Origin of the sequence: Methylosinus sp. Ce-a6, from assembly GCF_009811655.1 — a bacterium.
Classification (GTDB): domain Bacteria; phylum Pseudomonadota; class Alphaproteobacteria; order Rhizobiales; family Beijerinckiaceae; genus Methylosinus.
In genome coordinates this window covers 1-54561 of sequence record NZ_BGJX01000003.1, presented here as the reverse complement: position 1 = coordinate 54561, position 54561 = coordinate 1, and the positions used below count along the sequence as shown (strand labels likewise).

Sequence of the window (54561 nt, the reverse complement as noted above, 5' to 3'; positions counted from 1 at the left end):
CGATCGAACGGCCGATGACAGAGGCCGACCGCGCCGCTCTGCAGGCGGCGGTGGCGATACTGGAGCGCACGAGCTTCGCCGAGCGGCTCGCCGCGCTCGCCGGACGGCAGATCGGCTTCGCCGGCCGCATGGTTCCGACGGCGCTGCAGGAGGTCGCCGCCAATGCGGCGCGCCGCGGCCTCGCCTCGGCGCTGCGCGTCGCAATATCGAGCCTCGATCGCGCCGGGCCGCCGCGCGACCGCTCGCGCCTGCATCTTCGTCTCGCCGCGGCGAGCGGGGCGCTCGGCGGCGCGGTCGGCCTCGCCAGCCTGCCGATCGAGCTGCCGCTCTCCACCGTCATCATGCTGCGCTCGATCGCCGACATCGCCCGCGGCGAGGGCGAGGACCTCGCCGATCCGGAGGCGACGCTCGCCTGCCTGCAGGTCTTCGCCTTCGGCGGCCATGCGGAGGAAGGCAATATTCTCGAGGGCGGCTATCTCGCCATTCGCGGCGTGCTCGCCAAATCGGTGAGCGATGCGGCGCGCTATGTGGCGGCGACCGCCGTCGCGGACGAGACGGCGCCGGTCCTCGCGCGGCTCGTCGCGCAAATCTCGACGCGCTTCGGCGTCGTCGTGTCGCAAAAGGCGGCGGCGCAGGCGGCGCCCATCCTCGGCGCAGTGGGCGGGGCCGCCGTCAATCTCGCCTTCACGCGGCATTTCCAGTCGCTGGCGCGCGGACATTTCACCGTGCGGCGATTGGAGCGCGCCTATGGCCGCGACACCGTCTATCGCGAATATGCGCGAATGGCCGGGCGAAGCGAGACCGCCGATAGGCAGTAGGGAATAGTGAGTAGTGAGTGGTGAGTAGGGGCTTCCCACTCACCACTCACCATTTGCTATTTCGCGACCGCCGCCGGATGCAGCGCGCGCCAGAGATTTTCCACCTGGCTCAGCGTGCCGATATTCGCCTCGTTCTCCTCGAGCAGGATCGCGTCGGCCGCTTCCGCGCTCGCGCGAAGCTCTGAGAGATCGGCCGGCCGCCGCTCGCCATTGCCGGTCTCGCCGGGCTCCGTGCGATAGCGAATGAGATCGAAATCATCATTGGCGAGACGCATGGAGAACCAATAATCGATCTGAGGCGGACAGGGCGCCGCGGCGAGCGCGACGATGATCTCGCGCATGAAGCTGCCGCCGAGCGCGAGCAGCCGCGGCGCGCGTTCGCAGCGCCTCTCCGCCCCCGGCGCGCGGACGATGGCCGCGACCGGATAATGCGGATCGGGCCAGAGAAGATTGAGCAGATCGAGCAGATCGCGATCCGTTCCCTCGGCGACATCGCCGCGGCGCCAGTCGAAATCGAAGCGGCCGAGCCCTGCTTCTTCGCCGATGAGGCGCGTCGCCTCGCGCGTCGCCAGCGCCGCGCCGAGCAGATTCCAATGCGTGCCGCCGCGCGGGAAAAAATCGATCTCATAGTCCTTCTTGCGCGCCTCGAGCAGCGCCGGCGAATCCACGAAACGAAGGCCGCGCGCGTCGAGCGCCGCGCGATAGGGCGCGAGCTTGTCGATGGTTCCGCGCGCGAGCGCCGGGCATTTCGTCCCGGCGGGGAAATATTGCGGATATTGCGACGCCTTGGACGGCGAGATCAGATAGGCGAAGCCCTTTCCGCGCGCATGGGCGGCGGCCTCGTTCTCGGCGACGCGCTGCGCCCAGCGCGCGAGCGCCGTCCCGTCGGGCGGCGCGCCGCGCCGGCAGAATTCGTCGATATAGAAACGCTCGAACAATTGCTCGCCGCGCCCGACGACGAGGCCGGGCGCGCCGGAGACGCCGAACAGCGAATAGAGAAGCTGATTGCGCGCGCGCACGGCGAAGGGAAACACCGGCAGCGATTGCGCGAGATTGCTCGAGAAGCTCTTCTGTGTCTCGCCGGAGAGAATTTTCTCGAGCGAGAGCTCGGTCGGCGCGGGCCGGGCGACGCCGGCGAGCGGTTGCGCGCTGCGCAGCCGCCATTTCGGATGATCGCGCTCGACCGCGTAATTCCATAGGCTCGCGAGAAAGAAGAACGAGACGGCGCCCGCGGCGGCGAAGATCGGCAGGCGATGCGAGAGCGCGCGACGCATCGTTTTAGAACCGGAAATAGATGAAGGGCTTGAACGGGTCGGCGAGACCCTTGCCGACGGCGCAGACGAAAAGCAGCGCCAGCGCGGTGTTCAGCGCGAAAGCATGGCGTTGCGCATGGAGGCTCCAAGAGTAACTGTCTCCGAGCCTGTCGCCGAAGGAGAGATAGAGCCGCTGCGAAAGACAGATCGCCGCCGCAATGGCGAGGACGGCGAAATGATAGGCGGGAATGGCGACAGCCTCGGCGCCGGCGGCGAAGGGCCGCGCCATGGCAGCGTAAAAGGCGCCCGCCTGCTCCATGGAAAAGGCGCGAAACACGGTCCAGCCGATCGTCACGACGAAGAAGGTGAGGAGATTGGCGACAAAGACCGGACGGCGCTTCAGCCAACCGAGCAGGAACAGCCGATCGAGCACGAGGAAGAGGCCATTATAGGCGCCCCAGGCGACATAGGTCCAAGCCGCGCCGTGCCAGAGGCCCGAGGCGAGGAAGCAGAGCCAGAGATTGACCTGCGTGCGCAATTCGCCGCGCCGATTGCCGCCGAGCGGAATATAGAGATAGTCGCGAATCCAGGAGGTGAGCGACATGTGCCAGCGGCGCCAGAATTCGGTGACGCTCGCGGCCACATAGGGCATGTCGAAATTCTCCTGCAGGCGGAAGCCGAACATGCGCGCGAGGCCGATCGCCATATCGGAATAGCCGGAGAAATCGAAATAGATCTGGAAGGTGAAGAACAGCACGCCCGCCCAGGCGTCGAGGAAGCCCAAATGCGCGGCGTCCTGCGAGAAGACGAGATCGGCGCCGCCGGCGAGCGTGTCGGCGAGAAGCAGCTTCTTGCCGACGCCGAGCATGAAGCGCGAGAAGCCTAGGGTGAAATCCTCGCTCGTCGCATGGCGGAATCGCGCCAATTGCTCGGCGATGTCGTGATATTTCACGATCGGCCCGGCGAGGAGCTTGGGAAAGAAGAACACATAGAAGGCGTAGAGCGAGAGGCTTTGCGCCGGCGCGGTCACGCCGCGATGCACATCGACGAGGAAGGTGATCTTCTCGAAGACGATGAAGGAGACGCCGATCGGCAGGGCGATCGCGGGAAGCGCGATGCCCGGCAGGGTCAAGGCGCGCAAAATCTCATCGAGATTGGCGACGAGAAAGCCCGCATATTTGAAATAGACGAGCAGGCCGAGATTGGCCGAGACGCCGAGCGCGAGCCAGATCTCGCGCGCCCTGCTTTGCGGCGGAAGCGCGGCGATGCGGCGGGCGATGAAGACATCGGCGAAAGCGGAGGCGAGCACGACGAAGACGAAGAGCGGCTCGCTCCAAGCGTAGAAGAGAAGGCTCGCCGCGAGCAGAATGGCGAGACGCGCGCCGCGATTGCCGCCGATGAGCAGATAGAGGCTGTAGACGGCGGGCGCGAACAGGAACAGGAAGAGCGGTTCGTAAAAGAGCATTCCCTGTCGCGGCCCTTTCCTGTCGAAGCCTGCGTCTTAACAGAGCGACATGGTGAGAGCAAGAAAGCGGTCCAAGGCGAAAACTCTGCTTCACACGCTGGTTTCGTAATGCGCGCGACGCTTATCGTCGCTAGAATTCGCTCGTCGCTTTTTCCAGGCCGCGCCGAACGCGGGAGCGGTAAGAAGCGATGTTCTCAGCGGGGCGGACGCTTCGCCGCCGCCTTCGCGATTTTTGAAGAAAAGGATATTCGGGATGAAACGCCAGCTTCTCCTTCTCGTCGCGGCCCCCGTCGCTCTCGCCGCCGCGGCCATCGCCAAAGAACCACAATATGAGGAAGCGCCCGCCACCGCGGCCGCCGCCTGCCCGCCGCCCGGCTGGCAGGAAAATCTGGGCAATTTTCAAAAACCCACATCCGCTTTCCCGACACAGGATACGGCGGGACTGCCCACGCCCGACTGCAATTTCCACGAATGGTCCTTCGAGGCCTTCGTCTGGGCGACGGCGCTCGACGCCAATGGCGTCCCGCGCTTCCTGACCCTGCCGACGCCCGACGACCTTCTCTCCACCAAAACCACGGCGGCCAACATCGGTCCGAGGCCCTTGAAGATCGGCGCCCGTTCGCTGATGCCCCATGGCACGGCGGGCTATACGGAAGGCGCCGGCGCCATTGTCGAGGCCGACGGCAATGTGCTCGTCGGGCCGAACGGCTATCCCGTCCTGGCGTCTGTCCACATGAATCCGTCCTATTTCGCGACGGCGAAGAAAAATCTCATCGTCGACGGAGGCTATTCGTCCCAGCCGCCGGCCTCCTATTTCGATATAGGCGCAGCCGTGTTCAAGGCGACCTGGCTGCGGCTCGCGCCGGGCGAGAAGCCGCCGGCCGGCGCCTTTGTGACGGAGGCGGAGGTCCCGGTGCTGACCGTGCTGCGCACCAAGACCACGGTCGCCATCGTGCCGGTCGCCGGGAAATTCGTGAAGGCTCAGGTCGCGCTCGTCGGCCTGCATGTGGTCGGCTATACGGCGAACCATCCCGAATTCCTGTGGGCGACCTTCGAGCACAAGGCCAATTCGCCCGCCGTCGCCGACAATACCTTCTCGCCGACAAGCAAGAATCCGAAGGGCTTCACCTTCTACGCGGCGAACACGCCCTTCTCGTCGGCGAATATCGCCAATATTCCGCCGACGCTGACCTTCGACATTGCGAGCCAGCGCTTCGCGCCGGCCAATAACATCGTGTTGGAGAATCGCACCGGCGGCGAGAACCAGACGGGAGGGCCGGCCAATGTGCTCTCGGTGAACGCTTCCGGCCAGACGTTCCTCGCCGGCGAGCCCGCGCCGCAATCGCTGTTCTCGAACTATAATCTCATCGGCACGGTCTGGATGGCGCCCAATAGCTACAATCTGAAGAGCGACCAGACCAGCGCGATCGGCTCCGTCAATCTCGCCAACACGACGGCGGAGACTTTCGTGCAGGCGGCGAAGAATCAGCCGATCGCCAATGTGCAGAACTGCTTCATGTGCCACAATGCGACATCGTTCTCATTCCAGCAGAGCCCGCCTCCCCTCGCCGATCGGCTGATCGCCATCAGCCACGTCCTGGCCTATGGCTCTCCCTACGCCGTGCCGAATCTGATCACCGGCCGTGCGCCGCCGTCGGCGCGCTGACGGCCGTTTCGCGGCGCGGGCCAGCTCGCGCCGCATCATTTCTTGAAAAAAGCGTCCGCGGCGGCGAGCGAGGCCGCCTTGGCGGCGCGCGCGGTCTCAAGCCGCTCGATCTCGGCGCGCAACAGAGCGATGCGCGCGTCGAATTCGGCGACGGAGAGCGTGTCGAGCGGCTGTCCGATCTCATGGGAGGCGGCCTTGTCGCCCAGTGCCTTGCCGCTGGCGCGCGGGCGGTCTTCGTCGTCGGTCATGGGCTCGGGCCTTCCGCCGTTCCGATGCGCCCTTATAGAGTCTTTCCATGTTTCATCGAAACACGGAAAGACTCTATCTCGGCTTTTGTTTTGACGCGTTTCCGACGCCGAACCGGCGTCCACTTCGGCTAGAGACGCTCTAAGACCATGAACGCTCGCCGCCCGCCAGGCGGCGCGCGCTCGCGCATCGGTTTTCTGTGCGTTCGGAGGCGTTCACGGAATATTCGTCTGGCGCGACCTATCTTATGGCTGGGCCGACCCTTCGCCCGGGCGGTCCCGGCGATGGTTGCGAGCGTGAGCTTCGATGTGCGAAATCTGCCGCTGCGGCGCGGGAGGTGTTCAGCCGGTCCGGTTCTTGTATGTTGCGCCGCAGCGTGGCGCCCGGAAAATGATGCGATGACCAAATGGGTCTATAATTTCGGCGGCGGCGCGGCCGAAGGCTCGGCCGCGATGAAGAATCTGCTCGGCGGCAAGGGGGCCAATCTCGCCGAAATGGCCGGCCTCGGCCTGCCGGTCCCCCCCGGCTTCACCATAACCACCGAGGTCTGCGCGCATTTCTATGCGAATGGCAAGACCTATCCCGCCGAGCTCGCGGCTCAGATCGACGAGGCGCTGGCGCGACTGGGCCAGCTCGCCGGCCACAGCTTCGGCGAGGCGAAATGGCCCCTGCTCGTCTCGGTCCGCTCCGGCGCCCGCGCCTCCATGCCCGGCATGATGGACACGGTGCTGAACCTCGGCCTCAACGACGAGACCGTCGGGGCGCTGGCGGCGATCGCCCGCAACGAGCGATTCGCCTATGATTCCTATCGCCGTTTCATCGAAATGTACGCGACAGTGGTGCTCGGGCTCGAGCATCACGAATTCGAGGACGCGCTCGAGCATTACAAGGCGGAGAAAAGCCTCGTCCTCGACACGGAACTCTCCGCCGCCGATTGGCGCAATATCGTCGGCGCCTTCAAGACGATTGTCGAGAAAGCGACTTCCCGCCCATTTCCGCAGGAGCCGCGCGAGCAATTATGGGGCGCGATCGGCGCGGTGTTCTCGTCCTGGATGAATCACCGCGCGCTCATCTACCGACAGCTGCATAATATTCCCGAGGATTGGGGCACGGCCGTCAATGTGCAGGCCATGGTCTTCGGCAATATGGACGACAGCTCCGCGACCGGCGTCGCCTTCACCCGCAATCCCTCCACGGGGGCGCGAGAGCTCTATGGCGAGTTCCTGATCAACGCCCAGGGCGAGGACGTCGTCGCCGGCATTCGCACGCCGCAATCGATCACCGAGGCGGCGCGCCGCGCCGGCGGCTCCGACCGGCCGTCGATGGAGACGGCGCTGCCGGCCGTGTTCGAAGAGTTCCGCCGCGTCTCCGATCTGCTCGAGACGCATTATCGCGACATGCAGGACATGGAGTTCACCGTCGAGCGCGGGAAGCTCTGGATGCTGCAGACGCGCACCGGCAAGCGCACGGCGCCGGCCGCGCTCAAGATCGCCGTCGACATGGCCAATGAGGGGCTCATCACGCGCGAAGAGGCGATTTTGCGCATCGATCCGCTGTCACTCGACCAATTGCTGCATCCGACGATCGACCCCGACGTGACGCCGACGATTCTGGCGACCGGCCTGCCGGCCTCGCCCGGCGCCGCCGTCGGCGAGATCGTCTTCGACGCCGCCGAGGCGGAGAGACTCGCCGCCGCGGGCCGCAAGATCATCCTCGTTCGCGTGGAGACGAGCCCGGAGGACATAGGCGGAATGCACGCCGCCGAGGGCATATTGACGACGCGCGGCGGCATGACCTCGCACGCCGCCGTGGTGGCGCGCGGCATGGGCAAGCCCTGCGTCTGCGGCGTCGGCGCGATAAGGGTCAATTACGAGGACCAGAGCTTCTCCGTCGCCGGACGGCGCTTTTCCAAGGGCGATCTCGTCACCATCGACGGCTCGGCCGGCCGCGTCATCGCCGGCGCGGTGAAGATGCGCCAGCCCGAGCTCACCGGAGAATTCGCCGTGCTGATGTCCTGGGCCGACGAGACGCGCCGGATGCGCGTGCGCGCCAACGCCGAGACGCCCGCCGACGCCCGCGCCGCCCGCCGTTTCGGCGCCGAGGGCGTCGGTCTCGCCCGCACCGAGCACATGTTCTTCGAGGACGACCGCATCGTCGCCGTGCGCGAGATGATCCTCGCCGACGACGTCGAGGGCCGCCGCGCCGCGCTCGCCAAGCTGCTGCCGATCCAGCGCGGCGATTTTCAAGAATTGTTCGAGATCATGGCCGGCCTGCCGGTCACGATCCGCCTGCTCGATCCGCCGCTGCACGAATTCCTGCCGCATACGGAGGCCGAGATCGCCGAGGTCGCCGCGGCCATGGGCGCGGATCCCGCCAAATTGCGCCAGCGCGCGAGGGAGCTCGCCGAATTCAACCCCATGCTCGGCTTTCGCGGCGTGCGTCTCGCCGTCGCCTTTCCGGAGATCGCCGAAATGCAGGCGCGCGCGATTTTCGAGGCGGCGATCGCCTCGACGATCGCGACCGGCGTTCCGGCGGCGATCGAGATCATGGTTCCGCTCGTCTTCGCGCGGACCGAGCTCGATTTCGTCGCCGAACGCATCGCCGCGGCCGCCAAGGCGGTGGAAGAAGAGACGGGACTTGCGCCCAAATATCGCATCGGCACGATGATCGAGCTGCCGCGCGCCTGCCTGCGCGCCGCCGAGATCGCCGAGACGGCGGAATTCTTCTCCTTTGGAACCAATGATCTGACGCAGACGACGCTCGGCGTCTCGCGCGACGACGCCGGCTCCTTCCTCGGCGCCTATGCGCAGAAGGGCATATTGCCGGCCGATCCTTTCGTGACCATCGACCAGCAGGGCGTCGGCGAGCTGGTGCGCCTCGCCTGCGAGCGCGCCCGCGCCGCCCGCCCCGCGATCAAGCTCGGCATTTGCGGCGAGCATGGCGGCGATCCGGCCTCCATCGCCTTCTTCGAGAGCGTCGGCCTCGATTACGTGTCCTGCTCGCCCTATCGCGTGCCCATCGCCCGGCTCGCCGCGGCGCAGGCGGCGCTGGGCAAGGAGGCCGCGAGCACGGCGTGAGAGGAAGTAGTATTTAATGTCGTTGGTTTTTTTTATTCCTGCCGAGTGTCGGCCAAACTGCCTCTGTTCTCCATGAGCATCAGAGGCCGGCTTCCTGCGTGGCGCTCAACAATTGCTTCGCCGACAGGCTTTCCATCATTTTCTCCATGCCTGAAATATCCAATTCTCCGAGCCGCCAAGCACGATCAGCCTTCTCGAGCTCATTGTAATAAGGCTTCTTGTCCGCGGAGATGAATTCGACGCATCTGTTTCCATCTCGCGACAGACCTTCGCGTCTGCTTCTATGACCATCTGACGGGTGATACGTTCATTTTCGATATGCGTTCATTATAATAGCGATGAGAATGACGCCATCAACCGCATTGTCGTGGGTGGCCTTATTCGTGCTGTGTGTCCCTGGACGAGAGCATCCTGTTAATCGACTGGGTTTGAAGCGTCTCTCGGACGCCCGGACTGGACTCGTCCCCGTTTCGTCCGCACATTCCCCCCAATGCGCCAAGCAATCCACCACTTCGACGTCGAAACCCGCGGCAAGGGCTTTTACGATGTGACCCGCGTCGTCTCCGCCTGGGCCGGCGGCCAGGGCCTCACGACGGGGCTGCTCACTTTGTTCTGCCGGCACACTTCGGCCTCGCTGGTCATTCAGGAGAACGCCGACCCGGCCGTGCTGCGCGATCTCGAGCGGGCCTTTTTTGGCTTCGCGCCCGAGGGCGAAGGCCTCTACGAGCACGACACGGAAGGCCCCGACGACATGCCCGCCCATATCCGCGCGGCGCTGACGCAGACGCAACTCTCCATTCCGCTGTCGCGCGGCGCTCTGGCCCTCGGGACATGGCAGGGGGTCTATCTCTTCGAGCATCGCCGCGGCGCGCAGACCCGCGAGATCGTCGCGCATCTTCTCGGCGCGTAGCGCGCGGCGCTCTGATCCAAACTGGGACGCGCGAGGAGCGCCGCCTTAACCGACCCGCAAGCCTAATGCGCGATAAGTTTTCTCCGTAGACTTTTCTGCGTTTGCCTGTGGCGTTTCGGCCACGCTTCGCGGGTCGAGACGGGGCGTCAGCGTATGGGTCGTCGGTCGGGAGTGAGCTGGGCCATAGGCGTCATCGCGCCCTGGTGGCTGGGCGCTGGCCTGTTGGTGTCCTTCACCGCCGCCGCCGGCCAGGACCCTTCGCAGGGCTGGAACATCCCGCCCCATGTCGCGCGAATGCAGACCGCGCGCCTTTCCGTCGGCACGGACGAGGATGTCCACGCCCAGCCGGACGAGCGCGAGCCGCACGCCGTGCTGAAACCCCACGCCGAGAGCTTTCCGGAAGTCGACCGCGCCAAGAAAGGCGATCCGATCATCGCCATGCGTCCCTCTTTCGACTCGAAGCGGAACGACGGCGAAACGGTGGAGGTCTCGCTCGGCCTAGGCGGCGAGACGACGATTGTCGCGCTGGCCGGCCCCGAGGCCGCCGATTTCCCCGCCGATTCCGGCGGCGCGCCGACGACGCAGCGCGGCAATGGCCAAGCCTCGCCCACGCAACGCGGCTCGGCGACGACACAGCGCATTTCCGAAGCCATGCGCGAGCGCGCCGCCCATGGCGCGACGCCGCCGGTCGCGCGCGCCGCGGCGCTCGCCTCCTCGACGCCGGCGCAGCCGGACGCCGTGCCGATCGCCGTCGCCTCTTTCGCGCCCTCGCGCGCTCTGCAGGATACCAAGACGCCGCCCGATTACGCCTCGCTCATCGATCCCGACAAGCTCGCGCGCGAGAAGCGCTGCCTCGCCGAGGCGGTCTATTTCGAATCGCGCAGCGAGCCGGAGGCGGGTCAGGCGGCGGTGGCGCAAGTGGTGCTGAACCGCGTGTCCTCGGGCCTCTATCCGACCAGCGTCTGCGGCGTCGTCTATCAGAACCGCAGCCATTACAAGGCCTGCCAATTCTCCTTCGCCTGCGAGGGCAAGAGGCTGCGCGTCACCGAGCCCGACTCCTGGACCACGGCGCAGCGCATCGCCGACGAGGTGATGAACGGCCATACCTATATTTCCGACGTCGGCCGCTCGACGCACTACCACGCCAATTACGTCAAGCCGCGCTGGGCCAAAGCGTTGAAGAAGATGGACAAGATCGGCAATCACATCTTCTACCGGCTGCGGCCGGGGCAGACGTGAGGGAATCGCCGGGCGACGTCGCCCTCTCAATACAACCGCGCGCCATTCGGCACGGCCCGCTCCGGCGCGACCAACACGACATCGCCATTTTCGTCCGGAAAGCCGAGCGTCAGCACCTCGGACATGAATTTGCCGATCTGGCGCGGCGGGAAATTCACCACCGCCGCCACCTGCCGGCCGACGAGCGTCGATATGTCGTAGTGAACCGTGATCTGCGCGCTGGAGCGCTTGATTCCGACGCCCGGCCCGAAATCGATCTCGAGCTTGAATGCCGGTTTGCGCGCCTCGGGAAATGGATGAGCGGCGACGACCGTGCCGATGCGAATATCGACGGCCGCGAAATGTGAAAAATCGATCCACTCGGCCGCGGGCGCGGCGGGGTTGCAGGTCATGGGCCTCTTCCATGGCGCGGGCGCGCGCCCTTTCGTCGAGAAGCCGCGCACAGCGGCCTCTCGAACGCTCCGAGGCCACGATTTGACGTGTTTATATTGCTCCAATGCTTCCTTTTCGGCAACCCAGCGTTGGCTGTCGCACTGCCGGGCGAAGTGAATGGTGTCCAAATAAAGCAATTGTCCCAGCTATTCGTCACGCTGAGATTTTCGACGATCTGTCGTCGCTCTGAATGATGATGATCGCACCCGCGGCGATCGAGCCACCATAGATCGTCGGCGTCGTGAACAGCTTATCCGATTGTTTTCCGTCGATGCTGAAATCGCGCAATGAGCTGGCTTTGGAGCTAGCGAGCATATCGACGAAAGGGGTTGCGGGCTTCTGGACAGTTGCGCGGAGGTGAAATGCACGCATTGCCGGCCTCCGCCGATCATGACGAGCGGGTAAGGCGCGGAAATCATGCTCGCATACGCATAGTCTCCACAGGAAACGAAAATAAGGTTGCTATTTTTGGCGCCGGGATCGGTGTTGCCGAAGGCCGACAGGCGTGCGGCGATCGCCGTCGTTCCTGCGCCGCCGCGATCGACGCCAGGATGAGAGCGCCGAGAGCAGAGGAAAGATCATTTTGCAACTCCGCAGTTCAACATTCCGCATAGCGTCGCGCCATCGAATAACGAAGCGATGAAAAACAGCTCTACTATGCGCGAGGTTTGAACATGACGTCGTACATTTTGTCGTTGGAGTGCAAATCCTCGAGTCGCGCAAGAGTTAGCTCGATCTCTGCGCCAAGGGCGCGGTTGCGGAAATCGTAGGGAAAAAAGCCGATGCTTTCCATGTAAGACACGAGCTCCGCGAGGCCGCACCCGGACGTGCCCTCGAGCCTTGCTAAATTGATCTCCATGATGAGCGTCGGCTTGAACCGCCGCAGCGTCTTTTCCGCTCCCTGCAATGCGAGCAGTTCGGCCCCTTCGACGTCCATCTTGATCAGGTCGAGCCGAGAAAGATCGCAGAGCAAGTCGTCGATCGGCAGCACGGGCACGATATTTCGTGGACCTGGCATAGTTCCGAGAAGGTGGACTCCAACCCCGCCGAGATTTCCGGATGTCATCGCCGACATTTCTAGCAGCCCTTGCGTCGCGGCGACGGCATAGGGTTTGATTTCGACGAGAGACGCCAAGCCGTTTTCCACGACCGAGGCATATAAATAGGGTAAAATGATCGGATTGGCTTCGATGCTGTGAACTTTCCCCGACCCGCTGTTCCGAGCCAAATAATCTGCGACGAAAAGGGTGAACCATCCGACATTCGCCCCGATGTCCAGGAACACCGTTTCGGGCGTGAGGCGCGCGGCGATCGCTTCGGTAATTTCTTTGGACCACTCGCCTTTGCACATAATTTCCGAGGAAATGACGTCGTCGAACAGCGACACATATATCGGACGACCGAAAGAAGTCGTCGATCTGACCCAGCCTGCGGCCTTGATTTGCTCGTCATATGGATTTGCGATCGCAACTTTTTCCATTGCGGCGGGCATATCGTTCATGATGCAACCCCTAGAGTTTGGTGATGCGCCGACATTCGTGCGCCACAATGTCCCGAACGAATATCGACGGTCGTAAAAGTCAAAAAATCGCCCCGCCCGCCTGCGGCAGGGTCGAAGGAAGACATGAGGCCTCTCCCATGGCGGGATCGCGCCGTTTTCGTCGAGAAGCCGCCCGGAGCGGCCTCTCGACAAAGACAATCACAAGACCGGCAGAGCCGGCGTCAGCGTCAGTGAGCGGCCCAGTCGTCGCGGGTCGGAAGCACGTCGCGCTGAGTCTTCATCTCGACCCAGGCGAAGGCTCCGTCCGGATCAGCGACATCGATGCTGTTCTCGATGATGAGCTTGTCGCACAGCATCACGCAAATGGCGTCGATCGGCGCGCTGGTGTCGTTCTCCTCGGTCATGCGGTCGATGGAGATCTCGCCTTCCTCCTCGCCGTCGACGAGGTGAATGATGAACACCTCCTCGTGACCGGCGACGCCATGCGCGTTGACCCTGAAAGTTTCGCCACGATATTGGAATTCGCGAATCATGCGTTCCCTTCCCCCAGTTCTCACGGCGCGAGCGCCGCCGTCGACAAATCCAGCCGCGCGCGAGAAATCCGTCCTCTCGCGCGCGGAACGGCGGCTCGCCGCCATTGGGGAAAATGCTATAGCGCAACCGGAGGCCTTCGAAAACCTCGCGCGCGAGCGGAGCGGCGCGGCGAATCGCTCGCCCGGCCGGCGCAGGGCGCCACGCATATGGGCGCGCCGCGTCGCGAAACTTTCGCTATGATCGAGGAAAATCGATTTCATGCCGGACCGGCGTCCGGAGCGCCGGCGCGGCGCGTTTCACCAGCAGCCGCTCGGTGCGATCCCGCTCCGCGCCGCCTCGAGCAATCGGATCGAACGAATGATGCGACGTCTCATCCTGCTGCGCCACGCCAAAGCCGACGCCCATTCCGCCGGGGGCGACCGCCAGCGCCCGTTGACCAAGCGAGGCGAGGAGGACGCGCGTTCCGTCGGCCGCTATCTGGCGCAGGCGGGGCTGGCGCCGGACCTCGCCGTCGCCTCCGACGCGCGCCGCGCCAAGCGGACGCTGGATCTGACGCTCGAGGCCTTCCCCGGGCAGGTCGAGCGCAGGCTGGACGACGGCATCTATCTCGCCACGCCCGACCGCCTGCTGGATGTCGTGCGCCAGACCCCGGCCGAGACCTCGACGCTGCTCGCCATCGGCCATAATCCCGGCTTCGCCGAGCTCGCCTCGGCCCTGGCCGCGAACGGCGAGCCGGAGGCGCTCACCCGTATGCGCTCCAAATTTCCCACCGCGGCTCTCGCCGTGCTGGATTTCGAGGCCGAGGATTGGGCCGAGGTCGCCGAGGGCGCCGGCCATCTCGAGCGTTTCGTGACGCCGGGCGATCTGCGCGGGGGCGTCGCCGACGAGCCGGACTGAGGGCCTGAAAAGGAGAAAAGGCCGAAGCGCGACGCCTTGTCGCGCCGTGGCCTTCGCTCCTGCGGACGAAATCCTTGCGCGCCGCGGCCGAAGTCGCCGGGCGGATCGGGTTGCGGATTGAACGCCCGCGCCGGCAGCAGCGCTCTGCGCGCTGGCGAAGGCACACTTGGGTGGATAGGGCCCTCTCGCCGGCTGCCCCCGCTACCCAAATCACCGGCCGCTTGTTACATGAAGCGATCCTCGCCGCCCGAGCCGATACGCCCTTGTCGCAGATATCCGACCTTCTCTTCGAGACCGCCGTCGCGGCCGCCAGCCTCAGGGATTTTCTGGCGGGAGGCCGCTTGCGGCTCGGCGTGACCGGCCTGTCGCGCTCGGGCAAGACGGTGTTCATCACCTCGCTCGTGCATCATCTGACCCGCGCCGTCGCCGCGCGCAACGCCGGAGCCGGCCGCAAGAATCAGCTGCCCGTCTTCCGCGTCGCCGCCGAGAATCGCCTGCGCAGCGCCCATCTCGATCCGCAGCCCGACGACGCCGTGCCGCGCTTCGCCTATGAGGAGCATTTGTCCGCGCTGACCGGCGCCGACCGCCATTGGCCGCAATCGACGCGGCGCATCTCCGAGCTGCGGGTGACGCTGGAATATGACCGCAAGCAGGCCGGGCTGATGGGGAGCCTCCGCTCCGGCCCGGCGCGGCTCGACATAGACATTGTCGATTATCCGGGCGAATGGCTGCTCGACCTGCCGCTGCTCGGCAAATCCTACGCCCAATGGTCGCGAGAGACGCTGGAGGCGGCCGCCTCCGCCGCGCGCGCGACGATCGCCGCCGACTGGCGCGGCGCGACGGCCGGGACCGATCCGCTAGGGCGCGCCTCGGAGGAGGTGGCGCGCAAGCTCGCCGCGCTCTTCACCAATTATCTGCGCGCCGCCAAGACCGAGCGTTTCGCGCTGTCGACGCTGCCGCCCGGCCGCTTTCTGATGCCGGGCGAGCTCGAGGGCTCGCCGGCGCTGACTTTCGCGCCGCTGCCGGTGCAGGAGGACGGCGCCCCGCCCTCGGGCAGTCTCGCGGCGATGATGGAGCGCCGCTATGAGGCCTATAAGACCCATGTGGTGCGCCCTTTCTTCCGCGATCATTTCGCGCGGCTGGACCGCCAGATCGTGCTCGTCGACGCGCTCGCCGCGCTGAACTCCGGCCCCGCCGCCGTTCGCGACCTCGAGACCGCCCTCGCCGATGTGCTGACCGCCTTTCGCACCGGCCGCTCCAATCTGCTGGCGACGATCTTCCGCCCGAAGATCGACCGCATATTGTTCGCGGCGACCAAGGCGGACCATCTCCACCATACGAGCCATGACCGGCTGGAGGCCGTGCTGCGGCATTTGACCTCGCGCGCGATCGAGCGGGCCGAGGGCGTCGGCGCGACGATCGACGTTATCGCGCTCGCGGCCGTGCGGGCGACGCGCGAAGCCATCGTCAAGCATGACGGGGAGCAGCTCGCGGCCATCGTCGGCACGCCGATCGAAGGCGAGCGCATCGGCGACGACGTGTTCGACGGCGTGGCGGAGGGGGCGATTTTTCCGGGCGAATTGCCGGCCGATCCACGTCACGTTTTTCGCGGCGACGCGCTGGCGCTGCCGGAGGAGGACGCGGATTTCCGCTTCCTGAAGTTCCGCCCGCCGATCGCCGCGCTCGGCCGCGACAAGGAGCCCCTGCCGCTGCCGCATATCAGGCTCGATCGGGCGATGGAGTTTTTGTTCGGGGACAGGTTGGGGTGACGTCAGCGCTTCGCCTCGCCGATCGGCGCCGTATTGTTCCTCAGCCATTGGTCGAGAGCGTTGAAACGAAAAGCGTCGGCGTCGTAGAGATGAGACAGGAACGCCCACGTCTCGTCGGCGTCGGCTGTCAAACGGACGCCATTCATCGCCAGGAATGTGAACATTACAGCGAAAGCCGTGCGTTTGTTGCCATCTACGAAGGGATGATTTTGCGAGGCGCTTTCCCACAGCGCGGCCGCTTGGGCGATCAAGTCAGGATAATATCCTGTTTGCGGCCGGAACAGCGCCGCTTCGAGCTGCCCGAGGTCAAGAACTCCCTGGGCGCCGCCGAAATGCTCAATCTGGTCGTGGTGAATGGCCAGCGCCTCGACCAGGGTCAGATAATCCGTCACTTGGCGAGTTTCTCATAAAGCGGTCCATAACGTTCGAGACTCGACCGGTAGGCGGACATCACATGCGGCCGCGGTCGCGCCTTGTCATGCTTTTCGACATAGTCGCCGAGAGCGTCTTCGACGATCGATTGAAGCTGCCGACCCTCTTCCTTGGCAATTTTTCGGACCGCCGCCAACACGTCGCGATCCACCTGCGTGGCGAATTTTTCCCTGACGATGGCCATGACGCTCTCCTTCCGAAAAAACAATATCGAGCGGCATCAAGAAACGTCAAGATAAATCAAGAACAGAAGCCGACACGAAAAAGGCGGGGTCGCCCCCGCCTCTTCGCTTCGTCGTTTCGCTATCCGCTTACCGCGCCAAGATCGCCAGCAGCAGCAGCGCCACGATATTGGTGATCTTGATCGCCGGATTCACGGCCGGGCCGGCGGTGTCCTTATAGGGATCGCCGACCGTGTCGCCCGTCACCGAGGCCTTATGCGCGTCGCCGCCCTTGTAATGGGTGACGCCGTCCTTGTCGGTGAAGCCGTCCTCGAAGCTCTTCTTGGCGTTGTCCCAGGCGCCGCCGCCGGAGGTCATCGACACCGCGACGAAGAGGCCGTTGACGATGACGCCGAGCAACGCCGCGCCCAGCGCCGCAAAGCCATTGGCCTTGGAGCCCGAGATGATCGTCACGCCGAAATAGACGACGATCGGCGCCAGCACCGGCAGCAGCGAGGGAACGATCATCTCCTTGATCGCCGCCTGCGTCAGCATGTCGACGGCGCGGCCGTAATCCGGGCGCTCCGTGCCGTCCATTATGCCGGGCTTCTCCTTGAACTGCCGACGCACCTCCTCCACCACGGAGCCCGCCGCGCGGCCGACCGCCGTCATCGCGATGCCGCCGAAGAGATAAGGAATGAGGCCGCCGAGGATGAGGCCGGCGACGACATAAGGATTGGCGAGATCGAAATCGACCTTGCCGATATCCTTGAAATAGGGAACGCCGCTCTCGGTGAAATGCCGCAGATCATTGGAATAGGCGGCGAACAGCACCAGCGCGCCGAGACCCGCGGAGCCGATAGCGTAGCCCTTTGTCACCGCCTTGGTGGTGTTGCCGACGGCGTCGAGCGCGTCGGTGTTGTGGCGCACTTCCTTGGGCAGGCCGGCCATCTCCGCTATGCCGCCGGCATTGTCCGTCACCGGGCCGAAGGCGTCGAGCGCGACGATGATGCCGGCGAGACCGAGCATGGTCGTCACCGCAATGGCGACGCCATAGAGGCCGCCCGCCTGATAGGCGAAGACGATGCCGAGCGCGATCACCACCGCCGGCGCCGCCGTCGCCTCGAGCGACACGGCGAGGCCCTGGATGACGTTCGTGCCATGGCCGGTCACGGAGGCCTGGGCGATCGACTTGACCGGGCGCTTGCCGGTGCCGGTGTAATATTCGGTGATGTAGACGATGAGGCCCGTAACGATGAGGCCGATGAGGCCGGCGAAGAACAGGCCATAGCCGTGGATCGCCTCTCCATTGGCCTTGCCGATCTCGCCCCAGCCGACCGTGAAAGTGGTGGCGAGGAAAAGACCGCCGATCGACAGCACGCCTGCGGCGATTAGGCCCTTGTAGAGCGCGCCCATGATCGTGTCCGGCACGCCGATCTTCTCGAACAGAGGCGTCGCGATCTTGCCGATCTCGGAATCGTCGGCGCCGAGCTTCACGAAATAAGTGCCGGCGATGGAGGTGACGATGCTGAGGCCGCCGATCGCCAGCGGATAGACGATCGCCGAAGAAAGGCCCGCCTGTCCGGCGAAGAAGATCGAAGCGAGCACCATGGTCGCGACGATGGTCACGACATAGGTCTCGAAGAGGTCCGCCGCCATGCCCGCGCAATCGCCGACATTATCGCCGACATTATCGGCGATGGTGGCCGGATTGCGCGGATCATCCTCCGGAATGCCGACCTCGACCTTGCCGACGAGATCCGCGCCGACATCGGCGCCCTTGGTGAAGATGCCGCCGCCGAGGCGCGCGAAGATGGAGATCAGCGAGCCGCCGAAGCCGAGCGCGACCAGCGCGTCGACGACGACGCGATCGGAGGGCGCGAAGCCTACGAAGACGGTGAGGACGAAGTAATAGATCGCGACGCCGAGCAGGGCGAGGCCGGCGACGAGCAGGCCGGTGATCGCGCCCGCCTTGAAGGCGATGTCGAGGCCGCCGGCGAGCGATTGCGTCGCCGCCTGCGCCGTGCGGACATTGGCGCGCACGGAGACATTCATGCCGATGAAGCCGGCCGCGCCCGAGAGCGCCGCGCCGATGAGGAAGCCGAAGGCGACCGCCCAGCCGAGCAGAATGACGAGCAGGACGAAGATGACGCCGCCGACATAGGCGATCGTCGTATATTGGCGCTTCAGATAGGCCTGCGCGCCCTCGGCGACCGCGCCGGAGATTTCCTGCATACGCGCGGTGCCGGCGTCGGTCTTCAGGAGCTCCTGCGATGTCTTGACGCCATAGGCGACGGACAATAGTCCGAAGACGATGCTGAGAAACAATACCATGACGATTGCGCCCTCTCCGTTCCTCGGCCGCGCGCGCTCATTGTTCTGATCGTCTGGCGCTTACGGCGCATCCATCCCGGCACGACGAGCTTCCCGCCGCAGGCGAATCGTTCGACTGCGGCGCCCGGGAAATCACTGCGTTTCATGCCAGAAACGCGGGGGCTGGGCAATGGCGGCGCCTCGAGCGGGACGACAGCGCGGCCTCAAAGCCAGCCTTTCCTCTTCATCTCTTCCACGATGAGGCGCGCCAGCAGCGAAGCGCCTCTCGCGTTGAGATGATTATCGTCGAAATAGAGGGGCTTGTCGCCGATTTCGCCGATACAGCGATCGAGCGACGCATTGCAGAAGGCGCTTCCGGCTCTCACGCGCAAGAGGTTCCAGCTGTCCGGAAGACGGTCGATCTGATCGCGAAAGGTGAATGTTCGGTCCTGAAAGAATTTGTAGCTGACCGAGATCGCGTCTTCTCCGCCGACGAGCTTTCGTCGCGCCACACTGCGCGGGATCGCGCGTCCCATTTCCGGCGTCGGATAGACCAGCACGACCCTGCGTCCGAGGCTCAAGAGCTCTTCGATGTCCGCTCTCAAGATCGCGCCCACCGCTTCGACCCGGCCCGGATCCTCGGCGAACTCCCGGCCCCTGGTCGATGGCAGGGCGAGAAGATATCGGCCGCCGTCGACTCGGCCGCCCTCCCCGTTATCATAGCCGTAACCGTCCATGTAGACCGGCCAACGAGCGTAAAGAATGATCGTCTCGAGCTCGCGATGCGCTCGAATATAGGAAAAGACCTGCTTATTGTAGGATATGCAGAGGCTGTTCTTCGCCTCGAGGAAATGAACCCCGGGAAAGGGAGGACATGCAGAGAAGCTGAATTGCTTGAGCGACGCGCCCTCCTCGTCCAATCGATCGGCGAGGGCCCCGGCGATCGACGCGCTGTGGCTGTCGCCCCAGATCGCGATGCGCGCCGGCCGTTCGGGATGATAATCGCACGCTCGGCTCGGCTCGATGAAATGGTAGGCGTCGCCATAACATTCGGCCGCGCGCGGGATACGGTAGCCGCCTTCCGCGGCGACAGCCGTTATGTTCGGCGAGTATCTGCCCGGAAGTCCGTTCAGCCCGTCGATGGCGACGCCGACGCCGAATAATGCGAGGCCCGCGGCGCAGACGCCGAGCGCCACCTGCCGCGCCGGCGCGCGTCGCCTGTCCCGGCAGGGCAATTCGACATATCGCCAGGAGAAATAGGCGAGGCAGAAGGCGGCCGCGGAAAGGAGCAGCAGCAGCTCCCAGCTCGGCGACCGAGGAAGGACGAGCCGCGCGAAGGCGAACAGCGGCTGATGCCAGAGATAGGCGCTGTAGCTGAGCAGGCCGACGCGAACCACGGGATCGAAACTCAGAAGCCGGCCGCACAACGTCTCCTCATGCGCGAATTGGATGAGGAGCGCCGCGCCGATGACCGGGCCGAGCGCGAAAACTCCCGGAAAAGGAAAATTGTGATCGATGAGCGTGACCGTCAGCGCGATGGCGGACAGGCCGGCGACCGACGCGGCTTCGCAGACGCCACGGGGGAGCCGCAGCCGATCCAAGGGCGAGAGCGCGACGATCGCGCCGACGCCGAGCTCCCATGCGCGCGTCGGCAGCAAATAGAAATTGAACGCGGGATGCGTTCTCGACGCCCATTCCGCCAGCGCGAAGCTGAACGCCGACGAGACCGCCAGCACGAAAATCAGCGGCGCGCCTCGCCTCGCCATGAAAATCATGAAAATCGGAAAAACAAAATAGAATTGCTCTTCGAGCGATAACGACCATGTATGGATGAGCGGCCAGCTATCGACGTTCGAAGTGAAATAACCAATGCTTCTCGAGAAAAATATATTCGAAGAAAACAATATGGTATATTTTACACTACTTCCGAAGTCTATCATCTCCAGTGGAAGCATATAAAGCAAAGACAACAGAATGCACGAAAATATGACGAGATAGAGCGCAGGCAATATGCGGCGCATACGTCTCTCGTAAAACGACAGGAGAGAAAACGATCCGTTTTGAATCTCTTCGTGGATGAGGCGCGTGATGAGAAAGCCGCTGATAACGAAAAATACGTCGACACCGACAAAGCCGCCTTGGAACCCCTCAAATTTTGCATGATATAAAATAACAGAGACGACAGCGACGGCACGAATACCATCTATTTCTGGTCTATATTTCATTATTTCACCAATATGTCGAAATCTAAATTTAGAAAAAATTAACAGTTTGGGCGCGCGCGGGTCAATCAGTAAATACCGCTTCCGTATGATCGCTTCGCTCGAAGAAGGCGGTGACCGCCCCGCCCATCATCGCGAGCGAAGCGAAGCAATCCGATCCCAGCTCCGAGCCCCGGCGCTCCGCCCCGGCGAAGATGAGAGCCGAACTCATGCCGCAGACATGATTTCGAGACCAGCCCATCAGAAATGGGTGAACGACGCCTTGTCGAAGCGCTTCGGGGAACGATCGGGACCGAGGAAGAGCGGCGGCTCCGAGCCGGGAAGGACCTCTCCTATTTCGATCAGCGCCAAGCCCGCCTCTCGAGAACTCTGCTCGAGCGCCGGTCTGGCCTTCGGCGGCGCGCAGCAGAGAATCTCGTAATCGTCGCCGCCGGTGACCGCGCGCTCGAAGAGGCCCGGCTCCGCCGCGATCGCCTCCTGCGCCGCCGCCGAGAGCGGGACCCGCCCGAGCTCCACGCGCGCGCGCGCCCCGCTCGTCCTGAGCAGCTTGGCGAGGTCGCCGGCGAGACCGTCCGAGACATCCATGGCGGCGCTCGCATGATCGCGCAGCGCTGAGATCAGCGGCAGGCGCGGCTGCGGCAGATGGTAGCGATCGAGCAGATGCGCCCGCGCCGCCGCGCCGAGCCTGCCGGCGAAGGCTTCGCCGCGCGCGACGCCGAGGCCGAGCGCCGCGTCGCCGATCGTCCCCGAGACGAAAATGCGATCCCCCGGCCGCGCGCCCGAACGCGAGACGAAGCGCGCGGCGCGGCCGAAAGCGGTGATGGAGATGGTCAGAGGACCGGGCGTCGCCGTGGTGTCGCCGCCGAAGAGGGGGCAGGCGAACTCCCGCGCATCCTCGGCGAGGCCGGCGGAAAAGCTCCGCGCCCAGGCGTTGGTCCAGTCCGGCGGCAGCGCCAGAGTGAGCAGAAAACCCAAAGGCTCCGCCGCCTTGGCGGCGAGATCGGAAAGATTGACGCGCAAGGACTTTTTGGCGACGAGGCCGGGCGGATCCTCGGGGAAGAAATGCACGCCGGAAACGAGCGCGTCGGTGGTGACGACGATCTCCCGCGCCCCGCGCAGCGGCAGCAGAGCCGCGTCGTCGGTGAGGCCGAAGGCGCCGTCGGCCGAAAGCGGCGCGAAGATTTCGGCGATGAGCTCGTCCTCGCTGAAGCGGCGCCCCGCCATCGCTTCCTCCTAAAGAGAAGTGCGAGCCTCTAAGGCTCGCGGTCCAGGACGCGCTTTGGACCGGGAGCCTTAGAGGCTCGCAAACGCCGCATCACTTCTCGGCGAATTGCTCCGGCCGCGCCTGCCGGGCGAGACGATCCAGCACGGCGTTGATCATGCCGGACTCGGTCGCGCCGAAAAAGGCGCCGGCGACGTCCACATATTCCTTGATGACCACTTTGACAGGTATGTCGCGGCGAAAGCCGAGCTCGAAGGCGCCGGCGCGCAGAATGGCGCGCATCACCGCCTCGATGCGCTGCAAGGGCCAGCCGCCCTGCAGCGCGGAATCGAGCGCGCGGTCGATCGTCGCCTGATTGTCGAGCACGCCCTTCACAATGTCGCGGAAGAACTGCAGCTCGGCCGGCTTATATTGCACGCCCTCGATCTCGCGGCCGATCCAATGCGCCTCGAACTCGGCGAAGATCTCGTTCACGCCCTTGCCGGCGACCTCCATCTGATAGAGCGCCTGCACGATGGCGAGCCTCGCGGCCGACCTCTCCTCGACGCTCATGCGCCGCCCCCGAGCTTGCGTTTCAGCCGCACCAGCGCGAGCGCGGCCAGCGCCGCGTCGCCGCCCTTGTCGGCCCCGCCCTGCTTGGGATCGGCGCGCACCACGGCCTGCTCCTCATTGTCCACGGTCAAGACGCCATTGCCGAGCGGCAGGCGGCGCGCGACGGAGAGATCGGTGAGCGCGCGGGCGCTCTCATTGGCCACGATCTCGAAATGATAGGTGTCGCCGCGAATGACGCAGCCGAGCGCGACGACGCCCTCATAGGGCGCGCCGGCGGCCTCCGCCGCGTCGAGCGCGATGGCCGCGCCGGCCGCGAGCTCGAGCGCGCCGGGGACGGTGATGGTGGTGACGTCCGCGCCGAGCTCTTCCAGCGCGCGGACGGCGCCCTCGTGCAAAAGCTCGACGATATCTTCATTGAAACGCGATTCGACGACGAGAATGCGCGCGCCTTGCACGGGCGCGAGATCGTCGTCATCGGCGCGGTAGGACCCTGCCATTCGTGACTCCTTGCGAGGGCGCGAGGCCGCAAAGCCCCCGCCCTCACCCTCTGCGCGGGAGAGGGATGCGGCGAGCGTTGCGCGCCCCCCCGATGAAGGGCGAAGCCCGCTCCCTCTCCCGCGCAGCGGGGAGGGTTGGGGAAGGGGCGCGCGACGCTTGCGGAAACGAAGCGGCGATCGATACACATTTTTTCGCGGAAAGCCTACAGCCCGTGAGCGTCGCGGCGGCGTTTCATCAAAGATGCCGCCCCACGGCTGCTGGATTGCTTCGCCTGCGGCTCGCAATGACGCGGGCTACTTCCCCGCTTCCGCCAGCCGCGCGGCGTATCTCGCCATCAGATCGACCTCGAGATTGAGGCGATCCCCCGCCCTATAGCCGCCCCATGTCGTCACCGCGAGCGTGTGCGGGATGATCAGCACGGAGAAACGATCGCCCTCCACCGCATTCACGGTGAGCGAGGTTCCGTCCAGCGCGACCGAGCCTTTCTCGGCGATGAAGCGCGCATATTCATGCGGCGCCTCGATCCAGAAGCGCGACATTCCGTCGAAATCCTCGCGCGAAAGGATCGTCGCGACGCCGTCGACATGGCCGGTGACGATATGGCCGCCGAGCTCGTCGCCGATCTTCAGCGAGCGCTCGAGATTTATGCGGCGGCCGACCGCCCATTCGTCCGCCGTGGTGCGCGCCAGAGTCTCGGCGGCGGCGTCCACCTCGAACACCGTGCGCGCGCCCTCGCGGCGCAGGCCGACGGCCGTGAGGCAGGGGCCGGAACAGGCGATGGAGGCGCCGAGCGCAATCGTCTCCAGCGGATAATCGCAGGCGATGGCCAAGCGGCGCAATTCGCCGCGCGGCGCGACTTCGAGGATTTCGCCGATGTCGGTGACGAGGCCCGTGAACATTTCTAGCCGATCCTCTCGTAGCGCGTCATGCGATCGACGCCGAGCATGGCCGTATCGGCGAGACGATAGCGGCTCTCGTCGTCCAGAATGGCCAGCGCCGCGGACGACAGAGCGAGCCGCCCCGGACGGCCGAGCGGCTTCAAGCCCGTATGAATGACGACCTCGTCGGCGAGCGAGGCGACGAGCAAGCTCTCGGCGATGCGTGGGCCGCCCTCGCTGAAGACGCGGGTGACGCCGCGACGCGCGAGCTCGCCCAGCGCCTCGCCGAGCGCGAGACGCCCGGCGGCGTCGATGGAGACGCGCGCGACCTCTATTCCTGTCGCGGCGGCGAATTCCTGCGCCTGCGCCTCCGTCACGCTTTCGCCGGCGATGACGAGGGTCGGCGTCTCATGGGCGGTGGCGGCGAGGCGCGAGCCGCGCGAGAGGCGCAGCCGCGCGTCGAGCACGACGCGCAGCGGCTTGAACGCCTCGAGCCCGGGCAGGCGCACGGTGAGCAGCGGATCGTCGATCGAAGCGGTGCCATGGCCGATCATGATCGCGCTATGCAGCGACCGCTCGATATGGGTGACGGAATCGGCAAGCGCGCCGGTGATGAAGAGGCGCGGATCGTGATCCGCGCCCGCGGCGTAGCCGTCGGCCGTCCGCGCGAGCTTCAGCGTCACCATCGGCCGGCCCTGCGTGACCCGCAGAATATGGCCGAGATGATCGGCGCGCGCCTCACGCGCGCGCAGGCCGATCGTCACCTCGATCCCGGCCTCGCGCAAGCGCGCATGGCCGCGGCCGGCGACGCGCGGGTCCGGGTCCTCGAGCGCCGAGACGACGCGCGCGACGCCGGCGCCGATGATCGCATCGACGCAGGGCGGCGTCGAGCCGTGATGGGAGCAAGGCTCGAGCGTCGCATAGAGCGTCGCGCCGCGCGCCGCCTCGCCGGCCGCCGCGACGGCGATCGCCTCGGCGTGCGGGCGTCCGCCGACCGCCGTATAGCCGCGCGCCACGACGACGCCGTCTTTGACGATCAGCGCGCCGACGGAAGGGTTCGGCCCCGTGCGGCCGAGATTGCGCCGGCCGAGCGCCAGCGCCGCCGCCATGAAGGCGTCGTCCTCGAGGGCCCGAGAATCTGTTTCCGGCTTCGTCGCGGTCATCTTCCGCCCGGCGCGGTTTCGGCCCGTTCGGCCTTCTCCGCGCGCTGCTCGCCTTCGCTTTGCGACAATTCGTCGATCAGCGCATGAAAATCGCTGACCTCGCGAAAATCGCGATAGACGGAGGCGAAACGCACATAGGCCACATCGTCCAGCGATTTGAGGCCCTGAATCACCAATTCGCCGATCTGCGCGCTCTCGATCTCGGCGTCGCCCGAGCTCTCGAGCTGGCGCACGACGCCGTTCACCATACGCTCGACGCGCTCTGGATCGACCGGGCGCTTGCGCAGCGCGACTTCGAGCGAGCGCATCAGCTTGTCGCGATCGAAGGGCACCCGGCGGCCCGATTTCTTGACCACGATCAGTTCGCGCAGCTGCACGCGCTCGAAAGTGGTGAAACGACCGCCGCAGCCGGGGCACACCCGGCGGCGACGGATCGAGGAAGAATCCTCGGCCGGCCGCGAGTCCTTCACCTGTGTGTCGGGCGAACCGCAATAGGGACAGCGCATGGCCTCACCTCACCGCCCTTGTCTCCATCATCGCGAGGAGCGAAGCGACCCAGAGCCGCGAGGCCGCCCTGGATTGCTTCGCTTCGCTCGCAAAGACGGGCGCGCAGCCCCGATCAATAGATCGGGAACTTCGCCGTCAGCGCGTGGACCTTCTCCTTCACCGCGGCTTCCGTCGCGGCATTGTCCGCCTCGCCCTTGGCCGCGAGACCGTCCAGCACCTCGACGATATAGGCGCCGACGGTCTTGAACTCCGCCGCGCCGAAGCCGCGCGAGGTGGCCGCCGGCGAGCCGAGGCGAATGCCGGAGGTGACGAAGGGCTTCTCCGGATCGAAGGGAATGCCGTTCTTGTTGCAGGTGATATGCGCGCGGCCGAGCGCGGCTTCCGCCGCCTTGCCGGTCAGCTTCTTCGGACGCAGATCGACGAGCATCAGATGATTGTCGGTGCCGCCGGAGACGATGGCCAGCCCGGCGTCGACGAGGGTCTGGGCCAGCGTCTGGGCGTTGTCCTTCACCTGCTGCTGATAGGCCTTGAATTCCGGCTTCAGCGCCTCGCCGAAGGCCGCCGCCTTGCCGGCGATGACATGCATCAGCGGGCCGCCCTGCAGGCCGGGGAACACGGCCGAATTGATCTTCTTGGCGATCTCTTCGTCATTGGTCAGCACCATGCCGCCGCGCGGGCCGCGCAGCGTCTTGTGCGTCGTGGTGGTGACGATATGGGCGTGCGGGAAGGGCGAGGGATGCAGGCCCGCGGCCACGAGGCCGGCGAAATGCGCCATGTCGACCATGAAATAGGCGCCGACGCTGTCCGCGATCTTGCGGAACGCCTCGAAGTCCCAAATGCGCGAATAGCCGGAGCCGCCGGCGATGATGAGCTTGGGCTTGTGCTCCTGCGCCAGCTTCTCGACCTGCTCCATGTCGATGCGCTGGTCGTCCTTGCGCACCGTATAGGGGATCGGCTTGAACCATTTGCCGGAGAGATTGACCGGCGAGCCGTGGGTCAGATGGCCGCCAGCGGCGAGGTCGAGGCCGAGGAAGACGTCGCCCGGCGTCGCCAGGGCGAGGAAGACCGACTGATTGGCCTGGCTGCCGGAGTTCGGCTGCACATTGGCGAAGCCGCAGCCGAACAGCTGCTTGGCGCGCTCGATCGCGAGATTTTCCGCGATATCGACATATTGGCAGCCGCCATAATAGCGCTTGCCCGGATAGCCTTCCGCATATTTATTCGTGAGAACAGAGCCTTGCGCTTCCAGAACCGCCTTGGACACGATGTTCTCGGAGGCGATGAGCTCGATCTCGTCGCGCTGACGGCCGAGCTCGAGGCCGATGGCCTTGGCGAGTTCGGGGTCCGAATCGGCGAGCGGGGCGGTGAAGAAAGCGGATTGGCTCATTTAGCATCCTCTATGCGAGACAAGGCCTCTATGCGAGACGAAGGCGCAGCAAGTGACGGCGGCTTCCGGCTCGCCCGCGCCTTCCGGGCGGAGCCGTTCGCGGGAAGCCGGCCTTCCCGGAGCGCGCCGTCGGCGGCGCTCCATCCTGGCCTCGAGCTTCCATTTCTAGCGCAGAATTCTCTCGGCCGATCGAAATCATCCGCAGAATGCGCGCTCGCGCATCGGTGTTCGCAACTCGCTTATCACGCTCTCGCAGGGACGAAAAGGGGCGGTTCCGCCGTAATGAGCGGACTTCGCCGCAGCGCCGGCGTCCGCGCGGCGAATGCTGTCATCGACCCGATAATTTCCGCCGCTAGAGAGCTTCCGATCCGTCTGGATCGGAAGCTCTCTAGCGTTTCTCGTTTGGAGCGAATTCTGGTCGCTCGAACGATTCCGTTCGAGCGGAAAACGCTCTAGCTTCCACCCGCAATATCTTCGAGGGGGCGTCAACCATGTTTCTCGAGCGTTCTCTCCTCGGCCTCGCGGCTGTCGCCTTTGCGGCGGCCACCACCCCCGCGAGCTCGAAATCTCTGCACGAGTTCAAACACTTCGTCATCATCTACCAGGAAAACCACAGTTTCGACAATCTGTTCGGACTTTGGGGCTCCGTGGGCGGCGAGCCCGTCGAAGGCCTGCGCTCCGCCGATCCGGCGCATATGACGCAGGCGCGCGCCGATGGCGCGACAGCCTTTGAGTGCCTGTTGCAGAACGACGTGAATCTCGCCTCGCTGGCGACGCGCTGCACGGATGCGACCGGCGCGACATCCTTCGTCAGCGCCTTCCCCAACGCGCCCTTCGAGATCGACGCCTATATAGCGGCGACTGACAAGACCTGCCCCGCGCCGGGCGTCTTCGCGCCGCATGGCGCGCCGAAGAACGCCGCCGGCGCCCTCGCGGGCGGCTGCACGCGCGATCTCGTGCATCGCTTTTACAGCGAGCAGTTCCAGATCAACGGCGGCAAGCAGAATCGCTATGTGACGGGCAGCGACGCCGCCGGCCTCTCCATGGGCTATTACGACACGACCAAGCTGCCCATCTACAAGGCGCTGCACGCCGCCGACGCGCCGCATTACATCGTCGCCGACCATTTCTTCCAATCGGCCTTCGGCGGCTCCTTCCTCAATCACCAATGGCTCGTCGCCGCGGCGACCCCGGTCTTCGCCAATGCGCTCAATGACGCGAGCGCTCATGATCTCCATTCGGTGGTCGATGCGAACGGCATGGCGACCAGCACGCCGCTCTACACGAATCCGCTCGGCTCTTCCGCCAAGGACGCGTCGCTGACCGCCTCCTGCGATCCGCCGGCGGGACGGCCGGCGACGCCGGCGAATGTCGCCTGCGGCGACTACGTCATCAACACGATCCAGCCCTTCTCGCCGCCCTACGCCCCCGGAACGGCGGAAGCCAAACGCCTGCCTCCGCTCGAACATCCGACGATCGGCGATCGGCTCTCCGCCGCGGGAATCGGCTGGGCCTGGTATTCGGGCGGCTGGTCCAACGCCAATGGCGACGTCGGCGCGCCCGGCTGGACCAATGGAAACGGGCCCGACTGCGGCGACCCCAATGCGATTTCCGGCGCCGCCTATCCGATCTGCCCGGACAAGCTCTTCCAGTTCCACCATCAGCCGTTCAACTATTTCAAGGCCTATGCGCGCGGCACGGCGGCGCGCGCCGCGCATCTGCGCGACGCGGCGGAGTTCGTCCAGGCGGCCAAGGCCGGACAGCTCGAGCCGGTCAGCTTCGTGAAGCTCATCGGCGCGGAGAACGAGCATCCCGGCTATGCGAGCGAGGCGGACGGCAGCGCCCGCCTCGTCGATCTGATCGCCGCCATAGTGAATGGCCCGAACGCCCGCGACACGCTGATCATCATCACTTACGACGAGTTCGGCGGCTCCTGGGACCATGCGCCGCCCCCGCCCTATCAAAAAGAGCAGGTGGCGGAACGGGATCATAGCCCTCTCGGCGAAGGTCATCGCGGCGGCGGCGCGCACGACCTCTGGGGTCCCGGCACGCGCATTCCCGCTCTGCTGATCTCCGCCCGCTTCGAGCGCTCGGGCGTCGACCACACGAATTACGATACGACCTCGGTCCTCAAGCTGATCGAGGAGCGCTACGGACTCGCTCCGCTCGGGACGCGCGACGCCTCCGTCCATAGCCTCGCGCGCGCCCTGGAGGCGGGCGAGAGACCGGAAGCGGGCGAAAGATGAGCGCGCTCGAAACGCCGCGACATCCGGCCCCGCGCTTCGTGCGGGGCCGTTTTTCTTTCGATTCGTCCTGGCCCTTTTCAGCCCCGCGGGATCGTGCGATGAAATTCGCGGCGGAGCGGGACGCGAGATCGAAAGTCCCCGGCGCGGCAAGCGGCGCGTCCGACCGGCCGCGACCGCAGAGGAGGCGCGCTTTCATGATTTCGATCGGCTTCGCTCGCGCAGCGACGCTCGTCGCATTCCTCCTGATCGGCCCGGCGGCGGCGCGGGCGCAGGAGGCCGACGCTTCTTTTCTGCCCATCTATCGCGAATATCGCGGCCAGCTCATCGCTCAGGGCTGGAGGCCGGACGCCAATTTCGGCCTGAAGCTCGCCTCCGGCCGGCCGCTCTATCGCTTCCCCGAAGTGCTCTGCGGCCCGAAAATCTGCCATGCGCGCTGGCTGCGCTCCGGCGCCGAGAGGGTGGTGACGCTGATTCGCGGCGAGCTCGACGAGGAATATCGCGTCTCGCAGTGAGGCGCGGGGCTCACTGCGGCGGCAATGCTGCGGCCTGCTCGGCGAGCGCGCCCGCGAGCCGTTCCGCGAGCTCGGCTGCGAGCGCGGAGGGCAGAGCGAAGGCCAGCCGATTGCCGTCCGGCGAGAGGAGGGTAAGGAGAAGATTGTCGCCGAGCATCTCGCGATGGAGCGCGATTTTCTCGACCGGCGTCGCCAGCACCGCCTCGACGTCGCCGCTCGCCGGCTGACGCTGCGCGAGGCTCGTCTCGCGCAGCGCCAACGCCGAGCGGGTCAAAGCGAGAATATCGGCGGCGGAGAGGGCGATCCTCGCCGTCACGCCATCGTCGCCCGTGCGGCTCAGAATGAAACCATCGCCATCGGGATCGAGACTGAGGCCGGATGACGCCTCGGACATGGGTCGGTTCTCCTTGCGCTGTGAGGGGGCCGGGGAGCATAGGCGAAGGCGGCGGGATTGTCTTCCTCCGCGGCGACCCAGACCGCGAAGATAAGGACGGCGGCCCGCGAACGGCAGTGGCGCGTCATTCTTCCGCGCTGCGAGCCGAGCGCGAGGAGCGCATGCGCACGCGCCCCGTTTCGATCACCGAGAAATGTCCCGCCCAGTCGCTGCGTTCTTCGATGCGGGCGAGGAGCACGTTTCCGATTGTGGCGGGGGGCGGCGTCGGCAATCGGAAGAGCATGATCCCGCATGCCGCCGAGAGCCCTGCGCTCCAAGCGAGCTCACCGAAGTCCTTGTCGAAGGTCAAAAGAATGCGCTCCTCATCCTCGGCCATGACGAGAACATCCGTATCCTTGGCGCCCGGCGACCTCTCACTCACCCAGGAAACGTCGTGGCCGGCGGCTCGCAAGGCCGATACGGCGGCGCCAGGAAAATTCTCGTCGGCGAGAAAGCGCATCTTACGCGGCGCTGGGGAAAATCTTCTCCGACCTCAGCGCGTCGCGCGCATAGGCGAGGCAGGCTGCGATATCCTCTCGCTCGAGAGCGGGATAATTGCGCAGAATATCGGCCTCGCTCCAGCCGTCGGCCATCAGCCCGATGATGAATTCGACGGAAAGCCGCGTGCCGCGCACCACGGGCTTTCCGGCGAGCACGGCGGGGTCGAGAATGATGCGGGCATCGTCGGTCATGACGGCTCTCCTCAATGCGAAGAGATTATAGTCCTTTCATGGCGAATCGCCAGAATGCTCGTCACCCCTTCGCCGCCCCGCTCTTCTGATAATCCTTCACATCCGAGAACACGATCGCAGGATGCCGCTCCGCGTCATAGCGCAGCTGGAACTCGCTCGACGACATGAACACCGGCGCGCCGTCTATGTCCTCCGCCATGGACGAGCCATGCGAGTCGACGAAATTCTTCAGCGCGACAGGATCGCTCGAGGAAATCCAGCGGCAGATGGAGAAGCGCGAGGTCTCATATTTCGTCTCCAGCCCATATTCGGCCTCGAGCCGCGTCGCCAGCACGTCGAGCTGCAGCGCGCCGACGACGCCGACGAGGGCGCCCGAGCCGTCATTGGGCAGAAAGAGCTGCACCACGCCCTCTTCGGCGAGCTGGCGCAGCGCCTCGCGCAGCTTCTTCGCCTTCATCGCGTCGGAGATGACGATGCGGCGCAGAATCTCCGGCGCGAAGCTCGGCACGCCGCGGAAGGAAATCTCCTCGCCCTCGGTGAGCGTGTCGCCGATGCGCAAAATGCCGTGATTGGGAATGCCCACCACATCGCCCGCAAAGGCTTCATCGGCGATGGAGCGGTCGCGCGCGAAGAAGAATTGCGGCGCATTGAGCGAGATCGCCTTGCCCGTGCGCACGATCTTCGCCTTCATGCCGCGCGCGAGCTTGCCCGAGCATACGCGCATGAAGGCGATGCGGTCGCGATGGTTCGGGTCCATATTCGCCTGGATCTTGAAGACGAAGCCGGTCATCCTCGGCTCTTTGGCCGCGACATGGCGCTTGTCGGCGTCCTGTCCGCGCGGCGAGGGCGCATATTCGGCCATGGCGTCGATGAGATCGCGCACGCCGAAATTGCGCAATGCGCTGCCGAAGAAGACGGGCGTCAGATGCCCCTCGCGAAAGGCCGAAAGCTCGAACTGCTTGCAGCCTTCCTCGGCGAGCATGGCTTCTTCCAGCCAGGCGCCCGCCTCATGCGCCGGCAGAAGCGCGAGCAGCGCCGGATCGTCGAGGCCGGAGACGGTCATCGGCTCCGTGTCGGCGTCGATCTTGCGCACGGATTTGGTGGCGAAGCAGTAGGTGCCGGCGAAGCTGCGGCCCGAGCCGATCGGCCAGGTGACGGGCGCCGTGTCGAGCGCCAGAGTCTTCTCGATCTCATCGAGCAGGGAGAAGGGATCGCGGCCCTCGCGATCGAGCTTGTTGATGAAGGTGACGATCGGAATGTCGCGCAGCCGGCAGACTTCGAAGAGCTTGCGCGTGCGCGCCTCTATGCCTTTGGCGGCGTCGATCACCATCACCGCCGCGTCCACGGCGGAGAGAGTGCGATAGGTGTCTTCCGAGAAGTCCTCGTGGCCCGGCGTGTCGAGCAGGTTGAAGACGCAATCGCCATATTCGAAGGTCATCACCGAGGTGACGACGGAAATGCCGCGCTCGCGCTCTATGCTCATCCAGTCGGAGCGCGTCTGCTGAGCGTTGCGCTTGGCCTTCACCGCGCCGGCGAGCTGGATCGCGCCGCCGAACAGCAGCAGCTTTTCGGTGAGCGTGGTCTTGCCCGCGTCCGGGTGGGAGATGATGGCGAAGGTGCGCCGCCGCGAGACGGGGTCGGCGGATGGGATGGTCAAGTTTCAGGCTCGCTGAACAGTGGAAGCTCGCCACGCCCTTTAAGGGCATTCGCCGAATAAGGCCAGAGTCGCCTGGCGCCCCGGCCCGGCTCAGCCGAGGCCGCGACGCAGCTCGACGACTCCGAGACCGGCGAGGACGACGCCCGAGAGCCGATCGATCCATTCCCGCGCCGCCCCGCCGAGCGAGCGCCGCAAGGCGCCGACTGCGCCGATGAGAAGGCACCACCACAGCAGCGATCCGGCAAAGACGCCCGCCACAGTCGCCAATGCGTCGAGCGGCCGAAACCCCGCCGAGGGCGCGAGCGCCGCAAAGACGGCGGCGAACATGACGATCGTCGGCGGATTGGCGAGGGTCAGCAGCAGAGCGGTCGAGTAGTCCTTCGCCAAACCCTGTCCCGGGGCGATGGTCCGCTCCGCCGCGCCAGCTTCGGCGCGTAAGGATTTCAGCCCGAGATAGACGAGAAAGAGGCCTGCGGCGAGATGCATCGGCGTCTCATAGGCGAGCGCGAATTCCGAGACGCCGGCGAGACCGCAGGCTGCGACCGTCGCATAGATCGCGTCGGCGCTCGCTATGCCGCCGCCGATCGCGAGCCCGCGTCCGACGCCGCGCGTCAAGGTCGACCGCATGCAGAGCAAAGCCATGGGTCCGATCGGCGCCGCGACGGCGAGGCCGATTCCCGTGCTTTTCAAAAATAGTGACATGTCGATCAAGGCGCCGCTCCAAAACCGAGAGCCTCGCGAATCAATGTCGACGAGGCGCGGATGTATGTGGTGGTGATGGAAGAAACGAGAGTCTTTTGGAACAACGCCGCCGCTTCTCCCCGGGTGTCGCAATGTCGCGGCGTGGATGCCCGCGACAAGCGCGGGCATGACTCGGCTGTATAGGAGTTGTCGACCGGGATTCGGAGCCCTGTCGTCCGCTCACGCGAAATCCCCCGCGAGCGCCGCCCGCACCGCCTCCGGCATGACGGCGATATGCCCGTAATTCGCATGGGTGAAGCCGATCAGCACGCGGGCGCCTTGCGTGCGGAAGGAAGCGACCTGCGCGTCGGTGAAAGGGAAATGCACGAATTGCACGGCGGAGGCCTTGCCGTCGGCGCTGGTGCGGTCCTGATCCGCCTCGGCGAGCCCGGCGATGCGCTCGCCGTTCAATTCGATGAAAGACGTCTCCTCTATGCCGCCGAGCGTCGCCAGCACGCGCTGTCGACGCAGCGGATCGTCGATCTCGATCATGAAGGTCGCGACCAATTCGCGGCCCTTGGGGATCAGCGGACCATAGGCGGCGATCTCGCTCGGCGCCTGCTCGAGGCCGCCCTTTTCGATGTGGATCATCTCCTGGATCTGCAGCCAGATCGTCTCGAAATCCTCGAAATAGAAGGTCACGAACGGCCCGACCTCGACGCGACGATCGCGCTTTCGCGCCGCGATGCGGCGCCGGCTCTCGACGCGAACCTTGGCGTATTCCGCCGGCGGCAGAAGATCGGCGACGGTGATGTCGTGCTTGGGCGCCATTTTGAGATCGCTCCAGTTTCTTCTCAGTCGGTTCGGTGGCGTGGACGAACGTTCGCGCCGCCTCGGGCGTCAATGCGAGCGAAGCGAAGCAATCCAGGAGCGGCCCCACGACCCTGGATTGCTTCGTCGCTTCGCTCCTCGCAATGACGGCGGAACGGCGCGACGCGTCACGTCACCCCATAGGCCCGCGCGATCAGCTCGATCGGATGGGCGACGAGCTCGGGCTTCCTCGCCTGCGCATCGAGCCGCTCCATTCCTTGCACGATATGCGGGCCGGAGAGCGGACATTCGGAGACGACATAGCTCTTGCTTGAGGATAGCGCCTGTCGCGCGACCGGCTTTCCGACTTTGAGCGCTGTCTCGAAATTCGCGGTCTTATAGCCCCAGGCGCCGCCATGCCCGGAGCAGCGCTCGATGACGGCGACATCCGCCTCCGGCAAGAGGCGCAGCAGCTCCGCGCCTTTCTGCCCGATATTCTGCGCGCGCGAATGACAGGCGACGTGGAAGGCGACGCCGCCTTCGAGGGGCGAAAGCCCTTCCGCGAGCCCTTCCTTGCGGGCGATGCCCACGACATATTCGCTCAAATCATAGGTCGCCGCGGCGAGACGCTTCACGCGTGGATCGTCGGTCGCGATCAGCGGCCATTCGAACTTCAGCATCAAGGCGCAAGAGGGAACCAGCGCGATAATGTCATAGCCCTTGTCGATCCAGGGCTCGAAAGCTTCGGCGACCTTTCTCGCCGAAGCCGCGACCTCGCCGACGAGCCCCTGCTCGAGCAGAGGCATTCCGCAGCAATGCGGGTGCAGAATCTGCGTCTCGACGCCATTTTTGGCGAGCACGGCGCGCGCCGCGAGACCGACGCCCGGATCATTATATTCGCCGAAGCAGGTGGCGTAGATCACCGCCTTGCGGCCGAAGCCGGGCGCGTCGCGATTCACCTCGACCGGCTTTTCCTGCACGAGGGCGGAAAGCGTCTTCTTCGAATATTTCGGCAGCACGGCCTCGTGATGGAGGCCCGCTGCCTTCTCCAGCGCATTGCGCGCGGCCGTATGCGAGCAATCCGTCGCCCAATTGGCGAGTGGGGCGAGCTTGGTCGCCATCGCGCCATTGCGATCGGTGTCGGCGAGCTGGCGGTCGACGAAAGCGGCGCCCTTCTTCTTCGCCTCGACGGCGCGATAGCGCAGCATCAGATGCGGGAAGTCGAGATCGAATTCGTGCGGCGGCACATAGGGGCATTTGGTGAGAAAGCACATGTCGCAGAGCGTGCAGGCGTCCACGACCTTCTTGAAATCGGCGCTGGCGACGGTCTCGAGCTCGCCTTTCGGAGACTCGTCGACGAGATCGAACAGGCGGGGAAAGGAATCGCAGAGATTGAAGCAGCGCCGGCAGCCATGGCAAATGTCCAGCACGCGACGCATTTCGGCGTCGAGCTTCTCCTCGTCGTAGAAGTCCGGATTTTCCCAATCCAATGGACGCCGGAAGGGCGTCTCGAGTCCGCCTTCTCTCATTTCGCTTCCACGCTCTTCGCTTCGATTGCCTGGTCGAAGTCTTCTGGTCGGTTCATGCGCCCGGGATCGTCAATCGCGAGGAGCGAAGCGACGAAGCGATCCAGGGGCCGCGGGCGGCTCTGGATTGCTTCGCTCCGCTCGCAATGACGACGGAGGCGTTCCGGCGGCGATAGAGCCGCCGGAACAGTTTCGCGGCTTACTTCAGCTCGTCCAGCGCCTTCTGGAAGCGGCCGGCGTGCGAACGCTCGGCCTTGGCCAGCGTCTCGAACCAGTCGGCGATCTCGTCGAAGCCCTCCTCGCGGGCCGAGCGCGCGAAGCCCGGATACATATCCGTATATTCATGCGTCTCGCCGGCGACGGCGGCCTTCAGATTGTCCTCGGTCTTGCCGATCGGCAGGCCGGTCGCCGGATCGCCCACCACCTCGAGAAATTCGAGATGGCCATGCGCATGGCCCGTCTCGCCCTCGGCGGTCGAACGGAAAACGGTCGCGACGTCGTTGTGGCCTTCGACATCGGCCTTTTGGGCGAAATACAGATAGCGGCGGTTCGCCTGGGACTCGCCGGCGAACGCATCCTTCAGATTCTGTTCGGTCTTGGTGCCCTTGAGCGTAGCCATTACTGTGCTCCTCGAGTAATTTTCATTGGGGCGCCGCCACTGTCCCGACGGCCAGTCGGAACGCCCTTCTTTAGAATAATTCGAAATTAACGAATGCCAAGCGCCAATATCGTCACCGGGCGCGATATTGGCTTCGAAACTGCATGGGTGGGCGATTGTTCGACCGCGACGGGCGCTTTTGCACAAAAGCGACGAAGGCGCGGCGTCGAGTCACGCATGAGAGCGCGCTGCATGGCGGACGAATTGGAATGGGTCGTCTGGAACGGCTCGCTCGGCGTTTCCGACAAGGTCGCGATCGGCCGGGTCGAGCTGGTGGGCGGCGTCCGCAACGCCTATCTCGCGCCGCCCTATGAGGTGGTGGGGCCGTTCAGCCTGGACGAGTTGGAGACGCAGGGCCGCATCGCCTTCGGCGCCTGTTTCGTCATGTCGCGCCAGCGCTGGAAGGAGGATCAGGTCGAGCTGCGGATCGAGGGCCGCAAGCAGCGCCGCGCGTTCCAGATGATGTTCGATTTCGACGAGGAGGACAATCAGGAGCACCGCAGGACGCTGGAGCTGCCGCTGGAAGGGGCGCTCGAGCCCGCCGAGATCAAGACCGCCTTCCGCCGCCTCGCCAAGACCGCGCATCCCGACGCCGGCGGCAGCGCGGAAGATTATCGCCGCATCGCCGAAGCGCGCGACGCGCTGCTCGAGCAGTTCGAAGCGGCGAGTTGAACTCTCACCACGAAGGCGCGAAGCGGCCTATCTCTTCCCCTTGTCGAAGGGGTTTTCCCCCGACCGCGTCGAGATGCGGATCGGCGAGCCAGGCAGATCGAAGGCGCGGCGCAGGCCATTGACGAGAAAGCGCAGATAGCTCGTCGGCAGCTCGTCGAGCTGATTGCCGAACAGGATGAAATGCGGCGGCCGCGCCTTGGCCTGCGTCATATAACGAATCTTGATGCGCCGCCCGGAGACGGCCGGCGGCGGCGTCTCGTCTATGGCGCTCTCGAGCCAGCGATTGAGCCGCGCCGTCGATATGCGCCGGTTCCACACCTCATGCGCCTCGACAATCGCCCGCATCAAATTGTCGAGGCCATAGCCCGTCGCGCCGGAGACGGGGACGACGGGCGCGCCCTTGATCTGCGGCAGCAGGCGCTCGGCCTCCTCGCGCAGCTTCGCGAGAAGCGTTCCGGGGTTCTCGATCAAATCCCATTTGCCGAGCGCGATGACGACCGCCCTGCCCTCGCGCGCGGCGAGATCGGCGATGGTGAGATCCTGCTTCTCGAAAGGAACGGCGGAGTCGAGCAAGAGCACGACCACTTCCGAGAAGCGCACGGCGCGCAGCGCGTCGGCGCCGGCGAGCTTTTCCAGCTTGTCGACGACCCTGGCGCGCTTGCGCAGGCCGGCTGTGTCGAAGAGCTTCATCTCGCGGTCGCGCCAGCGGAAGGGCACGGCGATGCTATCGCGGGTGACGCCCGCCTCCGGCCCGGTGAGCAGGCGATCCTCGCCGAGCAGGCGATTGATGAGCGTCGATTTGCCGGCGTTGGGCCTTCCGACGACGGCGATGCGCAGAGGCTTGGTGGGATCGGCCTCGCTCCCATCCTCATCCGCCGAGACGGCGATGTCGGTCGCCGCCTCTTCGTCTTCCTCGGGCGCTTCCGTCGCCTCCGGCAGGGCCTCGCGCAGCGCGTCATATAATTCGCCGAGCCCCTCGCCATGCTCGGCGGAGAGCGGCACGGGATCGCCGAGGCCGAGCTCGTAAGCCTCGACGAGGCCGGCCTCGCCCTTGCGCCCCTCCGCCTTATTGGCGGCGAGCACCACGGGCTTGCCGGCGCGGCGCACGAGGCCGGCGAAATATTTGTCGTCCGGCGTCACGCCGACGCGCGCGTCGATCATGAACAGAATGGCGTCGGCGGCCTCGATCGCGGCCTCCGTCTGCGCGCGCATCCGCCCTTCGAGCGTCGCCGCAGCGCCTTCCTCGAGGCCGGCCGTGTCGATGATGGTGAAGCGCAGGTCGGCGAGGCGCGCGTCGCCCTCGCGGCGGTCGCGGGTGACGCCCGGCCGGTCGTCGACGAGCGCGAGCTTCTTGCCGACGAGCCGGTTGAACAGCGTCGACTTGCCGACATTCGGCCTGCCGATAATGGCGAGCGTGAAGGACATTGCGGCCTTTGGTCCAACGTCGCGGCGACGCCGCCTCTCTTACAACGCCTTACTTTCCGTCCGGCGCGGGCGCGGCGGGCGCGGGCTCCTGAGCGGCGGCGGGCGCGGCGGCCGGCGGCGGGGCGGAGCCGCGCGCGGCGTCGAGCAGCGCCTTATAGGCGCCGGCGCGCTGGCGCATCGAATGCGGCGCGTCCTGATCGTTGAGGATGAGCTTGAAGACGCGCTCGGCCTCGTCGAAATCGCCGTCCTGCAGCGCGTCGAGCCCCAAGACCTCCTGCGCCGTATAGCGGAATGGGCCATTGGCGGTGACGAGCTCGCCGAGGCGATCCGCCATTTTCTGAGAATCGCCCTGCTCGAGCAGGAGGAGTCCGGAACGGAGCTTGGCCACCTGCTGCGTGAGCTTGTCGACGCTCTTGTCGTCGGCGATCGCGTCGAAGGCTTCGACCGCCTTGGCCTTGTCGGTCAGCGCCAGCTCTTCCGCCGCGCGCAGCCGCGCCAGAGTGGCGTAGCCCTTGGGAGAGTCCTTGGCGAGGGCGTCGAAGGCGGCGACGGCCTCGGCGCTCTTGCCTTGCGCCGCCAGCGCCGCGGCCGCGCTGAAGCGGACATTGGCGGTCTCGGCGGACTTTATGCGATTGCTCTCGTAGAAGCTGTAGACGCCCGTCGCGACGACGACCAGAAAGGCGCCGACGAAAACCGGCGTCTGGTAGCGCTTCCAGAGGTTCGCCGCCTTGTCCCGGCGGACGTCTTCGTCGACCTCGTGGAAAATGTCGGACATGGCGGCTCCTGCTCGAGATTTGCGCCGGGAGGCCCGGCTACGAAAGCCGCTGTTAGCATGAGGAAGGACGCAAGGCCAGTTCCCCGCGGCCGCCGCCGGCTCGGCCAGATCCTCGGCCAGATCTTCGGCCAAGCCTTCGGCCAAGTCTTCGGCCAAGTCGAAGGGGCGTCCTATCTGCGGTTCATTGCGAGGCGAGCGGCGACGAAGCGATCCGGGGTCCGCCCCCGCGACCCACGGATCGCTTCGCTTACGCGCGCGCGATGACGGCGTGGGCGTCAGGCGCCGCCGGGCTCGCCGCTGAAGGTCACCAGAATATCCTGGTCGCGCACGACATATTGGCAGGCGAGCCGATATTTCGGCGGAATGTCGTCGACCTCGGCGCGGCGAATGTCCTCCGCCGTGATCTTGCCCATGGATTTGAGCTGCGCTTTTTCCTTCTCGGTGAGAGTGGCGCCCATCGTCTTATCGTCGAGCGGCGTCACCTCGATGAGGCAGGAGCCGCATTCGCCGTCCTTGCAGTCGTGCGGGATCGGAATCTTATTCGCCTCGGCGACGGCGAGAATCGTATGCGTGTCGCCGGCGACCGCGTAGACCGTCATATTTTTGTGGAGAAGAGGTGTGGAGAAAGTGACGTCTGGCATGGCCGTCCTCCCATATTTTTTTTATTGCAGGAAGAAGGGTACGCCTCGATCAGCAATGCGTCAATCGATGATTGCGTGCGGCAAAAAGCGCGAGCGATCCGTCGTCACCAGCGAATGATCCTCGCGCACGCCCATGCCAGCAGGCGCGCCGCCGACGAGCCAGCAACCGAGCACCGGATAGCGGCCGCTGAAATTCGGCAGCAGACATAATTGCTGACGCACAAAGCCTTCGCCGGCATATGATCCCTTCGTCTCCGCGAGACACGCATTTCCGTCGTAGAGCGCGACATTGGCGCCCTCGCGCGAATAGAGCGGCTTGCGCGCGTAACGCGACAGCGAGGCGGCGCGCGCATCATCCTCGAAGAAGCAAGGCAGAAGATTGGGATGGCCCGGCGCCGCCTCCCACAGAAATGCGAGAAAGCCCTTGCTCGAGGCGACCGCCTTCCACGGCGGCTCGACGAAGCGCGTCGCGCCCATCGCCGCCGATTTGCCGAAGGCGTCGGCGAACATCCACTCCCAAGGATAGAGCTTGAACATTCGCTCGATGCGCCGCCCCGCGCGATCGACGAATGTGTCGCCGCAAAGGCCAATGTCGCGCATATCGATATGCGCCGTCCACGAGCCCGCCTGCGCCGCGCAATCGGCGAGATAGGCGGTGTTGCCGCGATCCTCGACGCTCGCGGTCATGCAGGCGAAATGCACAGGGCCGCCATCGGCGATCTCGCGCCATCGCGCGATCAGCCGATCATGCAGGGAATTGAACTGATCCGCGGCCGCCGGCAGATGGCCGCGCTCGATCATCCGCTCGAGCCAGAACCATTGCACGATGGATGCTTCGAACAGGCTCGTCGGCGTGTCGGCGTTATATTCGAGGAGCCTCGGCGGCCCGCCTCCGTCATAGGCGAAATCGAAGCGGCCGTAGAGCGACGGATCGCGCCGCGCGAAGCTCTCGACGATGAGCCCCCATGCGTGGCGTGGAATGCGCAATCGCTCGAGCGCCTCTTCGTTCGTCACGATGTGCGCGACGACCTCGTCGCAAAGCGCGCCGAGCTCCTCCGTCGCCTTCTCGAGATCATCCTCGATCTCGCGCATGGAAAAGACGTAGCGCGCCGTCTCGTCCCAATAGGGCTCGCCGTCGGCATGCGCGAATTGAAAGCCGATTCGTCTCGCCTCCTCGGCGAAATCAGGCCGCGGCGGCGAAAGCTCGCGCCTCACGATCCGCCGCCGCCATGGCCGGCTCCGGCGCCGCCGAATCCGCCGAAAGAGACCGCATGGCCGGAGGCGGAGCCGCTCGATGATGCGCCCGAAGACGAGCCGTGCGAGGAGCTGCTCGAAGACCCACCGCCATGGCTATGCGATTCGCGGCATTCCTCCTGCTGCCGCCAATCGCCTTCCTTGGAGCAATCACGCCGCTGCGCATATTCGATCGCCGCATAGGTCCCGATCGACAACGAGCCGGCGGCGATCAGCGCAACGGCGATCGAGCGTTTGCGTCCCGCCGAAGGCGCGCCCGCGCCGCCGGAAAACCCTCTTGGCGCATGGGTGATGACGGGCGGCGCGCGCCCGCGGCGTCCGAACTCCTTGCGGCGCTCCTCGGCCATGCGCGCCTCTCAAGGACTCATGCAGGCGGCGCTGAGCGCGCCAGCGGAAATAGAGACGGCGCCGAGCCAGATGGCGGCGGCGATGGCGTTTTGTTCGATCGCTTGCGAAAGCCCCGGATGCGCGAGGCGCGCGAGCATATAGGCGACGATCTGCGTGGCGAAGGCGACGAAGCCCCAGACGATGAATTCGAGCGCCGATTGCGTATTGTGGACCGCCCCGGCGAGCGCGATGGCGAAGCCGATGAGGCTACCGCCGAAGGCGATGGCCGCGGAGGCGTTGTGCTCATTGACGATGAGATCGAATTCGCAATGGGGCGTCAGCCGCGTGTAGACGACGCAGAATGCGGCGCAATAGGCGATAGCGCCCAGAAAATAGGCCGCGAAGGACAGCAGGCCGGAAGCGATATCGGCGGGCAATGTCGGTCCTCTCGGAAATGTCGTGCCGAGAGGTTAGCAGGCGCGCCCCGCGAAAGAAAGCGATTCGCGGACCGCCTCCGCGCCGCGCCCGCGTCCCTATCCGTCCCCTGCAAAGCGGCGGGCTGAGCTCCCGGCGACCGAGAGCGGCGCGCCAGGCGGCGCATGGCGCAATAAATCTGCGGTCCGGCCCATGCCGAGCGCGGGCGCATCGACGCGCTGCCAGACATCGCACGAAAAGCCCGCTCTCCCGCTTTGCAGAGAAGGCGGAGAGCGGATATAGATCGATATGTCGGTGGGTCCAGACATATCGATAACTCGGCTCGGGAGGAGACCATGACGGAAGACAAAGTCTATAATGTGCTTTTTCTCTGCACCGGCAATTCGGCGCGCTCGATCATCGCCGAAGCGATCCTCGATCGCGTGGGCGCCGGCCGATTCAAAGCCTATAGCGCCGGCTCTCGGCCAAAAGGCGAGGTCAATCCATACACGGTGGCGATATTGGAGAAGTCCGGCTTCAAGGCGGACCGCTATCGTTCGAAGAGCTGGAGCGAATTCGCCGAGCCCGGCGCTCCGCCGCTCGATTTCGTCTTCACCGTCTGCGACGACGCCGCTAAGGAAGAGTGCCCCTATTGGCCCGGCCAGCCGATGACGGCGCATTGGGGCCTGCCGGATCCTGCCGCTGTCGAAGGGACGGAAATCGAAAAACATCTGGCCTTCGCCGACACTTTCCGGATGCTCAATAATCGCATCTCGATCTTCGCCTCCCTGCCGATGAAGGGATTGGACAAGCTCTCCTTGCAGAAGCGGCTCGAGGAGATCGGCAAGGCGAAGCCCGCCGACGGGGCGCCTTGAGCCCACCGCGGACGCAGACGGAGATGATCACCGCTCGAAAGCGCCGGAGTTGCGATCTGATGGAGCCAGACAATCGGCTTTCCGACGGGGACCCGCTGCTGTGCGAGGCTCTCTCAGGGCTCATTCGCGCACATTCGGGCGAGGCGACACGCGCCGACCTGGACAAATTGCAGCAATGGCGCCGGAAGAGCGCGGAACATGAGGAGGCCTTCCGAGAAGCCTCGAGGCTTTGGCGCGCCTGCCGTGAGGCGGCGCGCCAGTTAGCCGAGGAAGCCGCAGCCGAAACGCCCGCCGCGGATCCGCCGCCGGCCGCCGCTCGATGCGATCCGCTCCACCGTTTGTCGACAGGTAGTGACGCATCGAGAAATCGACTATCCTCGACGAAGGACCACTGACGATCCCGAGAAGCACTTGCGATCCATGGAGGCGGAGACATAGTGGCGGAAGATCGGCTCGCCGCGGAGGAAATCGTCGGCATTTTCGAGGCCCTGGCGCAGACGACGCGGCTCGAGGCCTATCGCCTGCTGCTGCGCTATCTTCCCTACGGGCTGCCGGCGGGCGACATCGCGCGCCTTCTGGCGGTGCCGCACAATACGCTGTCGACTCATATCGCCCATCTCGAACGCGCCGGACTCGTCCTCGGACGACGCGAAGGGCGCTCGGTCATCTACGCCGCCAATTCCAGCAAATTGGGCCATGCGCTCACGACGGTTCTCGCCGATCTCGGCGCATCGCTCGACGATGTCGCTCTCCCCGGCCTCACGCTCGCGGCGCCGGCCTTTCCGCAGAAGCGTCCGAAATCGGCGGGCAAGCGTGTGCGCAATGTCCTGTTTCTCTGCTCCGGCAACGCCGCGCGCTCCATTCTGGCGGAGGCGATCCTGAACCGCGAGGGCGGCGACCGCTTCCGCGCTTTTTCGGCGGGCGGGCGGCCCGCCGAGCGGCCCGAGCCGATCGGCGTCGAACTGCTGTCGTCGCTCGGCTACGACACGCGGGCGTTTCGCTCCAAGAGCTGGAAGGAATTCACAAAGCCAGATGCGCCGCGCATGGATTTCGTCATCACCCTCTGCGACGACATATGCGAGCAGCCCTCGGGCCCCTGGCCGCGCAATGCGCTGCGGGCCCATTGGGGCGTCGCCGACCCGGCGCTGGTGAAGGGCGACGACGTCCAGAAACGCGCCGCCTTCATGGAGGCGTATCGGCGTATCGGCGCGCGGCTGACGGCCTTCGTCAATCTGCCCTTCGAGTCGCTGGACCGCGCGGGTTTGAAGAGCCGCCTCGCCGATATTGCGACGATGGAGGGGGCGACGGAGATGGCGGTGAATGGCGCCGCGTGAGTGAGGCTGCCAATCCTCAAACAACGCTGGCGTCGTGCGATTGCGCGAGCACAACGCGTGCGGCTGCGATTGCCCGCGCTATATCTCTCTCAGTCGTGCGCCAGTTTACGACGCTGACGCGCATGGCTCGCCGGCCGCGCCATGTCGTGCCGGAAAAGAAGGCTTCGCCAGTCGCGTTGATCTTCTGGATGATCTCGTCCGTGAAGGCGTCGTTCCGCTCGGACGTGTCGCCTCTGCGATTGAAGCGCACGAGGCCCTGGTTCAATGTCGCCGGAGCCAGCACCTGCGCGCCGGCGAGCGCGCCTATTCCGTCGACGAGCGCCTTGCAATGCGAGCAACAGCGATCGATCAGAGCTTCGACGCCCTGACGCCCCAATTCCTTGAGCGCCGCATAGACGGGGACGCCGCGTGCGCGCCGCGACCATTCGGGGTTCCAGTCGATCTGGTCACGCGCGCTCGGTTGCGCCGCGATATAGGAGGCGCTCATCGTCATGGCGGCGCGATGCGCCTCCTGATCCTTGACGATCGCGATGCCGCAATCGAAAGGAATGTTGAGCCACTTGTGGCCGTCGGTCGCCCAGCTATCGGCCAGTTCCACGCCCGACAAATGATGGCGGTGCGCGCCGCTTGCGCGCGCGAACAGCCCGAAGGCCCCGTCGACATGGACCCAGAGGCCCGCCGCCTGCGCCATTGGAATAAGCTCGGTGAACGAATCACAAACGCCGATGTTGAGATCGGCCGCATTCAACACGAGGATCGCCGGGCCGGACTGGCGCGACAGGGCCTGTTCCAGAGTCGACGGCGCAATCCTGCCCGCAGCGTCGGTCGCGAGCAGCCGGATAGCCCGGCGGCCCAAGCCGAGATAGCGGACAGCGCGATCGATCGAGCCGTGTCTCTCCTCGCTCGCGAGAATGGTCATCGCAGGCGCGCAGAACAGACCCTCGTTCTCGACATCCCATTCGGCGCGTTTCAGCAGCGCGTGACGGGCGGCGGCGAGGCAGGTCGAATGAGCGAGCTGACAACCAGTCGTGAAGGCGAAGGACGCCTCGCGTGGCAGGTCCAGCAAATCCTTGATCCACGCGCCGGCGACATTCTCGATCACCGAAGCCGCCGGGCTGCAGGCGTGGAGCGCCGCATTCTGGTCCCATGTCGCGACCATCCAATCCGCGGCCAGCGCAGCCTCCAGGCAGCCGCCGATGACCCAGGCGAAAAAGCGGCCGCCGGAACTGCCGACCATGCCGTCATTGGCGTGGCGCGTCAGCCATGCGATGACGTCTTCCGATCGGGATCCCATTTCCGGCAGCGGTCCATCGAAGACAGCCGCAAGGTTTTCATGTGTCGCGCGCGCAGCCACCGGTCGCTCGTCGAGGCCATCGATCCACGCGGTCGCCGCGCGATGGGCGTAGTCCAGAGCTTTGCTCATTCGTTTCGGTCTCGTCTCATGGGCATTGCAAGTTCGTCTGTGAGTTTACGAGCTTTGGCCGAACGGGCGCTCCGGAACTTGCGGCCAAATCACGAGACGTCGTCCCGTTTCCGCGGCAAGATGGGTTTGGCCGCAAGAAGCGGGGCGTTGGTCATCGCCCTTTGGGATTATGGATCGGAGCGTGCAGACAGATCGGACGAAACGACGATGGACCATCGAGCTCTAGGGGCCGAAGAGATGCTTCGGGCGGTGGCGACGCGCGACAAGGCCTATGACAGCCTGTTTCTCTACGGCGTCAAGACCACGCGAATATTCTGCCGTCCGTCATGTCCATCGCGCGCCGCGAATCCTGAAAACCTTCGCTTCTTTGGCGATGTCGTCGAGGCGCGAGCGGCAGGCTATCGCGCCTGCAGACGTTGCAGACCCGAGGAGCGACCGTCCGATACGCAGAAGATGCAGGAAGTCGCTCGCCTCATCGAACAGCACGCCGAGGAGACGTTGCCGCTCTCCCGGCTCGCGGCCTCGGCGGGCTTGTCTGCGACCCACATGCAGAAGGTCTTCAAATCGGTCTTTGGCGTCTCGCCCAAAGTGTATCAGCAAGGGCTGAGGGCGCGGCGCCTCAAAGAGCTTTTGCGAGAAGGCGACGAGGTGACAGGCGCAATCTACGAGGCCGGCTATGGCTCGCCGAGCCGGGTCTACGGCGAGGGACTGCGCGATATCGGCATGACGCCGTCGGCTTATCGAAAAGGCGGCGCGGGTGAAACAATCAATTACGCCTGTCGTCATTGCACGCTCGGCCCGCTCATGATGGCGGCCACAAATCGCGGCGTCTGCTTCGTGATGTTCGGCGAAAGCGAAGCATCGCTGCTTGACGCCTTGGCCGCCGAGTTTCCGAAAGCGCGGCTCCAAAAGTCGGCAGAAGCGAATGGCGAACAACTGGGCCGGTGGATCGACGCGCTCGACGAACATCTTGCGCGGCGCGGACCGCGGCCTGATCTGCCGCTCGATCTTCGCGGGACTGCTTTCCAGCTGCTGGTCTGGCGATTCCTGATCGGGATACCGGAAGGCAATGTCGTCAGCTATGCCGATGTCGCGGCAGGAATTGGCAAGCCGAAAGCGCATCGCGCCGTCGCGTCGGCGTGCGCCGCCAATCGCGTAGCGGTTCTGGCGCCGTGCCATCGTGTGCTTCGCGGGGATGGCGGCGTCGGCGGCTATCGGTGGGGCGTCGACCGGAAGCGAGCGCTCCTCGACATGGAGCGCGCACATATGTCCGAGGCGCGAAAGCGATAGGCTGATACCTTGGCGATCACGCCGCTGAAGGATCGATGGCTCCCTCGCCGTGAAACGGTCGTTGGTTCAGAAATTGAATTTCGTGCGCCTTGACCTCCTCCATATTTCAAATATATTGGAACTATGGAAAAGATCTCCGCCATTACCGCCCTGGTCGCCCTCGCCCACGAGTCGCGTCTCGATATCTTCCGGCTGCTGATGCAGGCGGGCCCGGAGGGGCTTCCCGCGGGGCGGATCGGCGAGCGGCTCGGGCTTCCGGCGACGACGCTGTCGTTCCATTTGAGCCAGCTCAAGCACGCCGATCTCGTGACCTTCCGCCGCGAGGGCCGCTCCCTGATCTATTCGGCCGCCTATCCCGTCATGAATGCGCTGCTCGCCTATCTGACGGAAAATTGCTGCAAGGGCGAAGCCGCCTCCTGCTGCATCACCGCGGTCGAGACGAGCTGCCAGACCGAGAGGGTTCCATGAAGCGCCTGCATGTGCATGGGTCCGTCGAGGACCTGCCCCGATCCATCCATTTCTACAGCGCGCTGTTCGGCGCCGCGCCGACGGTCGAGAAGCCCGATTACGCCAAATGGATGCTCGACGATCCGCGCGTGAATTTCGCCATCTCCGCCAGGGGCTCGAGCCTCGGATTGGAGCATCTCGGCATTCAGGTCGAAACCATGGACGAGCTGCACGACGTCTATGGACGAAGCAGGCCGGCGGGCGTGTCTATGAGGAGGGCGCGGCGACCTGCTGCTATGCGAGTTCAGAAAAATCCTGGATCGCCGATCCGCAGGGGCTGATGTGGGAGACCTTCCTCACGACGGGCGAAAGCCCGGTCTATGGCGGCGACCCTGCGCTGGACGCGCTGAAGGGCAAAGCGAACGCCTACTGCGCGCCGACCACGCCGCAAGGCGAACGCTGTCCGCCAAAGCCGGAGCTACCCGCGAAGACGCCGTGCTGCGGCTCGAAGGAGCCCGCATGAGCGCGGCCGATGTGATCATCTATCACAATCCCGATTGCGGAACCTCGCGCAACACGCTCGGCCTCATCCGCAACGCCGGCATAGAGCCGCATGTGATCGAATATTTGAAGACGCCGCCGACGCGCGTGCTGCTGGCGCAGCTCATCGCGCGAATGGGGATATCGACGCGCGCGCTGCTGCGCGAAAAGGGCACGCCCTATCACGAGCTCGGCCTCGGCGATCCGACGCTGACCGACGAGCGCTTGCTCGATGCGATGATGGCGCATCCGATCGTCATCAATCGGCCGATCGTCGTCACATCGATGGGCGTGACACTGTGCCGTCCGTCGGAGGCGGCGCTGGACATTCTGCCGCTGCCGCAACGCGGCGAATTCCGCAAGGAGGACGGCGAGCTCGTCGTCGATTCCGCCGGCCGGCGCGCCGCGGAAAAGTAACATTCGAGGGAGACGGATATGACGGCGATCGAAGTCTATGACCCGGCGCTCTGCTGCAGCACGGGCGTGTGCGGAACCGAGGTCGATCAGGCGCTGGTGAGCTTTGCGGCCGATGTCGATTGGGCCAAGCAGAACGGCGCCCGCATCGAGCGATTCAATCTGGCGCAGCAACCGCTCGCCTTCGCGGAGAATGCGACCGTGAAAGGCTTTCTGGAGCGCTCCGGGCAGGAGGCGCTGCCCCTGGTGCTCGTCGGGGGAGAAGTCGCGCTCGCCGGGCGCTATCCGAGCCGCGGCGAGCTTGCCCGCTGGGCCGGCCTCGTCGAGACCGCGACGCAGCCGAAGCAGAGCGGATGCTGCGGCGGCGGCAGCTGCTGAAGGGCCGCGATGCAATTCCTCGAGCAGCCGCCGCGCTTCCTGTTCTTCACCGGCAAGGGCGGGGTCGGCAAGACGTCGATCGCCTGCGCGACGGCGATCGCGCTCGGCGAGGCCGGGCGGCGCGTGCTGCTGGTCAGCACCGATCCGGCGTCCAATGTGGCGCAAGTGTTCGGAACGATCATCGGCAATCGGATAACCGACATTCCCGGCGCGCCGGGCCTGTCGGCGCTGGAGATCGACCCGCAGGCGGCGGCTCGAGGCTATCGCGACCGCATCGTCGGCCCGGTGCGCGGCGTGCTTCCGGACGCGGTGGTGAAAGGGATCGAGGAGCAATTATCGGGCGCCTGCACGACGGAGATCGCCGCCTTCGACGAATTCACCGCGCTGCTGGTCGATTCCGCGCTGACCGCGCCTTACGACCACATCGTCTTCGACACCGCGCCGACGGGACACACGATCCGCCTGCTGCAATTGCCCGGCGCATGGAGCGGCTTTCTCGATTCCGGCAAGGGCGACGCCTCTTGCCTCGGGCCGCTGGCGGGGCTGGACAAGCAGCGCGCGCAATACCGCCGCGCCGTCGAGGCGCTGGCCGACGCCGCCCGCACGCGCCTGGTGCTCGTCGCCCGCGCGCAGCGCTCCGCGCTGAACGAGATCGCCCGCACGCATAAGGAGCTGGCCGCGATCGGCATCGCGCAGCAATATCTCATCATCAATGGCTTGCTGCCGGAAGAGGAGGCGAAGCAGGATGCGCTCGCCGCCGCGATCTATGAGCGCGAGCAGGCGGCGTTGCGCGCGCTTCCCGCCGAGCTCGCCGCTCTGCCCTGCGATCGCCTCGCGCTCAGGCCGTACAATCTCGTCGGGCTCGACGCCTTGCGGCAATTGCTCGTCGAAACGCCGCCGCCGGCGAGCGCGAGCGAGGACGAGCCGATCGCGCTCGACGCGCCCGGCCTGTCGGAGCTGGTCGACGCCCTAGCGGCGGATGGTCACGGCCTGGTGATGCTGATGGGCAAGGGCGGCGTCGGCAAAACCACGCTGGCGGCCGCGGTCGCGGTGGAGCTCGCCCGCTGCGGGCTGCACGCGCATCTCACCACCTCCGACCCGGCCGCGCATCTTTCGGAAACGCTCCATGGATCGATGGAGCATCTCAGAGTGAGCCGCATCGATCCGCACGCGGAAACGGAGCGCTATCGCCGCGAGATATTGGCCGCCAAGGGCGCGAAGCTGGACGCCGCCGGACGCGCGCTGCTGGAGGAGGATCTGCGCTCGCCCTGCACCGAGGAAATCGCCGTGTTTCAGGCGTTCTCGCGCATCATCCGCGAGGCGGGCGAGAGTTTCGTGGTGATGGACACGGCGCCGACCGGCCACACCCTTCTGCTGCTGGACGCGACGGGCGCCTATCATCGCGAGGTCGCGCGCCAATTGGACGCCAAAGGCGCGCATTACACGACGCCGATGATGCAATTGCAGAATCCGAAGCAGACCAAGGTTCTGCTCGTGACGCTCGCCGAGACGACGCCCGTGCTCGAAGCCGCCGCTCTTCAGGCCGATCTGCGGCGCGCCGGAATAGAGCCTCGGGCGTGGATCATCAACAATAGCGTGGCCGCCGCGCGCCCGCATTCGCCGCTTCTGCGTCAGCGCGCGCGCAACGAAATGCGCGAGATCGAAGCTGTCGCCACTACGCATGCGCGACGCTATGCGATCGTCCCGCTGCTGAAGGAAGAGCCGGTCGGCGTTCCCCGCCTTCTGGAGCTGGCGGGGCGCGCCGTCGAGGCCGCCTGATATTTCACCGAAAGGAAAGCCGATGGAACTGCGCGCAACTCCGGCCGCCACGGAGCCGGATCGAGGCAAAACATCCGCAGCGCCCGCCATGGGTGTTTTCGAGCGCTATCTGACCCTGTGGGTCGCGCTCTGCATCATCGTCGGAATCGCGCTCGGTGAGGCGGCGCCTTCCATTTTCCACGCCATCGGCGCGGCGACGGTCGCGCAAGTGAATTTGCCGGTCGCGGCGCTGGTGTGGCTGATGATCATCCCCATGTTGCTGAAGATCGACCTCGCCGCGCTGGCCCAGGTGCGCGAGCATTGGCGCGGCATCGCCGTCACGGTCGGCGTCAATTGGCTCGTCAAGCCATTCTCGATGGCGCTGCTCGGCTGGCTGTTCATCGCGCATCTGTTCCGGCCCTTTCTGCCGGCCGATCAGATCGACGCCTATATCGCCGGCCTCATTCTGCTGGCGGCGGCGCCTTGCACGGCCATGGTGTTCGTCTGGTCCAATCTCGTCGACGGCGAGCCGCATTTCACTCTGTCGCAGGTCGCGCTCAACGACACGATCATGATCGTCGCCTTCGCGCCGCTCGTCGCTCTGCTGCTCGGCCTGTCGTCCATCACCGTGCCCTGGGGCACGCTGCTGCTGTCGGTCGCGCTCTATATCGTCGCGCCGGTGATCGCTGCGCAGCTGTGGCGGCGCGCGCTGCTGGCGAAAGGCGGCGCGGCCGCGCTGGCCACGACGCTGCGCGTACTCGGCCCGCTCTCGCTCGCGGCGCTGCTGCTCACGCTCGTCATTCTGTTCGGCCTGCAGGGCGAAGAGATCACGCGTCAGCCATTGGTCATCGCGCTCTTGGCGACGCCGATCCTGATTCAGGTCTATTTCAACGCCGGCCTCGCCTATCTCCTCAATCGCCGCCTCGGCGTCGAATGGTGCGTCGCCGGCCCGTCGGCGCTGATCGGCGCCAGCAATTTCTTCGAGCTGGCCGTCGCGACGGCGATCGCCCTCTTCGGCTTTCGGTCGGGCGCGGCGCTCGCGACCGTCGTCGGCGTGCTCGTGGAGGTGCCGGTCATGCTCTCCGTCGTCCATCTCGTCCGCCGCTCGCGCACGTGGTACGAAGGCTCCGGCGCGGCCTCGCGCGCCTGAACGACAAGATAGCGGGATCGGGAAGAGAGGATGAACGAACTGGAAGCCGCAAAGGCGAAAGCTGCCGCCGCCTACAATGCCGCCGCCGATTATTTCGACCACCCTGTCAGCTCGTTCTGGCATCGCTTCGGGCGAGAGACCGTCGATCGCCTGAATCTTCCTCCCGGCGCATGCGTGCTCGACGTCTGCTCCGGCAGCGGCGGATCGGCCTTGCCGGCCGCCGAGCGCGTCGGGCCGAAGGGCAGAGTGATCGCCGTCGATCTCGCCGAACGCTTGATTGCATTGGCCGCGGCGAAAGCGCAGAGCAAAGGCCTCGACAATATCGAATTCCGCGTCGCCGACATGCTCGCCCTCGGCTATCCCGACGGCGCGTTCGATACGGTCATTTGCGTGTTCGGCGTCTTTTTCGCGCCCGATATGTCCGCGGCGGTCCGCTAGCCGAGCTTCGCACTCCGGCCATGGCATGAGCTGGGCGCGATAGTCCGCGAATTCCTCAGCGCCCGCCACGTAGAGATCGCCGGCCTCCAGAGCGTCACCGAGATGGATGAAGACGCAAACCTCGACCCTACCCCTGCTATGCGCAAGGTCGAGTTACAGAAGGGTCAAGCGACGTTCGAAAGCGCTTTCACCGCCTCTTCGCCGAGCAGCCTCCGCAACCCGACAAGGATTTGCAGGACGACGCCGAACACGGCGAGCACCATCCAGCCGAAGAACACGAATCCCCAGTGCAGCGGAGCGACGAACAGTTCTTCCATGAACCAGAAGGTATGACCCCATTCGTTGAAGCCGACGTTCGGGATGATCATGAACGGGCCGATCGCCAGAATCAGGAAGGCCAGCGAATAGCCCTTGGCGAAGAATGGAAGACGGGTCTTCGCATAGAAGAACGACCCGACCCCCATGATCGAAAAGATCGGGTAGCTGCCATAGAACTCGAGGATGTGGCTGGGCGTGAAATCCGTGTCACGAATCACGGTCATGTGCCAAGTGGCGTCCTGCTCGGTGAAGAAGCTCGCGCCGAAATAGACCGCGACGCCATAGAGCGTAAGCCATTCCAATAGGAACACATGGCGACGCAGCTCTTGTCTGGGCGTCAGAGTCGAAAAGTCGCGCGTGCGCGTTTTCCAGAGATAGCTCACAATGGCCAATCCCGATACGAGTTCCAGCGGAATCTCTGTCCACAGAATCGTCAGCCAATAAGTCTGGAACTCGGGCGCAAAGGAATCGAGACCGGCGCGCCAGCCAAAAACCTGCTCGTAAATACGCGCAGTCGCGTAGATCGTGACCAAGCCCGCCAATCCGATCCACATCGGTTTCAAATTTACGATGACCGTGCTCTCGTCGACCACGCGGCTTTCGACAGTCTCGACTGTCAAGCTCATCTTCAGCATCCCTTACTCGACCAGACACTGAACTTCATAAAAGACATATAGGATCCGTTCGACGCAAAGTGATCGGCTGGGGAAATATTTTTCCATGTGCGCCTCTCGACGGAGGAGAGACGCAACCGAATTCGCAGCAGTTCCGACCCGAGCGGCGAGCGGGCCTTACGATGTGACGGACACCGCCATCCCGACCGAACTACGGCGACGTTCGCGGACAAAGCGCAAACGACTTTTCCAGCTCCGCATGAGACAAATGCCTTCGCTCCCCTAGCTGAGATGGCTGCGGACGCCGCAATGACAGCTCCGCTATCAGGTGCGACGGTTCGATGCCAAAAGGACGGGTGACGATATTTGGCGGATCCGGCTTTATCGGACGACATGTCGTCCGGTCGTTGGTCGCCGACGGCTGGCGCGTCCGAGTCGCTTGCCGGCGACCCGATCGTGCGTACGATCTGCTGTCGCTCGGAGAGCCTGACCAAGTCGAACTGGTTCAGGCTCATTTGCGTCATCCGCACACGATCGCCGCCGCGCTCGACAGCGCCGACGCCGCAATCAATCTCGTCGGCATCCTGACCGAAAGCGGCGATCAGACATTCACCGCCATTCAAGCGCGCGGCGCAGGCGCTGTCGCCGAAGCGGTCAAAGAAGCGGGCATCACGCGGTTCGTTCACATTTCGGCGCTCGGCGCACGCGAGAGCTCTATTTCCGGTTACGCTCGCAGCAAGGCCGAAGGCGAGGTGGCGGTGCATGAACAGGTCCCCCAAGCCGTGATCTTTCGACCGTCCATCGTGTTCGGCCCGGAGGACGATTTCTTCAACCGCTTCGCAGCGATGGCGCGGCTCATGCCCGTTCTGCCGCTCGTTGGCGCAGAAACACGGTTCCAACCCGTCTTCGTGGACGACATCGCACAGGCAGTGACTCTCGCCCTCGACGGCAAGGCGACCCCTGGAGCAATCTACGAACTGGGCGGACCAGAGGTGAAGACTTTTCGAGAGTTGGTGGAGTATGTCTGCGAGGTAACGGAGCATCGCCGACCGATTGTCGCGCTCTCGTTCGGAACCGGTAAACTCATGGCGAGCGTCACCCAAATCGCGAGCAAACTGTCCTTCGGACTGTTCCCGAAACTATTGTCTATGACGACCGATCAGGTCGAACTGCTGCGCCGTGACAACGTCGTTTCGGATGAAGCGAAAGCTGCCGGAACGACGCTAGAAGGACTAGGCATCACGCCTCAGGCAATCGACGCGATTGTCCCCGGATATCTCAATCGCGACCTCGAGGGCGCTCGGCGTCACTCGCCGAGGCATTTGCTCAATTCGCTCTTTTGGTGATCTCGATAAGCGCCACCGTATCGACGCCGCTGCACGCGAGCGCGAGGTCGCCACCGGGCGCCGGCGCCATGTTGCAGACAACGCTGCCGCCCGAGGGTATCGGCCATCGCTCGAACGTCTCGCTTTTGGGATCGAAGCGCACCAGCATGTTGGGTGACACCGCCGACTCGGCGTACCAGACGACGTCGTCGACCACCGCGATGGCGTAGGGGCCGGAGTCCGGCCCGCCTGGCGACAGCCATTCCGCGACCTTGCCGGTTTTCGGGTCCAGGCCAAGGCCGTTCGACGCTCTACAGTTGGTCCGATGAAGTGGGGTGATTTTCGCTTTTCAAGCCTGGAAGTGTCTGAATCTATGGGGAGCAACCCGAATC

Annotated in this window: 56 protein-coding genes and 1 pseudogene; 22 read left to right on the top strand and 35 right to left on the bottom strand. The window is 65.2% G+C overall.

All coding sequences use genetic code 11. From position 1 onward, the window contains the following. Window positions 1-14: 14 nt before the first annotated feature. Complete coding sequence (locus Mspo_RS02945) at window positions 15-818, top strand: EcsC family protein (RefSeq protein WP_159726687.1); 804 nt, start codon at window positions 15-17, stop codon at window positions 816-818. A gap of 56 nt (window positions 819-874) precedes the next feature. Here the strand turns inward: Mspo_RS02945 and Mspo_RS02940 are convergent, their stop codons facing one another. Further along, complete coding sequence (locus Mspo_RS02940) at window positions 875-2092, bottom strand: alginate O-acetyltransferase (RefSeq protein ID WP_159726685.1); 1218 nt, start codon at window positions 2090-2092, stop codon at window positions 875-877. Between the two features lie 4 nt (window positions 2093-2096). Next, window positions 2097-3536, bottom strand: a complete 1440-nt coding sequence (locus Mspo_RS02935; RefSeq protein WP_159726683.1) for an MBOAT family protein — start codon at window positions 3534-3536, stop codon at window positions 2097-2099. 253 nt (window positions 3537-3789) lie between these two features. On the opposite strand from Mspo_RS02935, the gene Mspo_RS02930 reads away from it, so the two are divergent. Then, on the top strand, window positions 3790-5202 hold the full coding sequence (locus tag Mspo_RS02930) for a hypothetical protein (protein ID WP_159726681.1): 1413 nt from the start codon (window positions 3790-3792) through the stop codon (window positions 5200-5202). A 35-nt stretch (window positions 5203-5237) separates the two neighbouring features. Here Mspo_RS02930 and Mspo_RS02925 read toward each other — a convergent pair whose 3' ends face one another. Beyond that, window positions 5238-5450, bottom strand: a complete 213-nt coding sequence (locus Mspo_RS02925) for a DUF1192 domain-containing protein (RefSeq protein WP_159726679.1) — start codon at window positions 5448-5450, stop codon at window positions 5238-5240. 396 nt (window positions 5451-5846) lie between these two features. Between Mspo_RS02925 and ppdK the strand changes: the two genes are divergently transcribed. The 3 genes from ppdK to Mspo_RS02910 all read left to right on the top strand — a co-directional run bounded on the left by ppdK (window position 5847) and on the right by Mspo_RS02910 (window position 10674). Next, complete coding sequence (gene ppdK / locus Mspo_RS02920; RefSeq protein ID WP_159726678.1) at window positions 5847-8525, top strand: pyruvate, phosphate dikinase; 2679 nt, start codon at window positions 5847-5849, stop codon at window positions 8523-8525. A 490-nt stretch (window positions 8526-9015) separates the two neighbouring features. Further along, window positions 9016-9435, top strand: coding sequence for a secondary thiamine-phosphate synthase enzyme YjbQ (locus tag Mspo_RS02915; protein ID WP_159726676.1), 420 nt, complete (start codon window positions 9016-9018; stop codon window positions 9433-9435). Window positions 9436-9588: 153 nt separating this feature from the next. Beyond that, complete coding sequence (locus Mspo_RS02910; protein WP_201281612.1) at window positions 9589-10674, top strand: cell wall hydrolase; 1086 nt, start codon at window positions 9589-9591, stop codon at window positions 10672-10674. Window positions 10675-10700: 26 nt separating this feature from the next. On the opposite strand, the gene Mspo_RS02905 is transcribed toward Mspo_RS02910, so the two are convergent. The 4 genes from Mspo_RS02905 to Mspo_RS02890 form a co-directional block, all read right to left on the bottom strand. Next, window positions 10701-11066, bottom strand: coding sequence for a tRNA-binding protein (locus Mspo_RS02905; protein WP_159726674.1), 366 nt, complete (start codon window positions 11064-11066; stop codon window positions 10701-10703). A gap of 193 nt (window positions 11067-11259) precedes the next feature. Then, entirely contained in the window at window positions 11260-11478 is a 219-nt protein-coding gene (locus Mspo_RS02900) for a hypothetical protein (protein ID WP_159726672.1), read from the bottom strand. Between the two features lie 283 nt (window positions 11479-11761). Then, window positions 11762-12607 carry an FkbM family methyltransferase gene (locus Mspo_RS02895; protein WP_159726670.1) on the bottom strand — a complete coding sequence of 282 codons (846 nt, stop codon included), beginning with the start codon at window positions 12605-12607 and terminating at the stop codon, window positions 11762-11764. Between the two features lie 227 nt (window positions 12608-12834). Further along, a complete protein-coding gene (locus Mspo_RS02890) occupies window positions 12835-13140 on the bottom strand; it encodes a hypothetical protein (RefSeq protein WP_159726668.1) in 306 nt (101 codons plus the stop codon). A 361-nt stretch (window positions 13141-13501) separates the two neighbouring features. Here Mspo_RS02890 and Mspo_RS02885 point away from each other — a divergent pair, with 361 nt between their 5' ends. Both Mspo_RS02885 and Mspo_RS02880 read left to right on the top strand, forming a co-directional pair. Further along, on the top strand, window positions 13502-14038 hold the full coding sequence (locus Mspo_RS02885; protein ID WP_159726928.1) for a histidine phosphatase family protein: 537 nt from the start codon (window positions 13502-13504) through the stop codon (window positions 14036-14038). 263 nt (window positions 14039-14301) lie between these two features. Continuing rightward, window positions 14302-15807 (top strand): YcjX family protein, encoded by a 1506-nt coding sequence (locus Mspo_RS02880; protein ID WP_159726666.1) that lies wholly within the window; start codon window positions 14302-14304, stop codon window positions 15805-15807. Between the two features lie 2 nt (window positions 15808-15809). Here Mspo_RS02880 and Mspo_RS02875 read toward each other — a convergent pair whose 3' ends face one another. The 11 genes from Mspo_RS02875 to glyA form a co-directional block, all read right to left on the bottom strand. After that, window positions 15810-16199, bottom strand: coding sequence for a type II toxin-antitoxin system death-on-curing family toxin (locus Mspo_RS02875; protein ID WP_159726664.1), 390 nt, complete (start codon window positions 16197-16199; stop codon window positions 15810-15812). Beyond that, window positions 16196-16423 (bottom strand): hypothetical protein, encoded by a 228-nt coding sequence (locus tag Mspo_RS02870; protein WP_159726662.1) that lies wholly within the window; start codon window positions 16421-16423, stop codon window positions 16196-16198. The genes Mspo_RS02875 and Mspo_RS02870 overlap by 4 nt, the downstream gene beginning before the upstream one ends. Window positions 16424-16550: 127 nt before the next feature. Then, complete coding sequence (locus tag Mspo_RS02865; RefSeq protein WP_159726660.1) at window positions 16551-18734, bottom strand: sodium-translocating pyrophosphatase; 2184 nt, start codon at window positions 18732-18734, stop codon at window positions 16551-16553. Window positions 18735-18937: 203 nt separating this feature from the next. Next, entirely contained in the window at window positions 18938-20938 is a 2001-nt protein-coding gene (locus Mspo_RS02860; RefSeq protein ID WP_159726658.1) for an acyltransferase family protein, read from the bottom strand. A 237-nt stretch (window positions 20939-21175) separates the two neighbouring features. After that, window positions 21176-22159, bottom strand: coding sequence for a thiamine-phosphate kinase (gene thiL / locus Mspo_RS02855; RefSeq protein WP_159726656.1), 984 nt, complete (start codon window positions 22157-22159; stop codon window positions 21176-21178). A 91-nt stretch (window positions 22160-22250) separates the two neighbouring features. After that, complete coding sequence (gene nusB, locus Mspo_RS02850; protein WP_159726654.1) at window positions 22251-22709, bottom strand: transcription antitermination factor NusB; 459 nt, start codon at window positions 22707-22709, stop codon at window positions 22251-22253. Beyond that, window positions 22706-23206 (bottom strand): 6,7-dimethyl-8-ribityllumazine synthase, encoded by a 501-nt coding sequence (ribH, locus tag Mspo_RS02845; RefSeq protein WP_159726652.1) that lies wholly within the window; start codon window positions 23204-23206, stop codon window positions 22706-22708. The genes nusB and ribH overlap by 4 nt, the downstream gene beginning before the upstream one ends. A gap of 294 nt (window positions 23207-23500) precedes the next feature. Next, the gene (locus Mspo_RS02840) at window positions 23501-24106 is read right to left on the bottom strand and encodes a riboflavin synthase (protein ID WP_159726650.1); all 606 of its coding nucleotides are present in this window, start codon (window positions 24104-24106) and stop codon (window positions 23501-23503) included. A 2-nt stretch (window positions 24107-24108) separates the two neighbouring features. Beyond that, a complete protein-coding gene (gene ribD / locus Mspo_RS02835) occupies window positions 24109-25248 on the bottom strand; it encodes a bifunctional diaminohydroxyphosphoribosylaminopyrimidine deaminase/5-amino-6-(5-phosphoribosylamino)uracil reductase RibD (protein ID WP_159726648.1) in 1140 nt (379 codons plus the stop codon). After that, window positions 25245-25754 carry a transcriptional regulator NrdR gene (gene nrdR / locus Mspo_RS02830; protein WP_159726646.1) on the bottom strand — a complete coding sequence of 170 codons (510 nt, stop codon included), beginning with the start codon at window positions 25752-25754 and terminating at the stop codon, window positions 25245-25247. Before nrdR ends, ribD begins: the two co-directional genes overlap by 4 nt. A 113-nt stretch (window positions 25755-25867) precedes the next feature. Next, on the bottom strand, window positions 25868-27142 hold the full coding sequence (glyA, locus tag Mspo_RS02825) for a serine hydroxymethyltransferase (RefSeq protein ID WP_159726645.1): 1275 nt from the start codon (window positions 27140-27142) through the stop codon (window positions 25868-25870). 491 nt (window positions 27143-27633) lie between these two features. Here glyA and Mspo_RS02820 point away from each other — a divergent pair, with 491 nt between their 5' ends. Beyond that, window positions 27634-29388 (top strand): alkaline phosphatase family protein, encoded by a 1755-nt coding sequence (locus Mspo_RS02820; protein WP_159726643.1) that lies wholly within the window; start codon window positions 27634-27636, stop codon window positions 29386-29388. 194 nt (window positions 29389-29582) lie between these two features. Next, the gene (locus Mspo_RS02815; protein WP_159726641.1) at window positions 29583-29900 is read left to right on the top strand and encodes a hypothetical protein; all 318 of its coding nucleotides are present in this window, start codon (window positions 29583-29585) and stop codon (window positions 29898-29900) included. 10 nt (window positions 29901-29910) lie between these two features. On the opposite strand, the gene Mspo_RS02810 is transcribed toward Mspo_RS02815, so the two are convergent. The 8 genes from Mspo_RS02810 to Mspo_RS02775 form a co-directional block, all read right to left on the bottom strand. After that, window positions 29911-30294 (bottom strand): hypothetical protein, encoded by a 384-nt coding sequence (locus Mspo_RS02810; protein ID WP_159726639.1) that lies wholly within the window; start codon window positions 30292-30294, stop codon window positions 29911-29913. A gap of 124 nt (window positions 30295-30418) precedes the next feature. Beyond that, window positions 30419-30793: a DUF5615 family PIN-like protein gene (locus Mspo_RS02805; RefSeq protein ID WP_159726637.1), complete on the bottom strand. Its 375-nt coding sequence runs from the start codon at window positions 30791-30793 to the stop codon at window positions 30419-30421. 1 nt (window position 30794) lies between these two features. Next, window positions 30795-31025, bottom strand: coding sequence for a DUF433 domain-containing protein (locus tag Mspo_RS02800; RefSeq protein WP_159726635.1), 231 nt, complete (start codon window positions 31023-31025; stop codon window positions 30795-30797). A gap of 61 nt (window positions 31026-31086) precedes the next feature. After that, entirely contained in the window at window positions 31087-32682 is a 1596-nt protein-coding gene (locus tag Mspo_RS02795) for a peptide chain release factor 3 (protein WP_159726634.1), read from the bottom strand. A gap of 90 nt (window positions 32683-32772) precedes the next feature. Further along, window positions 32773-33384: a LysE family translocator gene (locus Mspo_RS02790; protein ID WP_159726926.1), complete on the bottom strand. Its 612-nt coding sequence runs from the start codon at window positions 33382-33384 to the stop codon at window positions 32773-32775. Between the two features lie 219 nt (window positions 33385-33603). Further along, entirely contained in the window at window positions 33604-34194 is a 591-nt protein-coding gene (locus Mspo_RS02785) for a DUF3501 family protein (RefSeq protein ID WP_159726632.1), read from the bottom strand. A gap of 167 nt (window positions 34195-34361) precedes the next feature. Beyond that, on the bottom strand, window positions 34362-35702 hold the full coding sequence (locus Mspo_RS02780; protein ID WP_159726630.1) for a heterodisulfide reductase-related iron-sulfur binding cluster: 1341 nt from the start codon (window positions 35700-35702) through the stop codon (window positions 34362-34364). Window positions 35703-35898: 196 nt separating this feature from the next. After that, a complete protein-coding gene (locus Mspo_RS02775) occupies window positions 35899-36318 on the bottom strand; it encodes a rubrerythrin family protein (protein ID WP_159726628.1) in 420 nt (139 codons plus the stop codon). Between the two features lie 231 nt (window positions 36319-36549). Between Mspo_RS02775 and Mspo_RS02770 the strand changes: the two genes are divergently transcribed. Then, window positions 36550-37029 carry a J domain-containing protein gene (locus Mspo_RS02770; protein ID WP_159726626.1) on the top strand — a complete coding sequence of 160 codons (480 nt, stop codon included), beginning with the start codon at window positions 36550-36552 and terminating at the stop codon, window positions 37027-37029. A 27-nt stretch (window positions 37030-37056) separates the two neighbouring features. Here the strand turns inward: Mspo_RS02770 and der are convergent, their stop codons facing one another. The 6 genes from der to Mspo_RS02740 all read right to left on the bottom strand — a co-directional run bounded on the left by der (window position 37057) and on the right by Mspo_RS02740 (window position 41888). Further along, entirely contained in the window at window positions 37057-38454 is a 1398-nt protein-coding gene (gene der / locus Mspo_RS02765; RefSeq protein ID WP_159726624.1) for a ribosome biogenesis GTPase Der, read from the bottom strand. Between the two features lie 49 nt (window positions 38455-38503). Further along, window positions 38504-39229, bottom strand: coding sequence for a tetratricopeptide repeat protein (locus Mspo_RS02760; protein WP_159726622.1), 726 nt, complete (start codon window positions 39227-39229; stop codon window positions 38504-38506). A 275-nt stretch (window positions 39230-39504) separates the two neighbouring features. Continuing rightward, window positions 39505-39870, bottom strand: coding sequence for a 2Fe-2S iron-sulfur cluster-binding protein (locus Mspo_RS02755; protein WP_159726620.1), 366 nt, complete (start codon window positions 39868-39870; stop codon window positions 39505-39507). A 60-nt stretch (window positions 39871-39930) separates the two neighbouring features. After that, complete coding sequence (locus Mspo_RS02750; RefSeq protein WP_159726618.1) at window positions 39931-41085, bottom strand: glutathionylspermidine synthase family protein; 1155 nt, start codon at window positions 41083-41085, stop codon at window positions 39931-39933. Continuing rightward, entirely contained in the window at window positions 41082-41471 is a 390-nt protein-coding gene (locus Mspo_RS02745) for a hypothetical protein (RefSeq protein WP_159726616.1), read from the bottom strand. The genes Mspo_RS02750 and Mspo_RS02745 overlap by 4 nt, the downstream gene beginning before the upstream one ends. Before the next feature lie 9 nt (window positions 41472-41480). After that, window positions 41481-41888, bottom strand: coding sequence for a DUF350 domain-containing protein (locus Mspo_RS02740; RefSeq protein ID WP_159726614.1), 408 nt, complete (start codon window positions 41886-41888; stop codon window positions 41481-41483). Window positions 41889-42221: 333 nt separating this feature from the next. Here Mspo_RS02740 and Mspo_RS02735 point away from each other — a divergent pair, with 333 nt between their 5' ends. Genes Mspo_RS02735 through Mspo_RS02725 form a run of 3 tightly spaced genes read left to right on the top strand, consistent with a single transcriptional unit; the run spans window position 42222 to window position 44074 of the window. Continuing rightward, entirely contained in the window at window positions 42222-42740 is a 519-nt protein-coding gene (locus Mspo_RS02735; protein ID WP_159726612.1) for an arsenate reductase ArsC, read from the top strand. Between the two features lie 23 nt (window positions 42741-42763). Beyond that, window positions 42764-43135, top strand: a complete 372-nt coding sequence (locus Mspo_RS20060; protein ID WP_306344922.1) for a DUF4880 domain-containing protein — start codon at window positions 42764-42766, stop codon at window positions 43133-43135. Between the two features lie 42 nt (window positions 43136-43177). Beyond that, window positions 43178-44074 (top strand): helix-turn-helix domain-containing protein, encoded by an 897-nt coding sequence (locus tag Mspo_RS02725; protein WP_159726608.1) that lies wholly within the window; start codon window positions 43178-43180, stop codon window positions 44072-44074. Window positions 44075-44090: 16 nt separating this feature from the next. Here the strand turns inward: Mspo_RS02725 and Mspo_RS02720 are convergent, their stop codons facing one another. Continuing rightward, window positions 44091-45497, bottom strand: a complete 1407-nt coding sequence (locus Mspo_RS02720) for an aminotransferase class V-fold PLP-dependent enzyme (RefSeq protein ID WP_159726606.1) — start codon at window positions 45495-45497, stop codon at window positions 44091-44093. A gap of 207 nt (window positions 45498-45704) precedes the next feature. On the opposite strand from Mspo_RS02720, the gene ada reads away from it, so the two are divergent. From ada to Mspo_RS02680, 8 genes and pseudogenes are all read left to right on the top strand, one after another. Then, window positions 45705-46787, top strand: coding sequence for a bifunctional DNA-binding transcriptional regulator/O6-methylguanine-DNA methyltransferase Ada (gene ada / locus Mspo_RS02715; protein WP_159726924.1), 1083 nt, complete (start codon window positions 45705-45707; stop codon window positions 46785-46787). Between the two features lie 123 nt (window positions 46788-46910). Continuing rightward, window positions 46911-47255, top strand: a complete 345-nt coding sequence (locus Mspo_RS02710; RefSeq protein WP_159726604.1) for a helix-turn-helix transcriptional regulator — start codon at window positions 46911-46913, stop codon at window positions 47253-47255. Continuing rightward, window positions 47252-47757, top strand: a pseudogene (locus Mspo_RS02705) (VOC family protein). Before Mspo_RS02710 ends, Mspo_RS02705 begins: the two are co-directional and overlap by 4 nt. Next, window positions 47754-48191, top strand: a complete 438-nt coding sequence (gene arsC / locus Mspo_RS02700) for an arsenate reductase (glutaredoxin) (protein WP_159726602.1) — start codon at window positions 47754-47756, stop codon at window positions 48189-48191. Before Mspo_RS02705 ends, arsC begins: the two are co-directional and overlap by 4 nt. An 18-nt stretch (window positions 48192-48209) precedes the next feature. Further along, window positions 48210-48566 (top strand): arsenite efflux transporter metallochaperone ArsD, encoded by a 357-nt coding sequence (gene arsD / locus Mspo_RS02695; protein WP_159726600.1) that lies wholly within the window; start codon window positions 48210-48212, stop codon window positions 48564-48566. Window positions 48567-48575: 9 nt separating this feature from the next. After that, window positions 48576-50345 carry an arsenical pump-driving ATPase gene (gene arsA / locus Mspo_RS02690; RefSeq protein WP_159726598.1) on the top strand — a complete coding sequence of 590 codons (1770 nt, stop codon included), beginning with the start codon at window positions 48576-48578 and terminating at the stop codon, window positions 50343-50345. A gap of 88 nt (window positions 50346-50433) precedes the next feature. Beyond that, window positions 50434-51474: an ACR3 family arsenite efflux transporter gene (arsB, locus tag Mspo_RS02685; RefSeq protein WP_159726596.1), complete on the top strand. Its 1041-nt coding sequence runs from the start codon at window positions 50434-50436 to the stop codon at window positions 51472-51474. A gap of 30 nt (window positions 51475-51504) precedes the next feature. Continuing rightward, window positions 51505-51912, top strand: a complete 408-nt coding sequence (locus tag Mspo_RS02680; protein WP_159726594.1) for a class I SAM-dependent methyltransferase — start codon at window positions 51505-51507, stop codon at window positions 51910-51912. 164 nt (window positions 51913-52076) lie between these two features. On the opposite strand, the gene amoC is transcribed toward Mspo_RS02680, so the two are convergent. Continuing rightward, the gene (amoC, locus tag Mspo_RS02675) at window positions 52077-52856 is read right to left on the bottom strand and encodes a bacterial ammonia monooxygenase, subunit AmoC (protein ID WP_159726922.1); all 780 of its coding nucleotides are present in this window, start codon (window positions 52854-52856) and stop codon (window positions 52077-52079) included. Window positions 52857-53185: 329 nt separating this feature from the next. On the opposite strand from amoC, the gene Mspo_RS02670 reads away from it, so the two are divergent. Next, window positions 53186-54190, top strand: a complete 1005-nt coding sequence (locus tag Mspo_RS02670; RefSeq protein ID WP_159726592.1) for a complex I NDUFA9 subunit family protein — start codon at window positions 53186-53188, stop codon at window positions 54188-54190. On the opposite strand, the gene Mspo_RS02665 is transcribed toward Mspo_RS02670, so the two are convergent. Beyond that, window positions 54171-54386, bottom strand: a complete 216-nt coding sequence (locus tag Mspo_RS02665) for a hypothetical protein (RefSeq protein ID WP_159726590.1) — start codon at window positions 54384-54386, stop codon at window positions 54171-54173. The two genes, Mspo_RS02670 and Mspo_RS02665, sit on opposite strands and share 20 nt — an antisense overlap. Window positions 54387-54561 lie beyond the last annotated feature (175 nt).

Coding starts and splice junctions, on each gene's coding strand:
- arsA (WP_159726598.1), top strand. CDS start 48,576: ATGCAATTCCTCGAGCAGCCGCCGCGCTTCCTGTTCTTCACCGGCAAG.
- der (WP_159726624.1), bottom strand. CDS start 38,454: ATGTCCTTCACGCTCGCCATTATCGGCAGGCCGAATGTCGGCAAGTCG.
- Mspo_RS02910 (WP_201281612.1), top strand. CDS start 9,589: ATGGGTCGTCGGTCGGGAGTGAGCTGGGCCATAGGCGTCATCGCGCCC.
- Mspo_RS02890 (WP_159726668.1), bottom strand. CDS start 13,140: ATGATTCGCGAATTCCAATATCGTGGCGAAACTTTCAGGGTCAACGCG.
- Mspo_RS02800 (WP_159726635.1), bottom strand. CDS start 31,025: ATGACCGACGATGCCCGCATCATTCTCGACCCCGCCGTGCTCGCCGGA.
- nusB (WP_159726654.1), bottom strand. CDS start 22,709: ATGAGCGTCGAGGAGAGGTCGGCCGCGAGGCTCGCCATCGTGCAGGCG.
- Mspo_RS02680 (WP_159726594.1), top strand. CDS start 51,505: ATGAACGAACTGGAAGCCGCAAAGGCGAAAGCTGCCGCCGCCTACAAT.
- arsC (WP_159726602.1), top strand. CDS start 47,754: ATGAGCGCGGCCGATGTGATCATCTATCACAATCCCGATTGCGGAACC.
- ppdK (WP_159726678.1), top strand. CDS start 5,847: ATGACCAAATGGGTCTATAATTTCGGCGGCGGCGCGGCCGAAGGCTCG.
- Mspo_RS02805 (WP_159726637.1), bottom strand. CDS start 30,793: ATGCGCTTTCTCGCCGACGAGAATTTTCCTGGCGCCGCCGTATCGGCC.
- Mspo_RS20060 (WP_306344922.1), top strand. CDS start 42,764: ATGATCACCGCTCGAAAGCGCCGGAGTTGCGATCTGATGGAGCCAGAC.
- arsD (WP_159726600.1), top strand. CDS start 48,210: ATGACGGCGATCGAAGTCTATGACCCGGCGCTCTGCTGCAGCACGGGC.
- Mspo_RS02935 (WP_159726683.1), bottom strand. CDS start 3,536: ATGCTCTTTTACGAACCGCTCTTCCTGTTCCTGTTCGCGCCCGCCGTC.
- Mspo_RS02790 (WP_159726926.1), bottom strand. CDS start 33,384: ATGTCACTATTTTTGAAAAGCACGGGAATCGGCCTCGCCGTCGCGGCG.
- Mspo_RS02785 (WP_159726632.1), bottom strand. CDS start 34,194: ATGGCGCCCAAGCACGACATCACCGTCGCCGATCTTCTGCCGCCGGCG.
- Mspo_RS02945 (WP_159726687.1), top strand. CDS start 15: ATGACAGAGGCCGACCGCGCCGCTCTGCAGGCGGCGGTGGCGATACTG.
- Mspo_RS02865 (WP_159726660.1), bottom strand. CDS start 18,734: ATGGTATTGTTTCTCAGCATCGTCTTCGGACTATTGTCCGTCGCCTAT.
- Mspo_RS02885 (WP_159726928.1), top strand. CDS start 13,502: ATGCGACGTCTCATCCTGCTGCGCCACGCCAAAGCCGACGCCCATTCC.
- Mspo_RS02735 (WP_159726612.1), top strand. CDS start 42,222: ATGACGGAAGACAAAGTCTATAATGTGCTTTTTCTCTGCACCGGCAAT.
- Mspo_RS02925 (WP_159726679.1), bottom strand. CDS start 5,450: ATGACCGACGACGAAGACCGCCCGCGCGCCAGCGGCAAGGCACTGGGC.
- ribD (WP_159726648.1), bottom strand. CDS start 25,248: ATGACCGCGACGAAGCCGGAAACAGATTCTCGGGCCCTCGAGGACGAC.
- Mspo_RS02930 (WP_159726681.1), top strand. CDS start 3,790: ATGAAACGCCAGCTTCTCCTTCTCGTCGCGGCCCCCGTCGCTCTCGCC.
- Mspo_RS02775 (WP_159726628.1), bottom strand. CDS start 36,318: ATGGCTACGCTCAAGGGCACCAAGACCGAACAGAATCTGAAGGATGCG.
- Mspo_RS02820 (WP_159726643.1), top strand. CDS start 27,634: ATGTTTCTCGAGCGTTCTCTCCTCGGCCTCGCGGCTGTCGCCTTTGCG.
- Mspo_RS02900 (WP_159726672.1), bottom strand. CDS start 11,478: ATGCGTGCATTTCACCTCCGCGCAACTGTCCAGAAGCCCGCAACCCCT.
- Mspo_RS02840 (WP_159726650.1), bottom strand. CDS start 24,106: ATGTTCACGGGCCTCGTCACCGACATCGGCGAAATCCTCGAAGTCGCG.
- Mspo_RS02860 (WP_159726658.1), bottom strand. CDS start 20,938: ATGAAATATAGACCAGAAATAGATGGTATTCGTGCCGTCGCTGTCGTC.
- ribH (WP_159726652.1), bottom strand. CDS start 23,206: ATGGCAGGGTCCTACCGCGCCGATGACGACGATCTCGCGCCCGTGCAA.
- glyA (WP_159726645.1), bottom strand. CDS start 27,142: ATGAGCCAATCCGCTTTCTTCACCGCCCCGCTCGCCGATTCGGACCCC.
- Mspo_RS02710 (WP_159726604.1), top strand. CDS start 46,911: ATGGAAAAGATCTCCGCCATTACCGCCCTGGTCGCCCTCGCCCACGAG.
- Mspo_RS02940 (WP_159726685.1), bottom strand. CDS start 2,092: ATGCGTCGCGCGCTCTCGCATCGCCTGCCGATCTTCGCCGCCGCGGGC.
- Mspo_RS02770 (WP_159726626.1), top strand. CDS start 36,550: ATGGCGGACGAATTGGAATGGGTCGTCTGGAACGGCTCGCTCGGCGTT.
- amoC (WP_159726922.1), bottom strand. CDS start 52,856: ATGAGCTTGACAGTCGAGACTGTCGAAAGCCGCGTGGTCGACGAGAGC.
- Mspo_RS02720 (WP_159726606.1), bottom strand. CDS start 45,497: ATGAGCAAAGCTCTGGACTACGCCCATCGCGCGGCGACCGCGTGGATC.
- Mspo_RS02870 (WP_159726662.1), bottom strand. CDS start 16,423: ATGGCCATCGTCAGGGAAAAATTCGCCACGCAGGTGGATCGCGACGTG.
- Mspo_RS02755 (WP_159726620.1), bottom strand. CDS start 39,870: ATGCCAGACGTCACTTTCTCCACACCTCTTCTCCACAAAAATATGACG.
- Mspo_RS02905 (WP_159726674.1), bottom strand. CDS start 11,066: ATGACCTGCAACCCCGCCGCGCCCGCGGCCGAGTGGATCGATTTTTCA.
- nrdR (WP_159726646.1), bottom strand. CDS start 25,754: ATGCGCTGTCCCTATTGCGGTTCGCCCGACACACAGGTGAAGGACTCG.
- Mspo_RS02810 (WP_159726639.1), bottom strand. CDS start 30,294: ATGTCCGAGGCGTCATCCGGCCTCAGTCTCGATCCCGATGGCGATGGT.
- Mspo_RS02815 (WP_159726641.1), top strand. CDS start 29,583: ATGATTTCGATCGGCTTCGCTCGCGCAGCGACGCTCGTCGCATTCCTC.
- Mspo_RS02745 (WP_159726616.1), bottom strand. CDS start 41,471: ATGGCCGAGGAGCGCCGCAAGGAGTTCGGACGCCGCGGGCGCGCGCCG.
- arsB (WP_159726596.1), top strand. CDS start 50,434: ATGGGTGTTTTCGAGCGCTATCTGACCCTGTGGGTCGCGCTCTGCATC.
- Mspo_RS02915 (WP_159726676.1), top strand. CDS start 9,016: ATGCGCCAAGCAATCCACCACTTCGACGTCGAAACCCGCGGCAAGGGC.
- Mspo_RS02760 (WP_159726622.1), bottom strand. CDS start 39,229: ATGTCCGACATTTTCCACGAGGTCGACGAAGACGTCCGCCGGGACAAG.
- Mspo_RS02895 (WP_159726670.1), bottom strand. CDS start 12,607: ATGAACGATATGCCCGCCGCAATGGAAAAAGTTGCGATCGCAAATCCA.
- thiL (WP_159726656.1), bottom strand. CDS start 22,159: ATGGCGGGGCGCCGCTTCAGCGAGGACGAGCTCATCGCCGAAATCTTC.
- ada (WP_159726924.1), top strand. CDS start 45,705: ATGGACCATCGAGCTCTAGGGGCCGAAGAGATGCTTCGGGCGGTGGCG.
- Mspo_RS02670 (WP_159726592.1), top strand. CDS start 53,186: ATGCCAAAAGGACGGGTGACGATATTTGGCGGATCCGGCTTTATCGGA.
- Mspo_RS02780 (WP_159726630.1), bottom strand. CDS start 35,702: ATGAGAGAAGGCGGACTCGAGACGCCCTTCCGGCGTCCATTGGATTGG.